The organism is Conexibacter sp. JCM 18997, from assembly GCF_055391915.1.
The window spans coordinates 4,139,357-4,192,848 of record NZ_AP043885.1 but is presented as its reverse complement, the minus strand read 5'-3'; the positions used below and the strand labels follow the sequence as shown (position 1 = coordinate 4,192,848).

Here is a 53,492-nt window from a genome sequence, read left to right as displayed (position 1 = left end):
GTGGCGGCCGATCGCCGTGTGATCCAGGCCGTAGCGCTCGAGCAGGCCGAGCGTCTGGGCGAAGTCGCGCGCGGTGATCGCCACCTCGTGGCCGTCGGCGCGCCAGCGCTCGATGACGGGGCGCAGGACGACGACATGGGGGCTGTTGGTGACGTCGACCCAGATGCGCATTCAGGAACCTGAACGGTATCGGCGACTACCCTGCGACTGCTCGTGAGCCTTCGCCTGCCGATCTACCTCGCCTCGATCACCGACCCGGTGGTCAACTGGGCCGTCAACGTCGTCGGCGACCTCGGCCTGTGGGGCATCTTCCTGCTGATGGTGCCCGAGAGCGCCTGCATCCCGATCCCGTCGGAGGCGACGATGCTGTTCGCCGGGTTCAACGTGTCCGAGGGCAAGTACTCGCTGTGGGCCGCCGTGCTGGTGGGCACGTTCGCCAACCTGGTCGGCTCGTGGATCGCCTACGCCGTCGGCTACTACGGGCGCATCGAGCTGCTGGAGAAGCACGGAAAGGCGCTGCACATCAAGAAGTCCCAGCTGGAGTGGGCCGACCGGTGGTTCGAGAAGTACGGCTCCTACGCGGTGTTCTTCGCGCGCATGCTGCCCATCATCCGCACGTTCATCTCGCTGCCCGCCGGCGTGGCGCGGATGCCGTTCTGGAAGTTCTCCGTGCTGACCTTCGCCGGCGCGCTGCCCTGGGTCTTCCTGCTCACCTTCCTGGGCAAGCAGGTGGGCGCCAACTGGGAGGACTGGAAGGAGCACCTGCACTACGTCGACTACGCCGTCGCGGCGATCATCGTGGTCGGCGTGGTCTACCTGTTCGTGCGCTGGTGGCGCGGGCGCGGGACGCCCCCCGCCACCGATGTCGCCTGAGCTGAAGCTCGGGGAAGCGACCGCGCTGGGCCTGCTGCACGGCCCGGCGGAGCTGCTGCCGATCTCCTCGTCGGGCCACGTGACGCTGGTGCCCTGGCTGCTGGGCTGGGAGTACGCCGGCGTCGAGCCCGAGCTGCGCAAGGCCTTCGAGGTCGCACTGCACGCGGGAACCGCCGCGGCGCTGCTGATCGCGCTGCGTGACGAGGTGGGCGAGGCCTCGCGGGGCTTCGACCGCCGCCGCGCGACGCTGGTGGCGCTGTCGTTCCTGCCGCCCGCGGTGCTGGGCTACGCGCTCGAGCGTCCGATCGAGCAGCGGCTGGGCACGCCGGGCACGATCGCGGCCGGGCTGGTGGTCGGCTCCGCGGTGATGGCCCTGGCCGACCGGGTCGGCGGCACCGGGCGCCGGCGCGAGCAGGCGGGCTGGCGTGACGGGCTGGCGCTGGGGCTGGCCCAGGCCTGCGCGTTGATGCCGGGGGTGTCGCGCAACGGGGCGACGCTGGCCGCGGCGCGGCTGCGCGGCTTCGACCGCGAGGACGCCAACGCGCTGTCGCGCCATGTGGCGCTGCCGATCATCGTCGGGGCCAGCGCGCTGAAGGGCGCGCGGCTGGCCAAGCGCGGGCTGCCGGCGGGCACGCGCGCCGCGTTCGCCGCCGGCACCGCCGCCTCGTTCGTCTCGACGCTGGGCTCCACCTGGCTGATCTCCCAGGTCGAGCGCGACCGCTCGCTGGCGCCCTACGCCGCCTACCGCGTGGCCCTCGCGGGGCTCGTCGCCCGCCGTCTCTGGAAGGATCGGGGCCGATGAGCAGCAGCGACGCAGACGCCTACGCGGCCTCCGGGGTCTCGATCTCGGACTCCGATGCCACGGTCGACGCGATCGTCGGCGTGCTGCGGGCGATCGAGCCGGGCCGCGCCTCGCGGGTCGTCGATCTCCCGGGCCACTACGCCTCGGTCCTGCGCGTGACCGACGACCTGGGGATCGCGATCGGCACCGACGGGGTCGGCTCCAAGCTCGTGGTGGCCGAGGAGACCGGGCGCCTGGAGACCGTGGGCATCGACTGCATCGCCATGAACGTCAACGACGTCGTGTGCGTCGGGGCCGAGCCGATCGCTGTGCTCGACTACCTGGCCGTCGAGCAGGCCGACCCGGCCGCGGCCGCGGCGATCGCCCGCGGGCTGAAGGCGGGCGCGGAGGCGGCGGGCGTCGAGATCCCCGGCGGCGAGCTCGCCGTCCTGCCCGAGCTGATCCGCGGCCATCCCTCCCCCCACGGCTTCGACCTGTGCGCGTCGTGCTTCGGCACGGTCGCGCTGGACCAGACCATCACCGGCGCCGACATCGCCCCCGGCGACGCGCTGATCGGCCTGCCCTCCAGCGGCATCCACTCCAACGGCTACACGCTGGCCCGGCGCGCGCTGGCCTCGCTGGCCTACGAGGATCGCCCGGCCGAGCTGGACGGCGCGAGCGTGGCCGACGCCCTGCTGGAGCCGACCGTCATCTACGTGCGCGCGGTGCTCGAGCTGATCCGCTCCGCGGTCACCGTCCGCGGCCTGGCCCACATCACCGGCGGCGGCCTGACCAACCTCCTGCGCCTCAACAAGGGCGTCGGGTTCACCATCGACGCGCCGCTGCCGGTGCCCGGGATCTTCGCTCTGGTCCAGCGGCTCGGAGAGGTCTCCGACCGCGAGATGTGGGACGTCTTCAACATGGGCTGCGGCTTCGTCTGCGTCGTGCCTGCCGCCGATGCCGACGCCGCGGTCGTGCTGCTCGGCGCGCACCACCCGGGGACGGCCCGGATCGGCACCGTGTCGGCCGACGCGGGCGTCGTGGGCTACCCCGTCGCGTAGTCGCGGTTCCGACGGGCAGCGAAGGAGGACCGGCCTTTGCGGCGACGCCAGCGCGCGCGACGCGTGGCGCGTTGCCGCTCGGCCAGAGGGACCGTTGTCGTTTGCGCGTCGCATAGCGACGCGGACCTGACAACGGCGCGGGCGGGGAGCGCGGACGCGCCAGAACTCGCGCGGTGTGCGGTGCGCGAACCGCTCACGCTCCTTCGCTGCCCGTCGGAACCGTCCGAGCCCGCGCAACGCGCGCGGACAAGCTCGTCGCGCTCAGCCCGGGCGGACGAAGCTCGTCGCGCCGCCGCCGTCCGGGCCGTAGGTGCGCCGGGAGACGGCGTTGGAGGAGTTGCCCTCGATCGTGTTGATCGAGCCGTCGGTGCCGACGGACTCGACGATGCCGATGTGGCGGCCGCCCCAGATGATCAGGTCGCCCGGCTGCGGGGTCTGGGTGCCGGGGGCGAACGAGCGGCCGGTGCGCTGGCCCCAGTCGGCCACCGAGGAGACGGCGCCGAAGCCCTGGCCGGCCTCGCCGATCGGGACGCCGGCCTGCTGGGCCGCCCAGGAGGCGAAGTAGGCGCACCACGGGCCCACGCCGGAGCCGGCGGTGGCCGTGCGGTACTGGGCGATGCGCGGCGAGTCGTTGGAGCCGGGCGGCTGCTCGGCCTGGCCGACCTCGGCGGAGGCGATCTGGACCATGCGCTGGCCGGCGGTCCCGCCGGTCAGCGTGGTCGGCGCCATCAGCGCCGACGTGCCGGTGGTCGAGGTCGCGCCGCTGAGCAGGCTGGCGAAGTTCGACGGGGTGCTGGAGAACGTGCCCAGGTCCGTCTGCGCCCCGACGGCAGTGGCCGTCGCGGCGCTGGCGGTGGTGCTGGCCGCGGGCGGCGGCGCGAGCAGGGTCTGGATCTGCGCGATGCGACTCATCGCGTCGGTGACGCTCATCTCCCTGGTGGTCGGCCGGTCCGGCGCCGACTTGAGGCACGAACGCGGAACGGGCCGCCCCGAGGGGCGGCCCGTGATCTCCGTGCGTCGGGCTCGAGTTGTGGACGAGAGCCCGGCGGGTGTCCTACCTCTAGCGCAGGAGGGACAGGACGCTCTGGCTGGCCTGGTTGGCCTGGCTCAGCATCGACGTGCCGGCCTGCGAGAGGATCTGGTTCTTGGAGAACGTGATCATTTCGTCGGCCATGTCCACGTCACGGATCCGGCTCTCTGCCGCCGTCAGGTTCTCGGCGTAGGAAGCGGCCGCGTTGCCGGCGTGCTCCAGTCGGTTGGAGATCGAGCCGAACGTCGCGCGGGTAGCGGACACGGCGTCGATGCCGGCGTCGATCTGCGACAGCGACGTCGCGGACGACAGGTTGTACCAGGTGGCGGTGCCGCCGGAGACCGTCGATCCCAGCGAGATCGTGGCCACGGTGATGACCTCACCGTCGTTGGCGCCGACCTGGAACGTCACGGTGCCGGTGCTGTTCAGCAGCGAGATGCCGTTGAACTTCGCCGACGAGCCGATGCGCTCGATCTCAGACGCGAGCTGGTAGACCTCGGACTGGATCGCCGACTTGTTGGCCGCCGAGTTGGTCGAGTTGTTGTACTGGACCGCCAGCTCGCGAACGCGCTGGAGCATGGAGTGAACCTCGTCCAGCGAACCCTCGGCCGTGCTCACCAGCGACACACCGTCGCCGATGTTGCGCTGAGCCTGGGAGAGGCCGCGGATCTGACCGCGCATCTTCTCCGAGATGCCGAGGCCGGCGGCGTCGTCGGCACCGCTGTTGATGCGGTAGCCGGTCGACAGACGCTGCATCGACTTGGCGGTGGCCTCCGAGGTCTTCATCAGCGACGTGTGCGCGACGAGGGCCTCGACATTGTTCTGAACGCGAAGGGACATTCGATCTCTCCTTGAGAACGTTGGTTGATGTGTCCCAGTCGGCGACTCCTTGTCGCCTCCTGCACCCCTTTGATCGGCGGGGTCAGCCGGGTCCTGAAGAGCGGGTGGACGCTTGATCTAGCGTCCGGTGCAACGGCCCGTGTCTATCGGGCCGCGCCGGCCACGGACGAGCCGTGCTTGCGCTCGAACGCGGCCTTGTCGGCCACCACCTGGCCGTTGATCCAGGCCCGCAGCTGCGGGTCCTCGGAGGCCACGGTCAGCGACAGCCCGTGCCGGATGTGCGAGGCCTCGACCAGCACCGGCGGTCGGCCGTCCTGGCGCAGGCGCTCGAGCAGGTCGGTGTCCTGGAACCAGACCACGAGGTCGGGATCGAGGAACTCGCCGTCCTGCACGGCGTAGGTCTCCAGCGTCTCGCGCGAGAGCGCGAAGCACCAGGCGGCGAAGTCGGTGCGCATCGCCCCGTCGATGGTCAACGGGAAGGCGACGGCGGCGCCCGCGTCGAGCGTCTCGCGCAGGGGCGCCCACCAGCCGGGCAGCAGCTCGACGTCGTCGTTGAGCACGACGGCGTAGCGGCCGCGGGCGGCGCGCAGGCCGGCGTTGACCGGCGCGCTGAAGCCCTGGGGCGGGGCGCCGTTGTCGATCACGATGATCTCGTGCGTGACGTCGGTCGTGGCCTGGGCCGCGGCCACGCAGGCGCGCACGCGCTCGGAGGCGGCGTCCAGCGTGGGGATCACGATCGACAGCTCGATGCCGGGATCGTCACGGTCGGGGTAGCGCCGGGCGCCGCCGTTGCGGTTCCCGGGCGCGACCAGCGCGCTGGCCGGGCAGGGCACGACGTGCCCGGCGTGGGCCAGCTCGACGCACAGCGCGGCGATCTCCAGCCCGGCCGGTGCGGCGGGCAGCGCGTCCAGCGCGGTGCGGCGCAGGGCGATCGCGTGCGCCGCGACGGCGGGCTGCAGCACGGTCCCGGCGGTGATCGGGGTGACCGCGGCGACCGCGGGGTCGGTCAGCGCCGCGACGAGCGGCGCCAGGAAGCTGGGGGCGACCTCGGGGGCGCCGCGCAGCAGCACGACGACGTCGCCGCTGCAGCGGGCCAGGCCGCGGGAGGCGGCGGCCGCGAAGCCCCCGCGGCGCGGGCAGCGGACGAGCTCGACGTCGCCCTCCAGGCGCGCGAGCAGCGCCTCGAGGCCGACCGAGGCGTCATCGACGATGACGACCTCGTGCTCGGGCTGGGCGGGGTCAAGGGAGGCGACGGAGCTCAGGCACCGCAGCGCCTGCTCAGGTCCGCCATCGAGAACGATCAGGATCGATGCCTGCACGTCCTGGTGATCGACGGGTCCGCAGCCGACTTGAGTCAGGCGGAGACGTCGACGTGGCCGTCGGCGTCGGGGCGGCCGTCGTCCTTCGGCGGACGCTGCTTGCGGCGCTGGCGCGCGTCCTCGTCACCGGGATCGCGGCGCTGCACCGGCTGTCCGGCGAGCAGCGGCTCCACCCAGGGCGAGCCCTGGCGGCGGCGGATCGGCTCGATGCGCTCCACGGTCCTTCAGCGCTCGCTCAGGAGAAGCTCGGGGTGCCTTCGGCCTCGGCCGCTTCGGCCTCGGCCTTCTCGATCAGCTTGCGCCGGAACGCCTCGATCTCGGCGACCACGAGCTGGCGCCAGACGATCACCGCGACGACCCAGGCGATCAGGTACGCGCCGATGCCGGCCAGCAGGGCCCGCGTGATCGACTGATCGAACGTCATGCCGACCTTCAGGCACTTGTACTCGACGAGGATGAACGTGATCAGCGCCGCCCAGCCCCGGATGGTGCGGATCGAGCGCCGCGCGCGCGGGTGCTTGGAGACCGTCGCACGCGTGTCCATGATCTCGGCGTCGACGTCGATGACGTCGCTGCCCTTGCTCTTCTTGCTCTTCTTGGCCATGGCCCGAACCCGCTAGCCGACGAGCTCGAGGGCCAGCGCCTCCGGCAGCGCCGGGCGCAGGCCGCCGCGGTCGGCGGAGGCGCCGCGGCCGACGTAGGAGATGGGCAGGCTGGCGTCGATCGCGGCGCCGATGGCCGCGCCCAGGTGCTCGGTCTCGTCGACGTGCGTCAGCGCGAGCGCGTCGACGCCCAGCGAGCGGGTGCCGTTGACCAGCTCGGCAGCGGCCTGCGGGCTGAGCGTCGCGGGCAGCGCCAGGTGGCACTCGTCGAGCTGCAGCTGGCGCAGCTCGGCGGCGAGCTGGCGCAGCTCGGCCTCGGCCCGGGGCGACACGCCGGGCGTGTCGACGACGACCAGGGCGGAGTCGCCCACGTGGTCCAGGAAGCGGCGCGCGGCGGCGGCGTCCTCCGCGGCGTGCACGGGGATCCCGGCGGCCGAGACGTCGGCCAGCAGCTCGGCGCCTCGGTCCTTGGGCCGCAGCGTCAGGCAGGCCACCGGGCGGGTGCCGCGGCGGGCGTAGGCCAGCGCGAGGCGCGCGGTGCAGCGGGTCTTGCCCGAGCCGCCGGCGCCGACGAACCCGACGACCAGACGCCCCGGACGGCGGCGCGGCAGCGGCGGCAGGCAGCGGGCCAGCTGACCGGCGACGAGCGGGCGCAGCGAGCCCTCCGAGGAGAACGGGAGCATGTGCTCGACGGCTTCGGTGACGACCTCGGTGACCAGGTCGGGGTCCATGCCCCGGGCCGACAGCGTCTGGTGGATGTCCAGCGCGATCTGCGGCCAGGCCGGCTCGAGCGCGACCATCGGGCGCGTGGTCAGCGCCATCGAGGGCAGCGGTGCGGACATGGCCGGCGCGGGGGCGGGCGCCGGCGCGGGCGGCTCGGGCGCGGCGGCCCGCGGGACGTCGGGCGCGAACATCGCGGCCAGGTTCGACGCCGCGGCCGGGCGCGGCTCGTCGAGCACCTCGCCGACCGACGGCGAGCCGGCGGCGGCCTGGCGCGCGTCGGCGATCAGCTGATCCCAATTGCCCGGGACGTCGGCGGCGACGAACTCCTCGCCGGCCTCATCGTGCTCGCCGGCCTGCTGGGCGGCGGCGAGCAGGCGCTCGAACTCGTCGTCGTCGCCGGCCAGCGCGTCGATCTTCGGGCCGGCGATCGCGTCGACCTCGACGCAGCGCTGGGCGAAGAACCCGCCGATGCCGCCGGTCGTGCCCTGACGGACGTTGACCGCGATGGCGCTCTCCCCCAGCTCCGCCTTCACGCGGGGCAGGATCTCCGCCAGCGACTTGCCGCGGAAGGTCTTGGGAGTGGGCTGTTCGGGCTGGTCGCTCACGCGCTCACGACTCCGATCGTCTCGACGTTGATGCCCGGTGTGATCTCGTTGTAGGCACACACGGAAAGTTGGGGCAGCGCCTGCGAGCACAGGCGGCGCAGGTGACGGCGCACGCGGGAGCTGCACAGGAGCACCGGGCGGCGGCCGCGCGAGACGGCCTGCTCGACCTGGGTGTTGAGCGCCACCAGCAGCGCCTGGGCCCGCGGCGGGGCCATGGCCAGGTACTCGCCCTCGGCGGTCGTGGTGATCGCCTCGGAGACCTCCTGCTCGATCGAGGGATCGAGCGCGATCGCCTTGAGCGTGAGGTCGGGGTCGATGTGCGGGGCGACGATCGTGCGGCCCAGCGCCTGGCGGGCGTACTCGGCCAGCAGCGCCGGGTCGCGGGTCAGGCGGGCCTTGTCGCCGATCGACTCGATGATCGTGCCCAGGTCGCGGATCGACACGCCCTCGGCCAGCAGCGACTGCAGGACGCGCTGGATCTCGCCCACCGACAGCAGGTCGGGCACGACCTCCTCGACCACCGCGGCGTTGACCTCCTTGAGGCCGTCCAGCAGCGCCTTGGTGTCCTGGCGCGTGAGCAGCTCGGCCACGTTGGCCCGGATCGTCTCGGTCAGGTGGGTGATGACGACCGACTCGGCGTCGACGACCGTGTAGCCGAGCGCCTCGGCCTCGGCGCGCGAGCCGTCGGAGATCCAGGTGGCGGGCAGGCCGAAGGCGGGCTCGGTCGTCTCGACGCCGGACAGCTGCCCGAAGGCATCGCCCGGGTCCAGCGCGAGCTGGTGGCCGGCCATGATGCGGCCGCGCGCCACCTCGGTGCCCTTGACCTTGATCGCGTACTCGTGCGAGCTCAGGCCGACCTCGTCGTGGATGCGCACCTTGGGCACGACCGTGCCCAGCTGCGCTGCCAGCTGCTTGCGCACCGCGGAGACGCGCGACAGCAGCGAGCCGCCGGCCGACTGGTCCACGAGCGGGACCAGGCCGAAGCCGATCGTGAGCTCGAGCGGGTCGATGGCCAGCGCCTCGAAGGGGTCGTTGGGGTTGGCGGCCAGCTGCGGCTTGGCCGCCGCCTGGGCCTCGTCGGCCTTGGCCTTGGCCAGCTTCTCGTCGGCCATCTTGGACAGCGTGCGACCGCCGAAGAAGAGCAGGCCGCCGATGACCAGGAACGGGATCTTGGGCAGGCCCGGCACCAGCGCGAAGGCGCAGATGACGACGCCGGCGACGATCGGGGCCTTGCGCTGGGCCAGCACCTGGCCGGCCAGCTGCGTGCCCAGGTCCTTGTCGTCCGCGGTCGAGCGGGTGACGATGATGCCGGTGGCGACGGAGATCAGCAGCGCCGGGATCTGGGCGCACAGGCCGTCGCCGACGGTCAGCAGCGAGAAGTGGCTGGCGGCCTCGCCGAAGGGCATGCCCTGCTGCACGACGCCGACGATGATGCCGCCGATCAGGTTGACCATCGTGATCACGACGGCGGCGACCGCGTCGCCCTTGACGAACTTCGACGCACCGTCCATCGCGCCGTAGAAGTCGGCCTCGTCGCTGATGTCCTTGCGGCGCTGACGGGCCTGCTCCTCGGTGATCTGGCCGGCGTTGAGGTCGGCGTCGATGGCCATCTGCTTGCCGGGCATGGCGTCGAGCGTGAAGCGGGCGCCCACCTCGGCCACGCGGCCCGCGCCGTTGGTGATCACGACGAACTGGATGATCACCAGGATCAGGAAGATGATCAGGCCGACGACGACGTTGCCGCCGACGACGAAGTTGCCGAAGGCCGAGACGACCTCACCGGCGTCGCCGTGCAGCAGGATCAGACGCGTGACGCTGACGTTGATGGCCAGGCGGAAGAGCGTCGTGAGCAGCAGCAGCGACGGGAAGGCGCTGAAGTCCAGCGCGCGCGGGAGGTAGAGCGTCGCGATGACGATCGCCAGGCCGGCCGAGATGTTGGCCGTGATCATCAGGTCCAGCAGCGCCGGCGGAAGCGGCACCACCATCATCACCACGACGAGCACGACCACGCCGGCGGCGACGAGGTCTGAGTAGCGCTTGGCGCGCTGGAGGAAGGCGGTCATGTACGGGAGGGAGTGGCGACTCGGGAGGGGCGAGTCGATCCGGTCATCGGCAGGCACCCGGGCCGCTTGAGCGCGCTGCGCGAACGTCCGATGGAAGAAAAGCGCCGCAGCGGCGATCCTCCCTATCGATGAAGTCCGCCCTCGTCGCCGTGCTCGCGCTGCTCGCCGGCGCCGCTCTGGCCCTCGGCCTGCCGCTCTCCAGCGGCGCGCAGGAGCCGGCGACGACCACGGTGCTCCAGTGCCCGCCGGGGATCACCGTGCCCTCGCCCTATTGCCAGTTCGTCATCCAGACGACACCGCCGCCGACCACGACGACCGCCGACCAGCAGGAGCCGATGACCACCGGCGCGGCCCAGCAGGAGCCGCTGGAGCCGGTCGCCGACCAGAGCGTCGTCGTGCGTCCGCGCTCGGGCCGGGTGCTCGTGCGGCTGCCCGGCGCCGCGCGGTTCGTTGCGCTGACCGCCGGCCTGCGGATCCCGTTGGGCACGATCGTCGACACGCGCAACGGCTCCGTCGACCTGACCTCGGCCCCGGACCGCAGCGGGCGCACCCAGACCGCGAACTTCCACGGCGGCCGCTTCCGCGTGCAGCAGATCCGCGACCCGCGCCGCCGCGGCCGCCTGATCACCCAGCTCGTGCTGCTCGGCGGGCGGCCGGGGTCGTGCCCGGCCCGCGGTCGCGCTCACAGCGCGGCGGCCAAGCCGGGCGCCCACCTGTGGGGTGACGGCAAGGGTCGCTTCCAGGTGCGCGGCAACACCAGCGCGGCGACCGTGCGCGGCACCGTCTGGTACGTGGCCGAGCGCTGCCCGGGCACCTACACCCGCGTGCGCCGCGGCGTGGTCGAGGTGCGCGACTTCGTGCGCCAGCGCACGATCACCCTGCGCGCACCGCACAGCTACCTGGCCCGGCGCCGGTAAGCTGGCGCCGTCGTGGCGCGCTCACCGGTCCAGGACTACCTCGAGCGTCTCCACGCGGAGTACACCGAGCTGCGCGACGGCGCCGTGGCCGACTACATCCCGCCGCTGGCCGCCGCCGATCCCGACCGCTTCGGCATCTGCGTGGCCACCACCGACGGGCACGTCTACGAGGTCGGCGACACGCGCGTGCCGTTCACGATCCAGTCGATGTCCAAGCCGTTCACCTACGGCCTGGCGCTGTCGGACCTGGGCCGCGAGGCGGTCACCGCGAAGGTCGGGGTCGAGCCCTCCGGCGACGCGTTCAACTCGATCAGCCTGGCGCCGGTCACCGGCCGCCCGCGCAACCCGATGATCAACGCGGGCGCGATCACCACCGCGGGCCTGGTCGGCGGCGACGCCTCCGCTGAGCGCTTCGCGCGCGTGCTGGAGACCTACGGCCGCTACGCCGGGCACCCGTTGACCGTCGACGAGGACGTGTTCGCCTCCGAGCGCGAGACCGGGCATCGCAACCGGGCGATCGGCCACATGCTGCGCAGCTTCGCGATCCTCGAGGAGGACCCCGAGGACGCGCTGGAGCGCTACTTCCGCCAGTGCTCGGTGCTGGTCGACTGCCGCGACGTCGCGCTGATGGCGGCCACGCTGGCCAACGGCGGCCAGCAGCCGCGCACCGGCGAGCGCGCGCTGGCGCCCGAGCTGGTCGACAGCGTGCTCAGCGTGATGGCCACCTGCGGCATGTACGACGGCGCGGGCGAGTGGGTCGAGGGCGTCGGGATGCCGGCCAAGAGCGGCGTGGCCGGCGGCATCCTGGCGGTGCTCCCGGGCGAGCTCGGCGTGGCCGTCTTCTCGCCGCGCCTGGACGAGCACGGCAACAGCGTGCGCGGCGTCGCCGTGTGCCGGCGCATGTCGCGTGACCTGTCCCTGCACTTCCTGCACGCGACGCGCTCGCACCGCTCGGCCATCCGCGCCGCCTACGACGTGGGCGCCGTCCCCTCCCGCCGCCGCCGCCCGGCGGCCGAGCGCGAGCTGCTGGCCCAGATCGGCGCCCGAGCCGAGGTGCTCGAGCTGCAGGGCGACCTGCTGTTCGCCGGCATGGAGGCGGTCATGCGCCGGGTGGTGGCCGACGCCGACGACCTCGACGTCGTCGTGCTGGACCTGACCGGCGCGGGCCAGATCGACGCCAGCGCCGCCTCGCTGCTGGCCGACCTGCGCGACGCGCTGGCCGACAGCGACGTCCTGCTCGGCTTCGTCGAGCACGGGGACCATCCCGCGCTGGAGGCCGAGCTGGCCGCGCGCGGCGGGCCGGCCTGCCCGCTGTTCGGCGACGTCGACGCGGCCACCGAATGGGCCGAGAACCAGCTGCTGGCCGAGCGCCTGTCGCCCCATCAGCGCCCGGCGGCGATCGCCCTGGCCGACCACCACCTGACCGCCGGGCTGAACCCCGAGCGCCTGGCCCGGCTGGAAGCGCTGCTGCAGCGCCGCACGCACGCCGACGGCGACGTGATCATGCGCGTCGGCGACCCGGCCGGGGAGATCTACCTGCTGGTCGCCGGCGAGGTCAGCGTCCGGCTGCCGCTGGGCGAGGAGCAGCGCCGCCGCGTCGCCACCCTGACGCCCGGCATGTCGTTCGGCGAGCTGGCGGTGCTCGGCCACAACGTCCGCGCGGTCGAGGCGGTGGCCGACGGCGACGTCGAGCTGGCGATCCTCGACGCCGAGCACTTCGCCGCGCTGCACGACACCGACCCGGGCCTGCAGGCGGCGCTGCTGTCGAACATGCTGGCCGGCGCCTACGAGCTCGTGGCCCGGGCGACCAGCGAGGCGCAGGCCCGGGCGTAGCCCGCTACACGGCGGCCGCGCGCCGGCGGCCGGCCATGCGGTAGACGAAGGCCAGCACCTGCGCGACCGCGCCGAAGAACTCCTCGGGGATCTGCTGGTCGATCTCGACGGCGGCGTGCAGGGCGCGGGCCAGCGGCGGGTCGGGGACGATCGGGACGCCCGCCTCGCCGGCCAGCTCGCGGATGCGGGCGGCGACCAGGTCGACGCCCTTGGCCACGACGGTGGGCGCGGCGCTGGCGCCGTCGTACTTCAGCGCGACGGCGTAGTGCGTCGGGTTGGTGACGATCACGTCCGCGTCGGGCACCGCGGCCATCATGCGCGCCCGCGATGCCTGCATCTGGCGGCGGCGCATGGTCATGCGCACCTCGGCCGGCAGCGCCTGTTGCTTGGCCTCCTCCTTGACCTCCTGCTTGTCCATCTTCATCGACTTCTCGTTGCGGTAGCGCTGATAGACGATGTCGATGATCCCGATGATCAGGTAGGCCACCGCGGCCCGCTCGGCGATGCCGAACACGTCGCCGATGATGGCCGAAGCCAGCTGCTCGGGCGACATGCCCATCATGCCGCCCATCGCCGGGATCATCGGGATCATCGCCGCGGCGACGATCACCCCGACGGCGAGCAGCTTGGTGATGGACTTGGCGCCCTCGAACAGCGCGTTGGGCCCGTAGATGTTCTTGAACCCCTTCATCGGGTTCAGGCGCTCCGGCTTGGGCTTCAGCCCGGCCATGTTCAGCTTGGGGCGGACCATCGCGACGTTGATCACGATCGCGGCGATCGCGCAGGCGCCGACGATCGGCAGCAGCGCGAAGGCGATGTGCCCGAGCACCGTCATGATGATCTCCTCCAGGCCCTTGCCGCTGACGACGTCCGGGTGCGCGATCAGGCGCAGCGCCCAGTCCATCGTCTCGCGGCAGTGCGCCACGAGCTTCCCTCCGAAGCTGTGCAGCGCGAACAGGCCGACGAGCATCACGACGGCGCCGGTGAGGTCCATCGAGCGCGCGACCTGGCCCTTCTTGCGGGCCTCCTCGCGCTTCTTGGGTGTGGCCTTCTCTGTCTTCTCGCCGGCCATCCCAGAGCTCCCGCTAGGCGACCTTCAACGTGTGCAGCGCCATCGACACGCTCGTCTGCAGCTCGTTGTTCAGCCAGCCGCCGAGGTAGGGCAGCGTCACGCCGATGAGCAGGACGCCGATGATCAGCTTGATCGGGAAGCCGACGCCGAAGACGTTCAGCTGCGGGACGACGCGCGAGACGACGCCGAACGCCGCGTCGGTGAGGATCATCGCCAGCATGATCGGCCCGGCGATCTGGACCGCCGCGGCGAAGATCCCGACGAACGCCTCGTCAGCCCCGGCGACCAGCGTGCCGATCGACGGCGACTCGGTCAGGCCGACCACGTCGAACGTGCGCTCGAACCCGGCCAGCACCCACCCGTCACCGCCGATGGCGATGAAGATCATGATCCCGACCAGCGAGTAGAGCTGCGAGATGATCGTCGTGTTGGTGCCGGTGACCGGGTCGATCAGGCTGCCGAACGACAGGCCCACGAAGTAGTCCAGGAACGTGCCGGCCACGCCGACGGCGGCGAACAGCGCGCCCAGCGCGAAGGCGAAGGCGCCGCCGACGAGCAGCTCCTTGAGGATCAGCGCCGCGTAGGTCCACAGGTCGGTCGAGATCTGCTGGTCGCCGACGACGATCGGCGTCAGGCCGATCGAGATGCCGACGGCGATCACCGTGCGCACGCGCCCGGGCACCATCTTGCTCGAGAACAGCGGCGCCATCAGAAACAGCGGCGACACGCGCGCGAGCACGAGGAAGAACCCGGCGAGCTGCTGCTCGCCGAAGTGCTGCAGGAGGAGGTCGTTCATCGCGCGACGGCGGCTAGGACATGCCGACCATGCGCGGGATGCTCAGCCACAGCTCCTGGGTCCAGGAGAGCAGCTGGTTGAGCATCCACGGCCCGGCGATCAGCAGCACCGCGAAGGTGGCCACGATCTTCGGGATGAAGGTCAGCGTCTGCTCCTGGATCTGCGTGACCGACTGGAAGATCGAGACGATCAGGCCGACGACGAGGCCGACGAGCAGCAGCGGCAGGGCGATCTTCATGCACAGGGCGAGCGCCTGTGTGGCGATCGAGATGACGGTGTCCTGGTCCATGTGTCCCGCCTAGTTGAAGCTCTGCACGAGCGATTGGGTGACCAGGTTCCAGCCGTCGACGAGGACGAACAGGAGGATCTTGAACGGCAGGGATATGAAGACCGGTGGCAGCATCATCATGCCCATGGACATCAACGTCGTGGACACCACGAGGTCGATGACCAGGAAGGGCAGGAATATGAGGAACCCGATCTGGAAGGCCGTCTTCAGCTCGGAGATGATGAACGCGGGGATCAGGACGTAGGTCGGGACGTCGGCTCGCGTCTTGGGCGTCGGCTGCTTGGCCAGCTTGGTGAACAGCGCCAGGTCCTTGTCGCTGGTCTGCTTGAACATGAACTCGCGCAGCGGCAGCTCGGCCCGCTTGAGCGCCTGCTCCTGGGTGATCTTGCCGGCCTGCAGCGGCTCGTAGGCGGTCTCCTTGATCGCGCCGAACGTGGGCGCCATCACGAAGATCGTCAGGAACACGGCGATGCCGACGAGCACCTGGTTGGGCGGCGCGCTCTGCGTGCCCATGGCGCTGCGGATGAAGCCCAGGACGATGATGATCCGGGTGAAGCCGGTGAGGCAGAAGAGCATGGCCGGCAGGAGCGTGAGCCCCGCGACCAGCAGGAGGATCTGCACGGCGTTGCTGGAGTCCATCAGCGCACGGTCCTCTCACGCAGCTTCTCCACGAACGAGCCCACGGTGGCCGGCTTGCGCGCCGCGGCGCCACCGCCGGGCGAGGCCGTCGGATCGTCGTCGGCGGGCAGGTCGAGGCCGGCGGCGCGCGCCTCTTCCTCGGTGTACGTGCGGATCGGGACGACCCCGTGATCGGCCACGCCGACGAGCAGCAGCTCGCGGCCGGCGCGGATCAGGTGCAGCGAGCGGCCGGGCCCGAGCGCGACGACCGCCTCGGTGGTCAGGCCGTTGCCGCGGGTGCGCTCTTCGCGGGACTGCTTGACCTGCTTGAGCACCCAGGTCACGCCGTAGATGACGGCGATGACGATGGCCAGGCCGACGAACGTGCGCACGATGCTGCCGCTCGAGGAGTGACCGACGCTGTCCGTCGACGTGGCGTCCGCCGAGCTCGGCAGGTCCAGGGGCGTGCTCTCGCCCTGGTCCGGCGTCGTCGACGTAGGCGCTGCCACCGCGTAGGTGGGCGCCAGAAGGAGGATCGCTGTAGCCGCCGTCACGGCCTTGCGGAAGGAGGGAGTCAACATGTGTTGGATGGAGTCGGGAGGGACGACTCGATCCGGTAGTCGGTCGGTCCGTTGGCGCCTTGAGGGCCTCAAGTGACAGCCCGTGATGCCGACCATCACCGGGTAGCCAGCCCCCCGCCCTGACCGAGGTACTGCATGTCCACTGAATCCACCCGTCAGCTCGTCGTCTTCTCGCTTGGTGAGGAGGAGTACGCGCTGCCGATCACGCAGGTCCACGAGATCATCCGTTGGACCGACCCCCGTTCCGTCGCTTCTGACGACGCCTGGGTCCGCGGTGTCATCTCCCTGCGCGGGAAGATCGTCCCCGTCTACGACCTGGCCGCCCGTCTCGGCCTGCTGGCCGAGCGTCCCGAGCACGCCAAGATCGTCATCGTCCAGACCGGCACCGACATGGCCGGCGTGATCGTCGACGACGTCGAAGAGGTACTGACCGTCGACATCGAGCAGCTCGACACGGTGCCCGCCGCCGGTGATCCGGCCATCGAGGCGATCGCCAAGATCGAGCAGCGCCTCGTCGTCCTGCTCGACCCGGTGGGCCTGTTCGGCAACGCGCCGGTCGACTCCGACCAGCTGCTCGAGGTCGCGTAGACCTCCGCGTCGCGCGCTCCTCAGTACCTCAGCTTCCCCGTCATGCCGGTTGCCACCCGCAAGCGCATCGTCGTTGCCGACGACTCTGGCCTCATGCGGCGCGTCGTCTCGCACGCGCTGGAGAACGAAGGCTTCGAGGTCGTCGGCGCCGCCGCCGACGGTGACGAGGCGCTGGCCCTGTGCCAGCGTCTGCGTCCCAACGCGATGACCCTCGACCTGGCGATGCCCGGCCTCGACGGCATGGGCGTCCTGCGCGCCCTGCAGAAGCCGGGCGCGACCGATGTCCCGGTCGTCGTCGTGTCGGCGTTCTCGCCGGCCCACGGCGCGCGGGCGGTCGACGCGCTCGCCGAGGGCGCCTTCGACCTGGTGGCCAAGCCGGCGACGGGCGAGCCCCTGTCGACGTTCGTCACCGAGCTGGGCGACAAGGTGCGCGCGGCCGCCGCGTCGCATCGCCCCCGCATCGGCGGCGGGCGCCCGGGCACGGTCACCCCGCGCCCGCGTGCCGTCCCGCCGCGCCGCGGCGGGATCCCGGCCCGGCCGGCGGCCGGTGCCCGCCCGGCCATCGCCTCGCGCACCGGCCGCGTCGTCGTCATCGCCAGCTCGACCGGCGGCCCCCGGGCCCTGGCCGAGCTGATGCCCAAGCTGCCCGGCCGCCTCGGCGCCGGCACGCTGATGGTCCAGCACATGCCGGCCGGCTTCACCGCCTCGCTGGCCCAGCGCCTGGACCGCGCCAGCAAGCTGACCATCAAGGAGGCGGCCGGCGCCGAAGTGCTGGATCCGACGGTCGCCCTGCTCGCCCCCGGCGGCTCCCACCTGCGCCTCGTGGACGGGCGCAAGTCGAAGCTGTCCGACAGCCCCGCGATCGGCGCGCTGCGCCCGCGGGCCGACCTGACGATCCAGGACGTCGCCGAGGCCTACGGCGAGCGCACGCTGCTGGTGGTGCTCACCGGCATGGGTCGCGACGGCCTGGAGGGCGCCCGCGAGATCAAGAAGCGCGGCGGCCGCATCCTCGTCGAGGCCGAATCCAGCTGCACCGTCTACGGAATGCCGCGGGCGATCGCCGAGGCCGGCCTGGCCGACCAGGTGCTCGATCTGCGCGACCTGCCCACCGCGATCGCCCAGGAGGCCGGCGTATGAGCCCGCTCACCACCACGCGCACCACGACCGCTCGTACTAGCTCTGGTACTGCCGTTCCCACCAGAGGTAGTGACGATTACACCGTGTTCTGCGAGGGCGTCCGCGTCCTCTCGTCTATCGACCTGAGCCAGTACAAGCGCGGCCAGATGGAGCGGCGCATTCGTTCCTTCGCGCGCCGTAAGGGTCACGAGTCGTTGGCCGACTACCTGGTTGTGCTGAAGACCGACAAGGCCGAGCTCGAGGACTTCCTCGATCGCATGACGATCAACGTCTCGCAGCTGTGGCGCAACCCGGAGCAGTGGGACGTGCTGGGCAAGGTCATCCTGCCCGAGCTCGCCTCCACCGGCCGGACGGTCTCGGCCTGGTCGGCCGGCTCGTCCTACGGCGCCGAGGCCTACACGGTCGCCGCGCTGTGCAAGGAGCACATCCCGGCCGCCCGGGCCACGGTCAAGGGCACCGACATCGACAAGCGCATGGTTGAGCGGGCCCGCAAGGGCCACTTCTCGACCGAGGACGCGCGCACCGCCCCGCAGGCGCTGCTGAACAAGTACTTCGACCGTGACGGCGACGGCTACCAGGCCAAGCGCGAGCTCGTGTCGATGTGCAGCTTCGACGTCGGCGACCTGCTGCGCATGAACGTGCCCGCCGGCCGCCTGGACCTCGTGCTGTGCCGCAACACCGTCATCTACTTCAACGACGAGGTGCGCAACGCGCTGCACCAGCGCCTGGCCTCGGCCCTGCGCCCGGGCGGCTACCTCGTGATCGGCTCCACCGAGCGGGTGCAGGACCCCCGCGAGATGGACCTGAACCCCACCCATCCCTTCGTCTACCGCAAGAGCGACAGCTGACACCATGGACGTCTCTGAGTACATGCCGATGTTCCTCGCCGAGGCGCGAGAGCATCTTCAAGAGCTGAACCTCGCCGTCGTCCGGATCGAGGAGACCCCTGACGATCAGGAGACGGTCAACGAGATCTTCCGGATCGCCCACTCCATGAAGGGGATGAGCGCGACCATGGGCTTCGAGCACATGGCGGCGCTCACGCACCAGATGGAGGACGTCTTCGAGCTGCTGCGCCAGCGCAGCGGCGGGCTCCCCCGCGACGCGATCAACGTCCTGCTCGAGTGCCTCGACGCGCTCGAGGCCACGGTCGAGAAGATCGACGAGACGGGCGCCGAGGATCTGGATCCGGCCACGCTGATCGAGGCGCTCAAGGGCCTGGTCCGCGACCGCACGGCCGAGCAGGCCGTCCACCGCGTCGGCGGCGCCGCGCCGCTGCCCCCGCCGGAGGTCGTCGCCGAGCGCGCCGGCGGACGCCGCATCGTGCGCGTCGAGGTCGAGCTGTCCGAGGACTGCTCGATGCCGACCGTGCGCGCGTTCATGGTCCTCAACGCCCTGGGCGAGCACGGCACGGTCCTCTCGTCCGCCCCGGCCGTCGACAAGGTCGACGCGTTCGAGGGTCGCGAGATCGAGGCCTGGGTGGCCGCCGAGTCCACCGACGAGGACGTCGAGACCGCCGCGCGCAACGTCGCCGACGTCGCCACCGTGGTCATCACCGAGGTCTCCGACGACGCCCTGGCCGCCGCGGCCGAGCAGCAGGAGGCCAGCGCGCCCAAGGCGGCCAAGGCCGGCTCGACCTCGGGCGCCAGCGCCACCCACAAGACGAACACCACGAGCGTCCGCGTCGACGCCGCGCGCCTGGATCAGCTCATGCACTTCATGGGCGAGCTGGTCGTGCACCGCACGCACGTCGAGTCGCTGGCCGGCCAGGCCGACGTGCCCGGCCTGCCGCAGGCGATGGCCGATCTGGCCCGCGCCTCGCAGTCGCTGCAGGCGATGGTCATGCAGGTCCGCATGATCCCCGTCGAGGCCGTCTTCCTGCGCTTCCCGCGCCTGATCCGCGACCTGTCCGACAAGCTCGGCAAGCAGGTCGAGCTCAAGCTCGTCGGCCAGGACACCGAGCTGGACCGCACCGTCGTCGACGCCCTGGGCGACCCGCTCGTGCACCTGGTGCGCAACGGGCTCGACCACGGCCTGGAGTCGCCCGAGGAGCGCGAGGCCGCCGGCAAGCCGCCGACCGGCACGCTGGAGATCTCGGCCGCCCACGCGGGCGGCAACGTGGTCATCAGCGTCCGCGACGACGGCCGCGGCATCGACCCCGCCAAGGTGGCCGCCAAGGCGGTGGAGCGCGGGCTGATCACCGCCGAGCAGGCCGAGTCGATCGACCAGGCGCGCGCCGCCGAGCTGCTGTTCGCGCCCGGCTTCTCGACCGCCGAGACGACGAGCGACATCTCCGGCCGCGGAGTCGGCATGGACGCCGTGCGGACGATCATCCGCGAGCTCGGCGGCGACGTGAACTTCGTCTCGCAGATGGGCAAGGGCACCACCGCCCAGATCCGTCTGCCGCTGACGCTGGCCATCATGGCCGCGCTGCTGATCGAGGTCGACGGCGAGCCGTTCGCGGTGCCGCTGGAGCGCGTCGAGCGCACGGTGCGCCTCGACGACCACGCGGTCCGCTCGGTCGCCGGCAGCAAGATGCTGGTGATGCGCGACGACGTCTTCCCGCTGCTGGACGCGGGCGAGGCGCTCGGTCGCCGCGGCGCCGCCGGCGGCGACCACGCCGTCATCGTCACCTCAGGCGAGCGCACCATGGCGCTCGCCGTGACCAAGCTGGTGGGCCAGCGTGAGCTGGTCACCCGCCCGCTCCCGCCCGACGTCTCCGACAGTGCTGCCGTCTCCGGCGGGGCGGTCCTGTCGAGCGGCGAAATCGCGCTCATCGTCGACTGCGATGCCCTGAATCCCACGACCGGTCTCGTCGCGGCCTAACGGAGGGCCCGCACACCATGACTCCCCAATACACCGACATGCAGCTCGACGCCCTGCGCGAGCTGGCCAACATCGGATCGGGCAACGCCGGAACCGCCCTGTCCGCGATGCTCGGCCACCCCGTCGACATCGCCGTCCCGACCGCCAGCGCGGTCCCGCTGGCCGACGCCGTGGACGCCGCCGGCGACCCGGAGAGCCTGGCCACCGGCGTGGTGCTGCCGATCTTCGGCGACATCACGGCCACGGTCCTGCTGCTCTTCCCGCCCGACGACGAGGAGACGCTGTGCAACCTGCTCGGCGTCCCCCCGCACACCGAGGACGGCCGCGGCGCCCTGGGCGAGATCGGCAACATCCTGGGCTGCTCGTACATCAACTCGCTGGCCATGATGACCGGCCTGGAGATCGAGCCGCACCCGCCGGAGACGGTGGCCGACATGGTCGGCTCGATCATGTCGACGGTGCTGTCCCTGCAGGCCGACCAGACGAACCTCGCCCTGGTCATGGACAGCAAGCTGATCGTCGAGGGCCAGGAGTGCGAGCTGACGTTCCTGCTGCTGCCGAGCCTCAACGGCATCGACGAGCTGCTGGCCCGGCTGGGGCTGGCGTGATGGTCGGGCAGGAGCACATGGTCCGCATGGGCGAGCTGGCGACGTCGGCCAGCACCGGCGACGTCCTGGTCACCATCGGCCTGGGCTCCTGCATCGGCATCGCGCTGGTCGACGCCCGGCGGCCGATCGTGGGCCTGGCCCACGTGATGCTGCCCGAGCAGACCAACGCCACCGGACCGGTGGCCAAGTTCGCCGACACCGGCGTGCCCGAGCTGGCCCGCGCGGTGCGGGCCAAGGGCGCCGCGCGCCTGGAGGCCGTGATCGTCGGTGGAGCGCAGATGTTCTCGTTCAGCGGCGAGGGCGGGGCCAACATCGGCGCCCGCAACGAGGCCGCCGTGCGTGAGGAGCTGGGCAAGCTCGGGATCCCCGTGCGCGCCGCCGCCACCGGTGGGCGCAAGGGCCGCACCGTGCGCGTCCACGTGGAGGGCGCCCGCGTCACCGTGCGCGAGGTCGCCGGGACCGAGGAAGAGCTCTACGGGAGGGCCGCGTAGACCATGAGCGGGGACCTGCTCAACGAGGACCAGATCGCCAAGCTGTTCGACCAGGCGGCGAAGGGCAAGCTGAGTGCCGAGGTGAAGGTGTCGGGCCGTCGCGCCCGCGGCCTGCGCCCGATCGACTTCCAGCACCCGACGAAGTTCACCGCCGATCAGGAGCGGCGCATCAAGCGCGCCCTGGAGCAGTTCTGCCGCACGGCCAACCGCCGGCTGTCGGCCGAGCTGCGCGTCGACGTCGAGATCGAAGTGATCGACGTCATGCAGCTGACCTGGTTCAACGCGCACGCGCAGATCCCCTATGACTCCATCTGCGGCGTCATCGACGGCGGCGACCAGAGCGAGGCGCGGATGCTGCTCAGCGCCGAGCAGTCGCTGGTCGTCAACTTCGTCGAGCGCCTGCTCGGCGGCACGCAGGCGGCCCGCGAGCGCAAGCTGACCGACATCGACCTCGTCGTGGCCCGCCGGTTCTTCGGCGCGCTGACCGAGGAGCTGTCGATGGTCTGGGAGGAGCTGTCGCGCTCCGAGCTGGCGCTGCTGCGCCTGGACACCCAGCCGGAGTCCGCCAACGTGGCCAGCGCGTCGGAGCCGACGCTGGCGCTGGTCATGGAGGGCCGCCTCGAGCGCCTCTCGACCACCGTCGTGCTGCTCGTGCCCTACCGCTCGGCCGGCTCGTTCGTCAACTCCTTCGGCGGCGGCAACGAGGAGACGCGCGACCCGCGCATCGCCGAGGCCGTCGACGCCGCGCTGCGCGAGGTCTCCGTGCCCGTGCGCGCCGAGGTGGCCCACACGACGCTGTCGCTCGAGCAGGTCCTGGCCCTGCGGCCCGGCGACACCCTGAACTTCATGAGCCCCGCGGCCGACGGCATCACGCTGATGGCCGACAAGGTGCCCGTGCACCGGGCCCAGCCCGGGCGCTGCGGGCGCTGGCGCGCCGTGCAGATCACGCACACGCTCGACGGCGAGGAGGGATCGCTGCAATGAGCCAGAGCCCGGATCACGCGCTGATGCAGATCGGCGAGTCCACGGCCGAGGCGGTCATGGGCGTCCTGCAGATCTTCTGCCCCGAGGAGGGCCAGATCACCAAGGGCCTGGTCGCCGCGGTGCCCCCGAACACCCATCCGATGGAGGGCATCCAGGTGCCCTCGGTGGCCACCGGCGTGTCCTTCGTCGACGGCGTCACCGGCGGCAACGTGTTCGTCATGACCGTCAAGGGCGCGCGCCGGCTGGCCGCGGCGATGATGGGCGAGGCCCTGCCCGACGACGACGGCGAGCTCACCGAGCTGGACGAGTCGGCCGTCGGCGAGGCCATGAACCAGATGATGTCGGCCGCCGCCATGGCCGCCACGAAGGTGCTGGGCAAGGAGGTCGAGATCTCGATCCCCGAGATCAAGAAGTTCGACGACGACAAGCAGGCGATCGCCGCCTACGACCCGACGCCCTACGCCGTCACCGCCCAGTTCTCGATCCTCGGCGAGCCCTGCCGCCTGTGCCTGTTCGTCCCCAACGCGTTCATCGTGCGCATGAACCGCGCGTTGAGCGAGATGACGACCGAGTACGCCTCGGACTACACCGACGGGCCGCTCAGCCCGCTGGTCCGCGACGTCCCGCTGCGCCTGTGGGCCGAGCTGGGCCGCGTGCGGATGCCGCTGGCGCGCCTGGTCGGGCTGCCGCCCGGCGCGGTGGTCGAGCTCGACCACGAGGTCGACGATCCGATCGACCTCTACGTCGACGACATGTGTTTCGCGCAAGGTCGCCTCGTGGTGACCGATGACAGTGAATGGGCCGTGCGCATCGAGAAGGTGTACGGCCTGCCCGATTTCTCCCAATCCCCATCCACCACCCCCCAGTCGCTGACGGCTGGGCCGACAACCCAAGGAGACTGACCGATATGGCCCGTGTTCTTGTGGTCGACGACGCAGCGTTCATGCGCAAGATGGTCACTGACGCCCTCACCAAGGGGGGTCACGACGTCATCGGTGAAGCCGGCAACGGCGCCGAGGCGGTTGACCGTTGGCAGGAGCTGCGTCCTGACCTCACGACCCTCGACATCACGATGCCCGAGAAGGACGGCCTGGCCGCCCTCAAGGAGATCATCACGATCGATCCGGCTGCTCGCGTGATCATGTGCTCCGCCCTCGGGCAGGAGAGCAAGGTCCTCGAGTCGATCAAGCTCGGCGCGAAGGACTTCGTCGTGAAGCCCTTCCAGGCCGATCGCGTGCTGGACGCAGTGAGCAAGGCCCTGGCGTAGGCGTAGGCGTAGGCGTTTGCGTAAGCGGACCGGCTGCACGACACTGCCGGTCCGCACATGGCCTCAACGCGGCTGATCCTGACCGTCTCGCTGGCGATCTTCTGCGTCGACGTCGACTTCTTCGCGCTCAACCTGGCTCTGCCGGCGACGGCGCGGGGGCTCGACGTCACCACCACCGATCTGCAGTGGGCGATCACGGTCTACCAGCTGACGCTCGCCTCGCTGCTGATCCCGGCCGGTCGCCTCGGTGACCTGCTCGGGCGGCGGCGCGTGCTGCTGTGCGGCATCGCGCTGTTCGCGGTCGCCTCGCTGCTCTGCGGCCTGGCCCAGTCGGCCGCGATGCTCGTGGCCATGCGCTTCGTCCAGGGCGCGGCCGCGGCGCTGCTGTTCCCGGTCGGCATCGCCGTCATCTCCAACGCGTTCCCCGCGGCGACCCGCGGGAAGGCGATCGGGCTGGTCTACGGGCTGGGCGCGATCGGCACCGCGATCGGCCCGTTCGTCGGCGGCGCGCTGACCGACGCGATCAACTGGCGCTGGGTCTTCTTCTTCAACATCCCGTTCGCGCTGGCCGCGTTCGTGCTGGCGCTGCGCACGGTGCCCGACTCGCGCGACCCGGCCGCCGAGCGGATCGACGTCCCGGGCCTGGCCACGATCATCGCCGGCGTCGGCTGCGTGACGCTGGCCATCGACCGCGGCGGCTCGTGGGGCTGGACCTCGTCCGCGACGCTCGGGCTGGCCGCCGTCGGGCTGCTGGTCCTCGTCGCCTTCGTGCAGATCGAGAAGCGCTCGGCCTGCCCGCTCGTGGACCTCGACCTGTTCGCCAACCGCCCCTACGTGACGGTCACGCTCTCGGGCGCCGTGGGCAACATCGGGACCTGCCTGATGCTGTTCCTGGCCTCGATCTACCTGCAGCAGGTGCGCGACCTGACGCCGCTGCAGGCCGGCATCGTCTTCCTGGCCCCGGCGCTGGCCAACGCGGCCGCGGGCGTGATCGCCGGGCGGCTGGGCGCCCGCGGGACGTCGCCGGCGCTGGTCATGGGCGGGGCGCTGCTGCTGGGCGCGGCCGGCCTGGTGCTGCTCGCGCTGGTGTCGGCCTGGGGCGCCTACGTGATCGCCTTCACGCTGGCCGGCTTCGGGCTGGGCATCACCTGGTCCTACACGAGCGTGGGCACGCAGCAGGTCGTGCCCGCCAGCGAGGCGGGCGGCGCGTCGGGCGTGACGCTGGCCATCGTCGTCGGGCTGGGCGGCCTGGCCGTCGCGGTGGGCGCGACGCTGCTGGAGGTGCTGGTCGGCCAGGGCTCGACGCAGACCGCCGCGATCCACTGGCTGCTGGCCGGCCTGGCCGGGCTGGCCGTGCTGGCCGCCGCCGCGCTGGCCCTGACCGCGCGCGCACGGTCGGCGCGGCCTGCGAAGATCGCCGCGTGAGGGTGACCGCGGCCAACCGTCCGTGGTGGACGCTGGCCGGCACGTGCATGGCGCTGTTCGTGCTGATGCTCGACTCCACCGTCGTGACGCTGGCCGTGCCGTCGATCCAGGGCGACCTGGGCGCGTCGGCCAGCGAGCTGCAGTGGGTGGTCAACGGCTACCTGCTGGCCGTCGCCGTGTTCGTCGTGACCGCCGGCCGCCTGGGCGACCAGTTCGGCCGGCGCCGCGTGTTCGTCGCCGGCCTGGCCACCTTCTCGGTCGGCCTGATCGCGGCCGCGGTGGCGCCGTCGGTCGAGGTCCTGATCGGCGCGCGGCTGGTGCAGGGTCTGGGCGCGGCGGGGATGCTCACCCTGTCGCTGGCGCTGGTCAGCTCGGTCTTCGACGACGCCCACCGGGCCCGCGCGCTGGGCATCTGGGCCGGGATCTCGGCGCTGGCGCTGGCCATCGGGCCGGTGGTCGGCGGGACGCTGGTCGAGGCGCTGTCGTGGCGCTGGGTCTTCTGGATCGGCGTGCCGCCGCTGATCCTCGGCCTGTGGTGGACGCTGGCCGCCGCGCCGGAGTCGCGCGACGAGCAGGCCACGCACCGCGTCGACGTGGCCGGCCTGGCCGCCCTCACGGTCGGGCTGACGGCGGTCGTGCTCGTGCTGATCGAGGGCCACGACTGGGGCTGGTCGTCCGGGCGGACGCTGGGCACGCTGGCCGTGGGCCTCGTCGCGCTGGCCGCGTTCGTGGCCATCGAGCCGCGGGTGGCCCAGCCCGTCGTGGACTTCGCTCTGTTCGGCAACCGGCCCTACCTGGGCGCGACCGCGGCCGCCTTCTGCCTGGTCGGCGCCTGGTGGGCGGTGATCTTCTTCATGCCGCAGTACCTGCAGGGCCCGCTGGGCTACGGTCCGGCCATGAGCGGCGTCCTCGTGCTCCCGATCACCGCGCCGATGGTGGTCATCTCGCCCCTGGCCCCGCGGCTGATCGCGGCGGTCGGTCCGCGCAAGCTGATGACGCTGGGGATGCTGTGCGGCGCGGCCGGCGTCGCGCTGATGGCCCGCCTGGACGCGACCAGCGGCTACGGGACGCTGCTGCCCGGGTTCCTGCTCTTCGGCATCGCCCTGGGCCTGGTCTACTCGCCGATGTCGATCGCGGCGATGGAGGCGATGCCCCGGGCCAAGGCCGGGATCGCCGCGGGCGTGCTGGCCATGAACCGGGTGCTGGCCGGCGCGGTGCTGCTGGCCGCCACGGGCGCGCTGGTGGCCTCGCTCAGCGACCACCACAGCGCGGTCTACGCGCTGGCCCACGCGCTGTGGGCCCCCGCCGCGCTGTGCCTGGTCGGGGCGGGCCTGACCTGGTGGCTGATCGCCGATGCCGCCCAGCCGCCCGCGCCCGCCCATCCGCACACGGTGCCGCATTGATCCGCCGCATCGTCCCCGACCTGCACGCCGCCGACCCCACGGCCGGCCGCGCCTTCTACGAGGGCGTGCTCGGCCTGGAGCTGGCCATGGACCAGGGCTGGGTGGCCACCTACGCGGCCCCGGGCAACCCGAGCGCGCAGATCACCGTGCTCAGCGCCGACGCGTCGGCGCCGGTGGCCCCGGACATCTCGATCGAGGTCGACGACGTCGACGCGGCCTACGCCCGGGCCGTGGCGGCGGGCCACGAGATCGTGCACCCGCTCACCGACGAGCCGTGGGGTGTGCGCCGCTTCTTCGTGCGCTCACCCGAGGGCGCGGTGGTGAACATCGTCACGCACCGCTGAGCCCTCAGGCCGCTTCGAGGCCGTCCTGCGGCTCGACGGCCACGCCGTCGGCGTCCAGCGCGTTGACCTCGGTGATGCGCAGGCCGAAGTCGTCGTCGATGACCACGACCTCGCCGCGGGCCACCTGCTTGCCGTTGACCAGCAGGTCGACCGGCTCACGCGCGCTGCGCGACAGCGCCACGACGGACCCCGGCCCGAGCGCGAGCGCCTGGCCGAGGGTCATGCGGGTGCGGCCGACCTCGACCGACAGCTCGACGGACACGTCGAACAGGCGACCGAGGTCGCCCCCGGCGTTGATGGCGCCGTCGTCGGAGGACAGCTGGTTGAGCTCGAGCTCGTCGGACATTCCCGGAGTGCTCCTACTGGACGGTGACGTCGGTGAACAGGACGGAGTCCGCGTGGACGTCGGTCTCCTTGTGGATCCGCTCCAGGATCTCCTTCTTCAGCTTGTCGCGCCCCTTGGACGACGACAGCTCGTGCCCGTCGACCTCGGTCACCTCGTCGGTGACGATGTCGCGCACGACGGCCTCCTGGGGCAGCGTGCCGTAGCCCTCCGGCGGATCGGCGGGAGCGCCGTGGCCCCCGGCGGCGGCCGCGGTGTGCGCGCCCGGCTTCATGATCAGGCTGACCTTCAGCTTGGCGTACTTGCCGTCGGCCAGGTTGAGCAGGAACTCGGTGGGCAGGACGTAGACCTCGCCGGCGATCTTCGGCGGCGCGGCCTTCGCGGCGGGCTTGGCCAGGACGAACTTGTAGGCCGCGCCCAGGACCACGAGCAGCACGATGGGGATGATGAACTTCATCTTCGACTTCATGGAGTTACCTCGGGTCCGATCTGCGGCTCGGAGGGGCCGATCTGAGGTTCTGCGTCAGAGCTGGAGGGCTCTGCCGCCTGGCGGGGAAGGACGATCTGCACGCGCCGGTTGGCCGAGCGGCCCGCCGCGGTGCTGTTGGTGGCCACCGGGTCCAGCGCCGCGCGGCCGGCGGCGGTCAGGCGCCGGGCGTCCAGCTCGGACATCAGCGCCCGCACGACCGTCGAGGCGCGTGCCGTCGACAGCTCCCAGTTGGTCGGGTAGGTGGCGGTGGCGATCGGGTCGGTGTCGGTGTAGCCCTCGACGACCACCTGGTGGTTGCGCTCCTTGCGCAGCAGGTCGCCGACCGCGTTGACCAGCGGCTGGCCCTGCGGCTTGAGCGCCGCCGAGCCGCTGTCGAACAGCAGGTCGTCGGTGAGGATCGTGATGACCAGCCCGCGGCGTTCGACGCGCGCGCTGAGCTTGTCGGACAGGCCCTTGCCCTTGGCGTACTGGTCGACGCGCTCCTTGAGCTTCTGCAGCTGGTCGGACTCGGCCTGCGCGGCGCTCTGGGTGCCGTTGGAGCCGCCGACCTGCGACAGGATCGAACCCTGCACCGCCTGGTCGCTGGCCCCGCCGTCCATGATCGAGCCGCCGCCGGTCTTGACCGGCCCGCTGAACGCGTTGGCCAGCGACTTCTTCAGCTCGGAGAACTTCGACGTGTTGACGTTGGCCATGGCGAACATGACGATGAACAGGGCCATCAGCAGCGTGACCATGTCCGCGTAGCTGACCAGCCACCGCTCGTCCGGATGCTCGGCCTCGTGGCCGCCGCGCTTGCGCCTCCCGCCGTGACCGGCCATGGGGCTAGGCAGCCGCGGCGTCGGCGGGCGGGTCGGCGACGGCCTTCAGGTTCGGGCCGGAGCTCGACGCGGCCTCGCGCTCGGCGGGCGGGAGGAAGGTGAGCAGCTTCTGCGAGACGATGCGCGGGTTGTCGCCGGCCTGGATGGCCAGGATGCCCTCCAGGACCATGGTGCGCATCGCCGCCTCCTGGCCCGACAGCTTCTTCAGTCGGTTGCCGATCGGCAGGTAGACGACGTTGGCGGTGCCGACGCCCAGCAGCGTGGCGATGAACGCGCCGGAGATGGCGGGACCCAGGCTGCCCGGGTCCGACAGGTTGCCGAGCACGTGGATCAGCGAGAGGACGGTGCCGATGATGCCGATCGTCGGCGCGAAGCCGCCGGCCTTCTCGAACACGTCCCAGCCCGCCTTGTGGCGCTGCTCCATGCCGTCGATCTCCCCCTCGAGGACCTCGCGGACGAGCTCGGGCTCGGTGCCGTCGACGACGAGCTGCAGGCCGGTCTTCATGAACGCGTCGTCCACGTCGCCCAGCTCGCTCTCGAGGGCCAGGAGGCCGTCCTTGCGGGCCTTCTCGGCCAGGCCGACCAGCTCGCGCACGCGGGCGCCGAGGTCCAGCTCGGGCGGGCTCATGGCCAGCTTGTAGCCCGGGGCGATGGCCTTGACGCCGTCCATGCCACAAGCGGCCATGGTGGCGCCGAAGGTGCCTCCGAGGACGATCAGGAGCGCGGGGGGCGCGATGATCGCGGTGACGGCGGTGCCCTCGACGGTCGCGCCGCCGGCCAGGCCGACAAACGCGATGACGAGGCCGATGATGGTTGCGGCCTTCATTTCATCCCTGTCATCGGCCGGAAGCCGTGACTCTTCACCCTGTTCTCAACGGTTCCTGGACGCGCAGTCTCAGGAACGCGTGTTGGCGGCCTTGATGGCCCCGGTGGCGACCTGCGTGCGCCAGTCCAGCGACTTGGCCACGACCTCGTCGGCCGACTCGGCGACGGCGAAGCGCACGCCGGTGGTCAGGTGCAGCATCGTGTCGGGATGGCACTCGATCGTGGCGATCAGGTCGGGGTTCAGCAGGAAGGGCTCTCGGTCGTGCGAGAGCTTGTGCAGGCGGATCACGGTGGTTCTCCTGGTGGACGTGGAAGAGCGAACAAGCGCGCGTTGGGCGGAGCGAATCCCTCCGACTCGCTCCGCCCGCGCGTTCCCTCAACCCTGCGGGCCCGTCGGCCCGCGCAGCGCTATCCCGTCGGCTAGCGCTTCAGGTTGACGAGGTCTTCAAGCATCTGGTCACCCGTGGAGATCACGCGCGAGTTGGCCTGGAAGCCACGCTGCGCGGTGATCATCGTGGTGAACTCGGTGGCCAGGTCGACGTTGGACATCTCGACCGAGCCGCCCATCGCCGCGCCGTAGCCGGTGGTGCCGGGGGTGCCGACGACCTCGGCGCCCGAGGCGGCGTTGGCGGTGAACCGGTTGCCCGACGCGTGCTGCAGCGCCTGGTCGTTGGGGAAGTTGGCCAGGCTGACGTAGCCGGCGATCGCGCGGCCGTCGGCACCGACGGCGGGCAGCGTCGCGGGCTGGGTGTAGCCGGTCGGGGGCGTGAACGAGATCGCGCCGTCGGCGCCGATCGCGACGTTCGTGGCGCCGGTCGGGATGTTGATGTAGGCGTCGGTGGCGCCCGCGGTGCCGGCCGGAGCCGTGCGCCCCATGACGTAGTAGCCGTCCTGGGTGGTCAGGTAGCCTGCGTTGTTGCGCGCGAAGTTGCCGGCGCGCGTGTAGTTCATCGTGTTGGCCGCCGGGGTGCCGGTCGTCGGGGCGCCCGCGGTCGGGCTGCCCTGGGCGACGCGCATCCAGCCGTCGCCGTTGATGGCGATGTCGTACGTGTTGCCGGTGTTCTGGATCGCGCCGCCGGTCATCCGGTTGGAGATCGCGCCGACCGTGACGCCGAGGCCGACCTGGGCCGCGTTCTGCCCGGCGAAGCCGCCGGTGTTGGCCGCCGACGCGCCGCGGACGGTCTGCGAGAGCGCGTCCTGGAACGTGGTGACGCTGGCCTTGTAGCCGATGGTGTTGACGTTGGCCAGGTTGTTGGCGGTCACGTCGAGCATGGTCTGCTGAGCCTTGAGTCCGCTGATCGCGGAGTACATCGAACGCATCATGGTGGGGGTGCTCCTTGCTGCTCCGGCCTCCTCCCGCGAGGGCCAGCCGGGTTCGGGGTTCTCCCGACTAGGCGATGACCGCCGAGTCGATGTTGGTGAAGACCTGCTCGCGCATGTGCGCGGAGTCGACGGCCGTGATGACCGTGCGGTTGCGGACGGAGACGACGAACGCCTTGTCGTCGACGAAGACGACCGACTCGCGCGAGCCCTTGCCGGCCGCGCGGTCGACGCCGCCCTCCAGCCGGGCCATCGTCGACGAGTCGACCGCGATGCCGCGCCGGCGCAGGCGCTCGACCGCGTGGCCCGAGAAGTGGACCTGCGCGGTGCGCGCGCCCAGCAGCTCGCTGAACGCGGTGCCGCTGATGGTGCCGGCGGACGATCCGGACGCGACGCCCGGCGTGCCGCCGACCCCGGGTGGGATCAGTGCGGGGTTGACCTGGGTCATGGCGCCGGCGTCTCCGTGGTCGGCGTGGTCGCCGGCGTGGTCTCCGGCGCGGTCGTCGGCGTGGTCGCCGCCGTGGTGGCGCTGTTGACCAACGGGCCGACCTCCGAGATGACGCCGAGCGAGATCCCGCTCTTGTCACCGATGGTCAGGGTCGGGCTGCCGGTGGCGAAGGAGACGCCCTTGACCTCGCCGCTCTGCTCGTTGCCGTCGTCGTCGAGGTACTTGACGCTGTGACCCACGAGCCCGACGGCGGTCTGACCCGCGCTGTCGGCGTGCTGGACCTGGACGGCCTCGGAGATGTTCGTCAGCTGCTCGAGCATCGAGTAGCTGGTCATCTGCTGGATGTACTGCTGCGAGTCGCCCGGCGAGGACGGATCCTGGTTCTTGAGCTGCTCGACGAGGATCTTCAGGAACGCGTCCTTGTCCATGCCGAACTCAGAGCCGGTCTTCTTCTTGCTGTCCGAGCCGTAGTCGGTCGGCGTGGTGCCCGTCGTGGAGGTGGTCGCCGCGGCGGCCGCACCGGAGCCGATGCTGTTGGTGGTGGTGCTCATGGCAGTCCTTCTCAGGCCATGACGTCGACGAGCACGCCGGCGGCGGCTCGCGAGGTCGTCGCGTTCGGGGTGGTCAGGGAGTCGTCGGCGTCGGCGCCGGCGGGGCCGGTGCCGCCGCCGTTGGCGGTGCGCGAGCCCAGGCCGCCGTCGCCGCGGGCGGCGCCGTTGCCCTGCTGCTGGTCCTGGTTGCCGGGCGCGAGGCCGAGGTCGATCGTGTCGACCGTGACGCCGCGCGCCTCCAGGCCACGGCGCAGCTCGGCCACGCCGCCCTGCAGGACCTGCAGGGACTCGGCGTGCTCGACGTGGACGGTGGCCCGGATGCCGTCGGCGGTCTGGCGCAGGTGCACCTCGACGCCACCGAGGCTGTCGGGGTGCAGCACCATCCGCGCGTGGTTGGCCCCACGCTGGTGGGCCACGTGCACGAGGTCGGTCAACGCCGCCGGAGCGTGCGCGACCGGCACCGGTGCCGGGGCGGTGATCGTGTGCGGAGCCGTGCGCATCGCCGCCGGAGCGGTGACGGGCGCCGTCGGCGCGGGTGCGTCGACCGGCGTCGCCGGCGCATCGGGACCCGCGGTGGCCGCGGCCGCCGGAGCGGGCGCTGCCTCCGCCGCCGGCGCCGTCGGCGCCGGGTTGGCCACGGGGGTCGTCGACGTGGTGTCGCCGGTGGCCGGGGCGTTGTCGCCCAGGCCGGCCAGCGACGAACGCGCGCCGTCGACCGCGCGGCGGGCGTGGGCGTCGCCGCCCTGGCTCCCGCCACCGGTGCTGTCGGGGTGTGCGCCGCCGTTGTCGGTCGGGGCGGATCCGTCAGCCGTCGCGTCGGTCGACGCGGCGAGCGGATCGCCGGCGGGCTGGTCGGTGGTCGGGGCCGGGGTCGTCGGGGCCGCGTCGTCCGCCCCGGGGGCGGTCGCCACGGACGGCGCAGACACGGTCGCCTCAGCGGTCGCGGACGTCGCGATCGCCAGGGCGGTCGGGGCCGTCGCGCCGGCGTTGGCCGGCTCGGGCGCCGCCTCAGCGGTCGCCGACCCGGTCGCCGGCGGCGGGGCCATCGGCATCGGCCCGGCCACGAGCGCCGCGAGCAGGGCCGCCGGATCGGCGGGCTGCTGCTGGCCCTCGGACGGCGAGTCAGATGCCGTTCCGTCCTGCTGGCCCCCCGCATCTGCGGTCCAGGCCTTGTCGTGTTGGTCGAGAACCCGATCGAACGACGTTCCCGGCGGGTCCGGAGCGCCTCTGGTGGGCGCTGCGGCCGCCCCGGCGGCGGTCGGTGGCGGGCCCTCTCTCGGTGGAGACGGCGCGATCTGTGGTGGCATCAGAGAATCGAGGGGGTCGTGGTCGTCTGGGAGCGATAGCCCGCCGCGTAGCCGAGCACCTTCTGCACGTACTGCTGCGTCTCGGCGTAAGGCGGAACGCCGCCGTAGCGCGTGACCGCACCGGGGCCGGCGTTGTAGGCGGCGAGCGCCTTGGTCTCGTCCCCGCCGAAGGCGTCGAGCTGGGCGCGCAGGTACTTCGCGCCTCCCTCGATCGCCTGGGCGGGATCGTGGACATCCGTGACCCCCAACCCGGCGGCCGTGCCGGGCATCAGCTGGGTCAGACCCTGCGCGCCGGCGGAGCTGCCGGCGTTGGGGTCGAAGTTCGACTCGGCGCGGATGAGCCCCTTGAGCAGCGCGGGGTCCACCCCGTTGCGGGCGGCCGACGCCTGGATCAGGCTGTCGTACTGGGTGCTGTCGCCCGACACGTCGGTGGGCGTGGTCGCGCTCGTCGTCGCGGTGCTCGCCGCGGCCAGCTGGCTGGCGAAGCTGTTGAGGTTGGCCTGGCCGCCGCTGGCGGCGGTCGCGGGCGCGGCGGTGGTCGCCGCGGGCGAGGCCTGCACGGTGCCCGTCTGCATGGCCATCAGCATCTGCTGGATGTCGGCCACGCGGGACTGGATCGCGGCGGCGCTCATGACGCCTGCCGGACGTAGGAGGTCAGGGCGATCTCGTCCAGGAACGCGCCCTCGAGGCGCTGCACGTGGGCCACGTGCTCCTGGCGCTTGCGCTCCTTGAGGCGCTCGAGCGCCTCGCGCTTGCGGCTGGCCTCGACCAGCGCGCCGCGGCGGGCGTCGACCTCGGCCGAGGCGCGCTCCAGCGCGAGCTCGGCGTCAGCCCGCTGGCGCTCCAGGCGCTCGGTGTAGAGCTGCTGGGCGTACAGGTCGGCCGCCGACATCGCGCCGCCGAAGGCGCCGTCGCGGGTGGCCGAGTGCGCGCCGGAGACCTCGTCGGCCGCCGCCTGCAGCATCGCCTGCCCGCGCAGCTGCGCGCCCAGGCTCGACGCGAGCTCCTCTCTGGCGCGGTCCTCGGCATGCTCGCGCAGCTCGCGGACCCGCTCGAGGCGGAAGCGGAAGGGCGGGGCGTTCACAGCCCGGTAGTCGGTCGCGGGTGCCGGTGATCAAGGGGCATTGGACACACGTCCGATCAACGCCCTAGACGGCGATGTTCAGCGGCGGCAGGGCCACCGGCGAACCGGTCGAGAACGGGTCGGCGGGCGACTGCGAGGGATCGACGGCGTAGCCGGCGGGCTCGTGGGGCATCGCGCCCATGACGAGCTGGACCATGCGCGCGTCGACAACGTCGTAGGTGTCGTGCTCCTCCAGGCCCTGGCGCAGGAAGGCGTCGAGCTCGGGCTTGAGGTCGACGGCGCGATCGACCTGCGGATCGGTGCCGCGCTCGTAGGCGCCGATGGCGATCAGGTCGGCCTTGTCGCGGTAGGAGGCCAGCAGCTGGCGCAGCTCCATGCCCGCCTCGCGGACCTCGGGGGCGGTCACCTCGCTGACCAGTCGCGAGACCGACTGGAGCACGTCGACGGCCGGGTAGTGGCCGGAGTGCGCGAGCTCGCGGGTCAGCACGATGTGGCCGTCGAGGATCGAGCGGACCGCGTCGGCGATCGGCTCGTTCATGTCGTCGCCGTCGACCAGCACGGTGTAGAGCGCGGTGATCGAGCCCCGGTCGCTCGTGCCGGAGCGCTCCAGCAGCTTGGGCAGCAGCGCGAAGACCGACGGCGTGTAGCCGCGCGTGGCGGGCGGTTCGCCGATGGCCAGGCCAACCTCGCGCTGGGCCATCGCGAAGCGCGTGACCGAGTCCATCATCAGCATCACGTCGAAGCCCTGATCGCGGAACCACTCGGCGATCGTGGTCGCGGTCAGCGCCGCCTTGATGCGCACGAGCGCCGGCTGGTCGGAGGTCGAGACGACGACGACCGAGTTGGGCAGCGCCGCGCCGAGATCGCGCTCGACGAACTCGCGCACCTCACGGCCGCGCTCGCCGACCAGGCAGATCACGTTGACGCGGTTGGGCGTGCCCTCCGCGGTCAGGCCGGAGTCGGCCGCGCGGGCGATCATCCCCAGCAGCGAGGACTTGCCCACGCCGGAGCCGGCGAAGATGCCCAGGCGCTGGCCGCGCCCGCAGGGCACCAGCGCGTCCAGCGAGCGCACGCCGAGGCCGAGGCGCTCGGTGATGCGCGGACGCGTGAGCGGGTCCGGCGGCGGCGCCTGCACCGGCGCCATCGCGGCGAAGTCGACCGGGCCGGCCCCGTCGATCGGCACGCCCAGCCCGTCGAGCACGCGGCCCAGCAGGCCGTGGCCGACCGGGGTGCGCAGCTGGGTGCCGGTCGCGGTGACGACGTTGCCCGGGCCGATGCCGGTCATCTCGCCCAGCGGCATCAGCAGCGTGCGCTTGGAGCGGAAGCCGACGACCTCGGCCTTGACCGGATCGGAGAAGCGGCCGGCCTGCACCTCGCAGACCTCGCCGACCTGGGCCTCCAGCCCGGTGGCCTCGATGATCAGGCCGATGATGTCGCAGACGCGACCGCGGCGCAGATGCAGGTCGGCGTGGGCGATCGCCTCGTCGAGGCGGCCCTCAAGCAGCTTCATCGGCCCGCGACAGCTCTTGTTCGAGCACCTCGCGCGCCCGCGCGAGCTTCGTGTCCAGCGTGGCGTCGACCTCGCCCTCCTCGGTGCGCACGATCGCGCCCCCGCGGGCGACGCGGCGCTCGGACTGCACCTCGCAGTGCTCGATGCCGCCCAGCTCGCCGACCAGGCCGGCGACGCTCTCGCGGACGAGGTTCAGGTCCTCGGGGTTGACGAGCAGCAGCACGCGCTCGCGTTCGACCAGGCGGCGCAGCGCGCCGCGCACGACGTCGAGCACGCGCTCGGGGTTGGCCTCGATGGCGGCGCCCAGCGCCTGCTCGGCGATGCGCAGCGCCAGATCGACGGCGGCCACCTCGGAGCGAGCGGTCAGCTCGTCGACGACGGTCGACAGCTCGCGCGCGGCCTGGGCCAGCGCCTCGGCCGCGGGCTGGACGGCGGCCAGCGCCTCGGCCCGACCGGCGTCGAAGCCGGCCTGCTCGGCGGCGGCGCGGATCGCCTCGGCCTCGTTGCGGGCCCGGGCCAGCACGTCGTCGGCCTCGCGGCGGCGGTCGGCCTCGGTGATGGCCAGGTCCGCGGGCGCCTCGAGCGTCCCGTAGGTGAACGCGTGCGCGGCCATCAGACGACCTCGTCCTCGCCGTCGTCGCTCTGGCGGATGGTGATCGTGCCCGCGTCGTCCAGCACGCGCGCGGCGCGCACGATCTTCGACTGGGCCTCGTCGACGACCGCCTTGCGCTGCGGCGGCATGACCTCCATGTCCTCGCGCAGCATCTCGGCGCCCCGCTCGGAGAGGTTGTTCAGCAGCTTGTCCTTGACCGCGTCGCCGACGCCGCGCAGGGCGATGGCCAGGTCCTTCTGATCGACGTCGCGCAGCAGGATCTGGATGTCGCGATCGGTCAGCGTGACGATGTCGTCGAAGGTGAAGATCCGCTGGCGGACCTCCTCGGCCAGCACCTGGTCGGCCTCGGACATCGCCTGGATGATGTGGCGCTCGGTCGAGCGGCCGGCCTGGTTGAGGATCTCGGCCAGCGACTGCACGCCGCCGGCGCCGACCAGCTCCTGGTCGAGGATCGCCGAGAGCTTCTCCTTCAGCGCCGACTCGAGGTCGCGCACGACCAGGGGATTGGTCTCCGACATCGTCGCGATGCGCAGCGCCACCTCGCCCTGGTTCTCCTTGGGGATCTCGGCCAGAACCTTGGCGGCGATCGAGCTGGGCAGCGAGGCGATCACGATCGCCACCGTCTGCGGCGCCTCCTCCTGCAGGAACGCGGCCACCTGCTCGGGCGGCGTGCGGCGCAGGAAGTCGAACGGCTTGTGGGTCATCTTGCCCGCGAGGGCGTCGACGATCTCCTGGGCGCGCTGGCGGCCGAACCGCTTCTCCAGCACCTCGTAGGTGTAGTCCAGCCCGCCCAGCGCGGCCTGGGCCGGCGACGTGACGTGCTCGGCCAGCTCGTCGAGGATCGCCTGGCTGGTCTCGGGGGTGACCTGGCGGATGCGGGCCATCTCGGCCGACAGCGCCTCGACCTCCTCGTCCTCCATGTGCTGGAGGATCGCCGCGGCCCGCTCCGGGCCGAGCGTGATCAGCAGGATCGCGGCCTTGCGGCGCCCGCCCAGGCGGGCGGTGGCGGCCAGCTCCTGGCCGGGCATGGGGGCAAGTTCGGTAGACATCGTCGCGGTCCTCGGCCTAGGGCTCGTTCATCCAGGTGCGCAGGGCCGTCGCGACGCGCTCGGGCTCCTTCGTCACGACTTCCTCGATCTGCTTCTTGCGCGGGTTGGTGGCCACGATCAGCGAGGGCGGCGGGCCCTCGGCCTCAAGCTGGGCGATCGGGGTGGGCGCGTCCAGCTGACGCAGCCAGCTGGGATCGGCCAGGACCTCGTTCTCCCGGCGGCGCAGCTGGCGCGAGATGAAGAACAGGAAGATCAGGGCGGCCAGGCCGAGCAGCGCGTACTTGGCGTAGCCGAAGATGCCGCCCTGCGGGAGCGGGCCACCGGCGGCCGGGGTCGTCGTCGCCTGCTTGGCGAAGGCGATCTGGCTGACGGCCAGCGTGTCGCCGCGCTGCGGGTTGATGCCGGCGGCGGAGGCGACCGCGGTCTGCAGCGCCTTGACGTCGGCGGCGGGCACCGACTTGTCGACGACCAGGCCGACGGTCAGACGGGTGACCGAGCCGGGAGCGACCTCGGTGCGCGAGACCTTCTTGCCGTAGACCTGCTTGGTGGTCTTCGTCGTGTTGGAGTAGTTCGAGTTCCCGCCCGACGCGGAGCCGCTCTGCGCGTAGCTGGGGACGTTGGACGTCGTGCCCGCGGTCGTGCCGCCACCGCCGCCCGTGCCCTTGAGCTTCTCGCTCTCGGTCGTGACCTCGATGGGGCTGCCCTTCTTGGCGTACTCGAGGTTCTCGACCGACGTCTTGTCGACGTTCAGGTCGGCGTTGACCTCGACCTGGCCCTTGCCGGGGCCCAGCGTGCGGATCAGCAGCGCGTTGAGCTGCGCCTCCATCTGGGCGGCGTAGCGCGACTCGGCGGCCTGCTTGGACATCGAGCCGCCGACGCTGCCGTCGCCCATCGGCCACAGCATCGTGCCGGTCGAGTCGGTGATCGTCACGTTCTCGGGCTTGAGACCCTCGACGGAGTTGGAGACCAGGCTGGCCATGCCCTTGACGGCGGCGGAGTCCAGCGTGCCCGACTCTCCGCTGAGCACGACGGCCGCGGTGGCCGGCTTGGCCTCGTCCTGGAACAGCTGGTCGTCGGGGAGCGTCAGCTGCACCGACGCGCCGGAGACGCCGTCGATGTTGCCCAGCGTGGACTCGATCGTCTGCTCCAGGCCCTGCTGGTAGGCGATCTTCTGCTGGAAGGTCGAGGCGCCCATCTTCAGGTCGGTCACCGCGCTCAGGCCGTCCGAGCCGCTGTCGCCGTTGGTGGACAGGCCCGCGTCGGCCAGCGCGATCTGCGCCTGGGCGGTCGAGTTGCTGTTGACCGCGAGCGCGGTGCCGTTGTTGCGCAGCTCGTAGGTGATCCCCTGCGCGTCCAGCGCGGCGGTCATCTTGCCGGTCTTTCCGGGATCCAGCCCGGTGGCGATCAGCGAGTAGCTCGGCGCCGAGGCCAGCTTGAGCAGCATGAAGGCGACGACGAGAACCGCCACGATCGAGCCGCCGAGCACGAGGCGCTGGCGCAGGGACATGGACTGCAGGAGCTTCATCGGACCTCAGCCCTCAGACGGATGTGTGGAAGATGTCGTTGATGGCCTCGGTGGCCTTGTTGCGCAGCGTCGAGGCCAGCTGCATCTGCAGCTGGGCCTTCTCGACGGCCATCACGACCGAGGTCGGGTCGGAGGCCTGGCCGGTGGCCAGCGCCTGCGACGCCTGGGCCGCTTCGTCCTGGCCGGCCTGCAGCTGGCCCAGGGTCTGGGAGAGCACGTCGCCGAAGGAGGCGCCGGAGACGCCTTCGGCGGCGTCGGTGCCGGCGCCGGCCTCGATCTGGCCCGGCGTCTGGCTGCCGCCGACGCCGGAGATCTGCCACTCGGGCCCGCCGGTGAACATCGAAGGATCGATCGGAAGCGTCACCGCAGCAGCTCCAGGGTCTTGCTGAACATCTGCTTGGCCGTCTGCATCGCGGTCGTGTTGGCCTCGTAGGCCCGCGACGCGGAGATCAGGTCGACCATCTCTGTGACCGAGTCGACGTTGGGCATCGTCACGTAGCCCTCGGCGTTGGCGTCCGGGTGGCCCGGGTCGTAGACCTGCTTGCCGGGCGACTGGTCCTCGACGATCGCGGCGACCTGCACGCCGCCGGCGGGCTGGCCGCTGGCCGAGCTGGTCGCGGCGGGGTTGCCGCTCTGCGCGGCGGCCAGCGCCGAGGCGAAGCCGCCGCCGGCCTGGCCGGTGGCCTGCAGCACGACCGACTTGCGGCGGTAGGGCTGCCCGTCGGCGCCCTGCGTGGACTGCGCGTTGGCCAGGTTCTCGGCCGTGACGTCCATCCGCATGCGCTCGGCCGACAGGCCCGAGGCGGAGATGGCCAGTGAGTCGAAGAGGCCCATCAGCGCGTCCCGATGGCCGACTGGATGATGCCCATGCGCGCGCCCATGACCGAGACCAGCGACTGGTACTCGAGGCCGTTCTGCGCGAGGTTGGCCGCCTCGACGTCGAGGTCGACGCCGTTGCCGTCGACCTGCATCGTCTCGGGATCGGCCTGGGGCGTGAAGTCGAAGTCGGCGGGCGACACCGTGTCGGCGTCGCCGCTGCCGTCCTGCATCCGCTGCGCGGCCTGCTGCAGCGCGGAGTGGAAGTCCACGTCGACGCGCTGGTAGCCCGCCGTGTTGGCGTTGGCGAGGTTCTGGGCCAGCGCGGACTGGCGCGCGGCGGCGCCGTGGAGGGCGCCCATCAGAAGCTGTTGCGTCGAGTCGAAGAGTTCCATGGGTACGGGTCCGTAAGTGGCGGCCCGTCCCTGGACCTTCAAACGTGCCCCCGTCCGTGGAGGCCTCCCGGTCATCGGACCGGGTTCCGGCTTCTTTAGGCGCTGTGGTCCAGCACCGGACGTGCGTCCAGACCGGCTGGCGCGTAGCCCGCCATTGCGGTACGGCCGTGGTTGACGCGGCCGAACTCGTCGGTCGCGCGGGCCAGCCCGAGCTGCAGGGCGGCGGCCACCTGACGCTGCGCGTCGACGACCTCCTCCAGCGCGCTGCGCCCCTCGGGCGACAGCGTCCGGGGGATCTGCGCGGTCAGCGCGTCACGCCGTTCGTCGATCGCCGCGAGGTCCTCGTAGCGACCGTCCTCGATCAGCCCGTGCTCCTCGCGCGCGAGCGCGAGCAGCCGCCGGGCCACCTGCACGCCCGGGTCCTCCCCGGTCATGCGGCCGCTGAGGTCGACTCGACGGACTGGGCCACCTGCGCCCAGGCCTCGCGCATCGACTGCACCATCTTGATGACGCGGGCGAGCTTCTCGCGGTCCTTCTCGAGGCGGATCTCCCACAGGCACTTGCTCCAGAAGACGTAGATCCCCTCGAGGTTCTCGGCGATCTGGCCCTGGCGCATGTCCAGCGTGGCCTGGAGCTCGCTGACGATCGCCTCGGCGCGGCCGATGCGGTCGTTGGCGTGTGCGGCGGCCCCCTCGCCCATGGCCACGTCGGCCTGGCGGAGGAAGCGGATGATCCCGTCGTAGAGCAGCACCACGAGCTGCCCGCGCGAGGCGGTGAGCACCTGCTGCTCGAGATACGACGCCTGTGACTGCTGCGCGTACGGATTCACACCCTGGTAGTCGGCCGCGGACGCAGGCCGTTGAGGGGTGTCCAGACTCAGCTGGACGACGTGCTGGCGCTCAGGCTGCTGAGCACGCTGCTCGTCGACGACTGGAGCTTGGACAGCGACAGCTCCATGGCCGTGAACATCTTCTTGTAGGCCTCCTGCTTGGCCGCCAGGCGGTCGTCCAGGCGCGAGATCTGGTCCTTGATGCGGGTGACCTCGTCGCCGGCCATCGTCGAGCGCTGGTCGAGCAGGCCGTTGGACTCCGTCATCGGCTTGATCAGGTTGTCGAACGTCTGCGACAGGCCGGTCGTGCCGCTCACGCCGCCCATCAGCTTCTTGACGCCGTCGGGGTTGGCGTCGTAGGCGGCGTCGAAGGCCGACTCGTCGAAGGTCAGCAGGCCGGTCTTGGCATCGGCCGTGGTGGTGGCCGCGGCCGCGCCGGTGGAGATGCCCAGCGAGGCGAAGCCGGTCAGCGTGCCGCTCAGGCCGCCGACCGCCTGCGATGCCGTCTGGCGCATCGAGTCGAGCATGTTGCGCAGGCCCGGGTCACCGAACAGCACGCCCTTGGACGCCTCGGCGGCGGTCAGCGTCGTGCTGTCGTTGGCGCCGGTGGCCGAGCTGTTCTTGACCACCTTGGCCTCGGTCAGCTTGCCGTTGGTGAAGGAGACGACGTCGTTGTAGGCCGCGATGAACGACTTCAGCTTGGCCTTGACGGTGTCGGCGCCCACGTGCGGGTCGCTGACGTTGACGGTCGCGCCGGCCACGGGTGCCTTGAAGGTCAGCTGCAGGCCGGGGATCGCGTTGGCCACGGTGTTGGACGCGCTGTCGGCCTGGGCGACGCCGTCGACGGACCACTTCAGGTCCCGACCGGCCTTCGTCGAGTCCAGGGCGAGCGAGTCGCCGGTGGCGCCGATCGTCGTCGCCGCGCCGGTGGTGCGCGAGCTGAGCACCATCTTGCCGTTGCCGAGGTTGACCGCGTACACGCCGACGTCGGCGGTGCCGTTGATCGTCGAGACCGCGGTGTCGATGTCCGCGCCGGCGGGCAGCGAGACGCTGACGCCGTTGATGTCGATGTTCGTGGCGCCGGCCTGCGACGTGTAGGCGAACGTCGACTGGGCGGCCGAGGCGAGCTGGGTGACCGTGACGGAGTAGCCACCGGGGGCGGCGCCGCCGGTCATCGTGGCGCTCATCGCCTTGTCGTCGGTCGTCGAGACGTCCTGGGTCTCGCTCCACAGCAGCGGCGAGCCGAGGTCCTTCGCGGCGTTGCGCAGGGTCTTCATCCGCGACTCGACGTCGTTGATGGCCTGCTGGCGCGCGGTGGCCGCCTGCTGGTTGGTGCTCAGACGGGTGCGCGAGATGCCGTCGACCGCGAGCAGCGACGAGATGATCGAGTCGGTGTCGAGGTTGGAGGCGAGTCCGCTGAAGGAGACGGCCGGCATCTACATCACTCCGGTGTGGTTCAGGCTGCCGTATCCGGCGGCAGCAACGACGACGGGTCCATGACCTCGTGCAGCGACAGCGGCCGCACGAGCGCGCCCGAGCGGTCGCGCAGCTGCGCGGACACGCCCGCCGAGAGATCGAAGCGCACCTGCATCCCCGCGGCGTCCAGCAGCTCGTAGACCCGGGCGGCTTCGTCGACCGCGTCCAGGACGGCCTGCGGCGGGCTGCTGCGGCGCTCCCGCTCGGCGGCCAGGTCGTAGACCTGCGCGAAGCCGTTGTTCGGGGTGGCCACCACCGCCTTGATGGACGGCAGGGGCAGCGGTGTCACTGATGCGACTGGTGCCCGCTGCACATACATGAACGTTCCTCCTGGATCGGTGCCCGGCCCATCCATGGGCCGTTCTCGGAACGTTCATCGACGTCCTGGGGCAGCCCTTGACGGGAGGGCAGGAGGTCTGGCCGTCTGTACGGCAGAGGTGTGTGCCGGGCGTCACGCCGCGACGCGCTCCAGCACGCCCAACGCGGCCGGATGCACGGGATCCATGGACAGCGCCTCACGGGCCAGCACGAGCGCGTCCTCGGGCAGCTCACGGCCGACCGCGACCCAGCCGAGGCCGGCCAGGGCGTCGGCGTCGGGCTGGGACTCCTGGATCACGGAGATCCACTCGTCGGCCGCCGACTCCAGGAAGCCGCGGCGCAGGTACAGCGTGGCCAGGCGCTCGCGGCGGTCGCGCCACGGGATCGCCACCACGTCGACCAGCGGCACCAGCGAGGCGAACGCGTCGACGTCGACGACGCGCAGCAGCGCCTCGAGCATCACGAACAGGGCGTCGGCGGTCTCGGCGGGCAGCAGCGACGGGCCGGCCGCGCCGAGCACGCGCTCGCGCCAGCCGTCCAGCAGGGCGACCTCGGGCTCGTACAGCCCGGCCTCGCGGGCCCGCTGGAGCGCGTCCTGGGCGCCGTCGGCGTCACCGGCGGCCAGCCGCGCGAACGCGGCGGTGCGCGACGCCTCAGCGGCGAAGTGCGCCCCCGCGGGGATGCGCAGGGCCTGATCGGCGGCCTCGGCGTAGCGCGACTGCGACAGCAGCGCCTCGGCCAGCGCCAGACGCGCGGGCGCCGAGCCGGGCTGACGCTCCAGGACGGCGCGCAGCTGCTCCTCGGCGGCCTCCACGGCCTTGGACTCGTACAGGGCCAGCGAGAGCATGAAGCCGACGGACGGGGTCAGGTCGCCGACGGCGCCGTGGACGGTCCGGACGACCTCCTCGGGCGCGCAGTCGAGCGCCAGCATCGTGCCGGCCAGCGGGTCGACCGAGGCCAGGAAGCGCGGGTGCTCGACCAGGCACCGCTCCAGCAGCTCGCGCGCCTCGGTCAGGCGGCCCTGCCGGCGGCGCAGGTCGCCCAGCGTGGCCAGGGCGAGGAACGTGCCGGTGCCGCCGGTCGCCGTGTAGGCCGAGGGCGCGTCGCCCCAGGCCAGGCAGGTCTCCAGCAGCGTCGCGGCGCGCTCGTCCTCGTCCAGCGCACGGGCGGCCAGCGCCTGCTCGAAGACGATGTCGGTGAACTGGGGCAGGAAGGTCAGGACGACGTCGCCGCGGGCGATGCAGTCCTCGGAGCGCCCGCACAGGCGCAGCGCCTTGACCAGGCGGGCGCACAGCGAGGGCAGGAAGCCGTAGGTCGTCTTCAGCGGGTCGTCGATGAGCATCGCCCAGGCCTTCTCGAAGGCCTCCAGCGCGCGGTCGTTCTCGTCCAGGGCCGAGTACTCCGAGCCCAGGTTGAAGTGCAGGAACGCGGTGTCGACGCCGTCGGCCACCTGCTGCTCGAGCAGGTCCAGGTTGCGGCGCGACTTGTCCTTGGCCTCGCGCACCTCGCCCAGGTAGCCGTAGTGGTCGATGCGCACGCTCGTGTTCTCGAAGCGCTCGGCCAGGTAGCCCGGCAGGGTGTTGGCGATCTGCTCGTGGATGCGGCCGCTGAAGCGGTACTCGGGACGGTTGCGGAACAGGCGCAGCGCGTTGTGGGTGACCGACGTGCCGTCCTCGACGCGCCCCGTGAGGTTCGTCTCGGTCAGGTACAGCGCCTCGCGCCAGACCTTGCCGGTCAGCTCGCGCAGGCGCGGCCCGTCGCCCTCGACGAGCACCTCGTCGGCGTCCAGGTACAGCAGCCAGTCGCTGGTCGCGGCCTCGAAGGAGACGTTGCGCGCCGCGGAGAAGTCGCCGGTCCACACGTGCTCCAGCACGACGGCGCCGTGCTCGCGGGCGATCTCGACGGTGCGGTCGGTCGAGCCGGTGTCGACGATCACCAGCTCGTCGACGAACGGGGCCACGGCGGCCAGGCACTGCCCGAGCATCGCCTCCTCGTCCTTGACGATCATGCACAGCGACAGCGTCTGGCCGGTGGCCGGCACCGCGCGGGCGGCGACGCGCTTGGCCCGGTCGCGCAGCGACTTCAGGCGGACCGAGACGGCCGCCGGCAGGTTCATGCGCCCGTCCATGCCGGCGGCGCGGCGGCGGGCGATCTCGGCCAGGTTGGCGTCGACGTGGGGCAGCTGCGGGTCCAGGCGGCGGGTGGCGCCGAACAGGCGCTCGGCGGCGGCGAGCTCGCCGAGCTCGTAGACGGCGACGCCGGCGGCGTTGAGCAGGACGGGCTCGCGCGGCTCCTCCTCCAGGAGCGTGACCGCCGCCTCGGCGACGGCCAGGAAGATCGGGGCCAGCGTGGCGTTCGAGGTGCCCTCGGCCTGCATGCCGGCGTCGAGCAGACGCACGCGCGCCTCGTAGCGGCGGTGGACGTCGGCGACGGCGGCGGCTTCGGCGAACAGGGCGCGGTAGCCGGCCACATCGCCGTCCGCGAGCAGGCGCTGCGCGCGGGCGCGCAGGACGACCGCCGGGGCCACCGCGGGTGCGGTCGCGACGCCGGTGGACGCGGACGATGAGACGGGATCGGTGAGGCGCAGAGCCATGCGGGGGAAGACCTCTTGGCGCTCGAAGGGGAACGTGCGTCCTGGTCAATCGGCAGCCGCCGGCAAAACCTTTGTCGCTCGTCGGGGGTCCCCAGAAATGGGGAGGCTGCGCGTTGACGAATGGCCGACCCCCTTCTACCCAGAAATGGGGATGGGGAGGTCGGCGTACCGACCCGATACCTCCCAGCGTCCCCACCCCAGCACACCCAGGAGTTCCCCCTGATGAGCACGACGACCACACGCAGGATGTCCGCCGAAGAGAGCCTTGCTCTGTGGAGCGACTACCGCGAGACCAACGATCCCCGGCTGCGTGATCGCCTGGTGCTGACCTTCGCGCCGATGGTCAAGTACATCGTCTACCGCAAGGTCCGCGAGATGCCGGCCAACGCGGAGGTCGAGGACTTCATCTCCTGTGGGCTGGAGGCGCTGATCGTCTCGATCGACCGCTACGACCCCGCCAAGGGCGCCACGCTGGAGCAGTACGCCTGGACCCGGATCCACGGCGCCGTGCTCGACGAGCTGCGCCGCCAGGACTGGGCCCCGCGCTCGGTCCGCCGCTGGGAGCGCGACATCTCCAAGGCCACCGACGAGTTCTCGATCCTGCACGGCCGCCGGCCGACGCGGGCCGAGCTGGCCGACGCGATGGGGACCACGGTCGACGAGCTGCGTCGCCGCCAGGACGAGATCGTCGCCTCCGACGTGACCTCGCTGAACGCGCTCGTGCTGAGCGAGGACGACACGACGATCGAGCGCGTCGACACGATCGCCTCCGACGACCCGCGTCTGGATCCCGAGAACATGGCCGCCAAGGAGGAGCTGAAGGAGAAGTTCCGCCGCGCCTTCGCGCAGCTGCCCCGCCGTGAGCGCGAGGTCGCCGTGATGCTCTACGTCAAGAACCTGACCCTGGCCGAGATCGGCGAGGTGCTGGGCGTGTCGGAGAGCCGCGTGTGCCAGATCCACAGCGCACTGAAGCGCTCGCTGCGCTCGACGCTGTCGGCCGAAGAGGACCTGTACCGCCTCGTCGCCTAGGGCGTGACCTACGCCCGTCGGGCTTCCCGCAGGGCCCCGAGGTCCATGCGGTAGGCCCACACCAGGGCCTCGGCCACCGCCGCCCACAGCTCCTCCGGCACGTCCGCGTCGAGCTCCAGGGTGGCCAGCGCCTCGGCCAGAGGCGCGTCGTCGCGGATGGGGACACCCGCGGCCCGCGCCTCTTCGATGATCCGGCGGGCCACCTCGCCCTTGCCCACCGCCACCACCCGGGGCGTCGTGCCCTGGTCGTAGCGCAGGGCCGCCGCCCGCAGCGGGCGCTGCGGATCCTTCTCAGCCACGGACGTCCACCGTCTCACCGCGGGGGCGCACGCTGACCGTCGCCGGCCGGCCCGTGGCCTGGGCCAGCGCCGTGCGCAGCTGCTCGGCCTGCTCGGCCAGCCGGTCGGCCGCGGCACCCGCCGGCGCGTGGATCGTGCCCGCGACCGCGCCCGGCAGCACCTCCAGCGCCATGTCGACGCGGCCCAGCGCGGCCGCCTCGAAGCGCAGCGTGACCCGCGACATCCCGCCCGCGCGCCGCGCGCCGCCCTCCTCGCCGCCGCCGTCGGGGTTGACGAACAGCCGCACGACCTGGCCGCCCGGCAGCGTCACCGCCAGCCCGGCCCGCAGCGCGTTGGCCAGCGGATCGGCGGTCACCGCCTGGGTCGGCGCGTCGGACTCGGCCGACCCCGACGTCTCGATCACCCGCAGCAGCAGCTTGCTCGTGCTCGCCTCCTGCACCTGCAGGCGCAGGCGCTGGCCGACCTGCAGGTCCTCCGGCAGCTGGGCGGCCACGCGCACCCCGCCGAGCACCAGCGTGTCGCGCGAGAACACCCGCGCGGGCAGCACGTCGCCGGCCCGCATCGGCAGGTCGGGGATCAGCCCCCGCAGGAGGATCAGGTTCACGGGCGTACCGGCCACCTCAAGAAGTGTGACGGTCGGCCGACTGACCAGTGCGATGGAACGTGGCCTCTACATCGCGGCCTCCGGCATGCTTGCCGAGCAGGTCCGCCAGGATCAGATCGCCAACGACCTCGCCAACGCCTCGACGGCCGGCTACAAAGCCGACCGCTCGTCGCAGCGCGCGTTCGGGGATCTGCTCCTCTCCAACACCGTCTCCGGTCAGCAGGTCGGGCGCCTGGGCGCCGGCGCCCAGATCGCCGAGACGACCACCGACCTCTCCGCGCAGCCGCTGCGCCCGACCGACGAGCCGCTCGACTTCGCCGTCGAGGGCGACGGCTACTTCGCCGTGCGCACCGACGCCGGCGTCCGCTACACGCGCAACGGCCAGTTCACGGCCGGCGCGGGCGGGCTGTTGACCGACCAGCTCGGGCACCCCGTGCTGTCGCAGAACGGCCAGACCATCAAGGTCGCCACCGACGGCGCGGTCGATCCGGGCCGCCTGGGCGTGTACGCGCTCAACGACCCCAAGAAGGTCGGCGACGGCAACTTCGACGGCCAACCCACCGGCAAGGCCGACGGCGTCGTCCGCTCGGGCGCGCTGGAGGCCTCCGGTGTCGATCCGGCGACGGCGATGGTCGACATGATCAGCTCGCTGCGCTCGTTCGAAGCCGGCCAGAAGGCGATCCAGACCATCGACGAGACGCTGCAGAAGGCGTCCACCCAGGTCGGAGCGCTGCAGTAGCGCGTCCGCGCTAGTACGCACGTCCACCCCACCCTCAAGTCGCGGCGACGCTGTCCGACGACCGGAGGGAGCAGTAGATAGTGGACCTGGCTGGACCGCAAGGAGCGGGGGCCGGGATTCCTCCACGGAAACTTGACCGGCTGGACCGCAAGGAGCGGGGGCCGGGCTTCCAACAGGAACCCGATGCTTGAAGGCATGTACTCGGCGGCCGCCGGCATGGCGGCCCAGCAGCAGCGTCTCGACGCGCTGTCCAATGACGTCGCGAATGCAGGCACGGTCGGCTACAAGCGCCAGCGTGTCGCCTTTCGCGATCTCGTCTACTCCGCCAGCGGGCCGGGAGGCCAGCAGGGCGTGATGGAGGGCGCGGGTGCGGCTGCCACGACGATCGGTCGCGGTGGCGCCGGCGGGACCTACCAGAGCACGGGCTCCTCGCTGGACCTGGCCATCGAGGGCGACGGCTACCTGCAGGTGCGCCAGCCCGACGGCACCAACGCGCTGACCCGCAACGGGCAGCTGACGCTGGACTCCAACCGCCGCCTGCTGGCCAACGGCATGCCGCTGCAGCCGCCCGTCCAGCTGCCCAACGGCGCGGACGAGAACTCGATCTCGGTCGCCCCCGACGGCAAGGTGACGACCAAGGACGGCGACGCGGTCGGCCAGATCAACCTCTTCACCGTGCGTTCCTCCGATCGCCTCCAGGCGATCGGCGACAACCTCTTCGTGGCCAACAACGCCAGCGGCCCCGCGACGCGGGCCGGCGCCGACACCCAGCTGCGCCAGGGCGTCCTGGAGACCTCCGACGTCGACATGGGCGACGTGATGGCCGACATGATGATCGCCCAGCGCTCCTACTCGCTGGCCTCCAAGGCGATCAGCACGCAGGACGAGATGGCCCAGATCGCCAACGGGGTCAAGAAGTAGCCATGCTGCCCCCCGTCGATCAGTCGCTGCTGCCCGCCGACGTCCGCTCGGCCTCGCCGCAGGTCCGCCAGCAGTACCAGGCGGCGCTCTCGTTCGAGAACACGCTGGTCACCGAGCTGGCCAAGTCGCTGTCCGCCACCGCCGGCTCGGCGATGCAGGACGGCCCCTACGCCCAGCTGCTGCCCGACGCGCTGGCCGAGTCGATCACCGCCGGCGGCGGTCTCGGCCTGGCCCGCCAGATCGTCGACATCCCCACGTCCACGAGCGCCGACGCCACGGCCGTCGGCGGAGCAACGGCATGACCATGCTGGCCACGACGGGCACCGTCTCGCTCGGCGCCGACGTGATCGTCCACCTCGACGAGCAGCTGGACTCGGCTCGCCGCCTGCTGGACATCGTCCTGCGCCAGGGCGCCGCGATCCGCCGCCAGGACGTCGAGGAGGTCCTCGCGCGGCTGTCCGACCTGCAGGTCGAGATGGACCTGCGCGGTCAGCTCGAGCAGCAGCGCACGCTCCTGCTCAACCGCGCCGGCGCGCAGCTCGGCGTGGCCGGCCACGCGATCACCCTCGACGCGCTGGCCAGCCTGATCGACCCCTCCGAGGCGGCCGCCGCCCGCGGCCGCTCGGCCGAGCTGCGCGGCCTGCTCACCGAGATCCAGCGCGAGCACACGGTCAACCGTGCGCTGATGCGCCAGGAGCTCTCCTTCCTGGACCACCTGACCCGGATGATGTCCGGCCAGGAGGACCTGGGCTACCGCCGGCCCGGCGACGACGGCGGCTCGCTGCGCGTCGCCCCGGCCACCCCGGCCGTCCACCGCGTCCTGGATCTGGAGGCCTGAGATGGCCAACGGCATCTCCAGCTTCTTCGGGCTGAACACCGCGCTGCGCGGGCTGCAGGCCTCCCAGGCCTCGCTCGACGTCACCGCGAACAACATCGCCAACGCCGACACCGAGGGCTACACGCGCCAGAGCGTCCAGCTCCAGCAGTTCGTCGGCGCGAAGGTCAACACGGGCGCGCTGGCCAACGGCGGCGGCGCCCTGATCGGCGGCGGCGTCGACATCACCGCCTACCAGCGGGCCCGCGACGTGTTCGCCGACCTCCAGTTCCGCACGCAGTCGACGGTCAAGGGCGAGACCAGCACGCTGGCCAGCGCCCTGGACAACGTCGAGCTCGCGCTCAACGAGCCGGGCGACGAGGGCATCAGCGCGCTGCTGGGCCAGTTCTGGGACGCCTGGCAGGAAGTGGCCAACCACCCCGAGGACGACCCGACCAAGAGCGCCCTGGTGGTCAACGCGCAGGCGCTGGTCGACGGCATCAAGGCCTTCGACGACAACCTCCAGGCGATCAAGACCAACGCGGCCAACCAGTTCTCGGCCTACACGTCCGCCAAGGGCGAGGTCCTGACCGACGCCCAGACGATCGCCAAGCTGAACCAGCAGATCAAGGAGGCCACGGCGGCCGGCCAGCAGCCCAACGCGCTGCTGGACCAGCGCGATCTGCTGGTCGACAAGCTCTCGGCCCTGGGCCAGGTCACGGTCACCGAGCTGCCCTACGGCTCGATCCAGGTCGCCTTCGGCAACGTCAACCCGCCGCTGCTGGTCGACGACAGCACCGCCTGGACCCCGACCGCCCCCGCGACGACGCTGTACGCGACGCCGAACCCCGGCGGCAAGCTGGGCGCGCTGCAGGACATCAGCAAGACGGGCGGCACGATCGACCAGTACCGCGCCGACATGGACGCGTTCGTCAACCAGCTGGTGTCGAGCGTCAACACCGCGCACGGCGCGCCCTTCTTCACCGCCGCGGGCACGACGTCGGCCACGATGTCGGTCGCCGCGGCGATCGTCAGCAACCCGTCGACGGTGCGCACCACGAACCTGGCCGGCAGCCCGGCGGGCGCCAACGACGTCGCCCTGGCCGTGGCCGCGCTGCGCGCGGGCACCGCCGACCGCAGCTACGCCGGCTTCGTCCTGCGCGTCGGCTCGGAGACCCGCGACGTGCATCGTCGCGACACCGCCGCCGACGCCGTCCTGTCGGCCGCGTCCGACCGGCGCACGTCGATCTCCGGCGTCTCCGTCGACGAGGAGATGGCCAACATGATCCGCTTCCAGCGCAGCTACCAGGCGGCCGCTCGCAGCATGTCGACGATGGACGACATGCTCGACCAGCTGATCAACCGCACGGGCCGGGTCGGTCTCTGATGCGCATCACGCAGTCGATGATGACCGACCGCCTGCTGTCCAACCTGGGCAAGTCGCAGGAGCGCCTGGCCCGCGCCTCGGAGGAGATGCAGACGCAGAAGAAGCTGCTGAAGCCCTCCGACGACCCCGTCGGCGCGCAGCGCGCCGTGCTCACGCGCGGCGACCTGACCGCCAACGCCAAGTACTCCGACAACATCTCGCAGGCGCGCGGCTGGATGCAGACGGCCAGCGACTCGATGGACGAGGTCACCAAGCTGCTGCACCGCGCGCAGGAGCTGACGATCCAGGGCGCCAACGGCGCGACGGGCGACGAGGCGCGCAAGAACATCGCCGCCGAGATCGACCAGATCGTCGAGGCCGTCAAGCAGGCCGGCAACACGAACTACGCCGGCACCTACATCTTCTCCGGCACCGCGACCACGACGAAGCCCTACGACACGACGACGGTTCCCGCCGTCGACACCTACCAGGGCAACACCGGCGTGATCGCCCGCGAGATCGGCCCCGGCGTGTCGGTGCAGATCAACACCGCGGTCAATTCCGGCACCCCGCCCATCCTGGGCAGCGGCGGCAGCGACGGCGGCCTGATCGCGACGCTGCGCAACATCTCCGCGCACCTCAAGAGCGGCGTGCCGGCCGACGCCGCCGCGCTGGGCACGACCGACGTCAAGGCGCTGGACGCCAACCTGACGGCGCTCAACAAGGCCCAGGCGATCATCGGCGCGACGGTCAACCGCCTCGACGCGGCCGACGACCGGCTGTCGAGCAACAAGCTCGCCTCGACCCAACTTCTCTCCGACACCGAGGACGTGGACGCCGCGACGGCGTACCTGAACCTCTCGACCACGCAGTCCGTCTACGAGGCCGCGCTGAAGGCTGGCGCGACCATCATCCAACCATCGCTCCTGGACTTCCTGTCGTGAAGGTGGAGCGACTGATCATCACGCAGGAGGCAGCATGTCTGTGACCCTTCAGAGCACGCGCTTTGGGGAGGTGGAAATCCCTGAGGAGGCCGTGATCGACTTCCCGCAGGGGCTCATCGGCCTGGGCGGGAGCCGGTACACGCTCCTGGCCCGCAGCGACGACGCTGCGTTCGTCTGGCTGCACAGCCTGGACGACCCGGCGCTCGCGCTGCCGCTGACCAACCCGTGGCGGTTCTTCGACAGCTACGAGGTCGAGATCGCCGACGACGAGGCCGACCGACTCGGCATCGAATCCGACGACGACACGGCGGTCTACGTGACCGTTCGCGCGGCAGAATCGCTGGAGGACTTCAGTGCGAACCTCCGCGCGCCGATCCTTGTCAATAACGGGCTCGGCCATCAGGTCATCAACCAGGCTCCGGACGCCCCGGTCCGGGCCCCGCTCTTTTCCACGATCACGGAGGAGCGGGCGGCCTAAACACGACATCCCCGTGTCGTGACGCTCGTTCATTCCCCAACCGTCTCTTCCAAGGAGGAACTGACCATGCTCATCATCACCCGTAGGCCCGGCGAGAAGATCATGCTGGGCGATGACACCGTCATCGAGGTGATCGAGGTCAGCGGTTCGAGCGTTCGCATTGGGATCGATGCGCCCCGTTCCCTCCCGGTCTACCGGGAGGAGATCTGGCGCTCAGTCAAGGAGGAGAACGCCGCGGCGGCTCAGGCCGACCCGACGGTTCTCCCCAAGGACCTGCCCGTTTCCAAGTAGCGAAAGGACCTCACAGACATGTCCATGAGGATCAACCACAACATTCAGGCGATCAACACGCATCGCGCCCTGTCCGGTACCAGCGACCAGATCTCCAAGTCGATGGAGCGCCTGTCGTCCGGCTACCGCATCAACAGCGCGAGCGACGACGCCGCCGGCCTGGGCATCTCCGAGAAGATGCGCGGTCAGATCCGCGGTCTCTCGCAGGCCCAGCGCAACATGCAGGACGGCATCTCGCTGGTGCAGACCGCCGAGGGCAACCTCGACGAGGTGCACTCGATGCTCCAGCGCATGCGCGAGCTCGCCGTGCAGTACAAGAACGGCACGATGTCCGGCGCCAACCAGTCGGCCATCCAGTCCGAGGTCTACCAGCTGGCTTCCGAGATCGACCGCATCGGCTCGCAGGCGCAGTTCAACGGCATCACGTTCCTCGCCGTCAACGGTTCGGTCACCTTCCAGGTGGGAGCCAACGACGGTCAGATCATCACGGTGCCGACGATCTCACTGAACAGCTCGCTGCCGACCGGCTACTACAACCTGGCCGCCACGGCGTCCATCTCGAACCTCGACGCGGCGATCGACTCGATCTCCGCCACGCGAGCGACCTTCGGCGCGGTGCAG

The 53,492-nt window shown here is 71.7% G+C and carries 65 protein-coding genes (2 of these 65 running past the window's edge); 27 read left to right on the top strand and 38 right to left on the bottom strand.

The annotated features are described in order from the left end of the window. On the bottom strand, positions 1-171 hold the start of the coding sequence (locus ACZ5UI_RS21170) for a DUF354 domain-containing protein (RefSeq protein WP_464190719.1). It extends 813 nt beyond the left edge of the window; only the first 171 of its 984 coding nucleotides appear in the window; the start codon lies at positions 169-171; its stop codon lies off the left edge, out of view. 42 nt (positions 172-213) lie between these two features. Between ACZ5UI_RS21170 and ACZ5UI_RS21165 the strand changes: the two genes are divergently transcribed. The 3 genes from ACZ5UI_RS21165 to purM are packed head-to-tail and all read left to right on the top strand — an operon-like array spanning position 214 to position 2,715. After that, on the top strand, positions 214-873 hold the full coding sequence (locus ACZ5UI_RS21165; RefSeq protein ID WP_464190717.1) for a DedA family protein: 660 nt from the start codon (positions 214-216) through the stop codon (positions 871-873). Further along, on the top strand, positions 863-1,675 hold the full coding sequence (locus tag ACZ5UI_RS21160) for an undecaprenyl-diphosphate phosphatase (protein ID WP_464190715.1): 813 nt from the start codon (positions 863-865) through the stop codon (positions 1,673-1,675). The genes ACZ5UI_RS21165 and ACZ5UI_RS21160 overlap by 11 nt, the downstream gene beginning before the upstream one ends. Further along, positions 1,672-2,715: a phosphoribosylformylglycinamidine cyclo-ligase gene (purM, locus tag ACZ5UI_RS21155; RefSeq protein WP_464190713.1), complete on the top strand. Its 1,044-nt coding sequence runs from the start codon at positions 1,672-1,674 to the stop codon at positions 2,713-2,715. Before ACZ5UI_RS21160 ends, purM begins: the two co-directional genes overlap by 4 nt. A 261-nt stretch (positions 2,716-2,976) precedes the next feature. Here purM and ACZ5UI_RS21150 read toward each other — a convergent pair whose 3' ends face one another. The 7 genes from ACZ5UI_RS21150 to flhA form a co-directional block, all read right to left on the bottom strand. Beyond that, positions 2,977-3,645 (bottom strand): CHAP domain-containing protein, encoded by a 669-nt coding sequence (locus ACZ5UI_RS21150; RefSeq protein ID WP_464190711.1) that lies wholly within the window; start codon positions 3,643-3,645, stop codon positions 2,977-2,979. A gap of 130 nt (positions 3,646-3,775) precedes the next feature. After that, a complete protein-coding gene (locus ACZ5UI_RS21145; RefSeq protein ID WP_464190709.1) occupies positions 3,776-4,585 on the bottom strand; it encodes a flagellin N-terminal helical domain-containing protein in 810 nt (269 codons plus the stop codon). A 143-nt stretch (positions 4,586-4,728) separates the two neighbouring features. Beyond that, positions 4,729-5,904, bottom strand: a complete 1,176-nt coding sequence (locus ACZ5UI_RS21140) for a glycosyltransferase family 2 protein (RefSeq protein WP_464190707.1) — start codon at positions 5,902-5,904, stop codon at positions 4,729-4,731. Between the two features lie 35 nt (positions 5,905-5,939). Continuing rightward, complete coding sequence (locus ACZ5UI_RS21135) at positions 5,940-6,122, bottom strand: hypothetical protein (RefSeq protein WP_464190705.1); 183 nt, start codon at positions 6,120-6,122, stop codon at positions 5,940-5,942. 17 nt (positions 6,123-6,139) lie between these two features. After that, positions 6,140-6,508 carry a hypothetical protein gene (locus ACZ5UI_RS21130; RefSeq protein ID WP_464190703.1) on the bottom strand — a complete coding sequence of 123 codons (369 nt, stop codon included), beginning with the start codon at positions 6,506-6,508 and terminating at the stop codon, positions 6,140-6,142. A gap of 12 nt (positions 6,509-6,520) precedes the next feature. Beyond that, the gene (locus ACZ5UI_RS21125; protein WP_464190701.1) at positions 6,521-7,834 is read right to left on the bottom strand and encodes a hypothetical protein; all 1,314 of its coding nucleotides are present in this window, start codon (positions 7,832-7,834) and stop codon (positions 6,521-6,523) included. Next, entirely contained in the window at positions 7,831-9,897 is a 2,067-nt protein-coding gene (gene flhA / locus ACZ5UI_RS21120; protein ID WP_464190699.1) for a flagellar biosynthesis protein FlhA, read from the bottom strand. Before flhA ends, ACZ5UI_RS21125 begins: the two co-directional genes overlap by 4 nt. Positions 9,898-10,025: 128 nt before the next feature. Here flhA and ACZ5UI_RS21115 point away from each other — a divergent pair, with 128 nt between their 5' ends. Next, the gene (locus ACZ5UI_RS21115; protein ID WP_464190697.1) at positions 10,026-10,814 is read left to right on the top strand and encodes a hypothetical protein; all 789 of its coding nucleotides are present in this window, start codon (positions 10,026-10,028) and stop codon (positions 10,812-10,814) included. Positions 10,815-10,826: 12 nt separating this feature from the next. Then, the gene (glsA, locus tag ACZ5UI_RS21110) at positions 10,827-12,647 is read left to right on the top strand and encodes a glutaminase A (protein WP_464190694.1); all 1,821 of its coding nucleotides are present in this window, start codon (positions 10,827-10,829) and stop codon (positions 12,645-12,647) included. 4 nt (positions 12,648-12,651) lie between these two features. Here the strand turns inward: glsA and flhB are convergent, their stop codons facing one another. The 5 genes from flhB to ACZ5UI_RS21085 are packed head-to-tail and all read right to left on the bottom strand — an operon-like array spanning position 12,652 to position 16,003. Beyond that, positions 12,652-13,719, bottom strand: a complete 1,068-nt coding sequence (gene flhB / locus ACZ5UI_RS21105; RefSeq protein ID WP_464190692.1) for a flagellar biosynthesis protein FlhB — start codon at positions 13,717-13,719, stop codon at positions 12,652-12,654. Between the two features lie 13 nt (positions 13,720-13,732). Further along, the gene (gene fliR / locus ACZ5UI_RS21100; protein WP_464190690.1) at positions 13,733-14,515 is read right to left on the bottom strand and encodes a flagellar biosynthetic protein FliR; all 783 of its coding nucleotides are present in this window, start codon (positions 14,513-14,515) and stop codon (positions 13,733-13,735) included. A 13-nt stretch (positions 14,516-14,528) separates the two neighbouring features. Further along, positions 14,529-14,804: a flagellar biosynthesis protein FliQ gene (gene fliQ / locus ACZ5UI_RS21095; protein ID WP_464190688.1), complete on the bottom strand. Its 276-nt coding sequence runs from the start codon at positions 14,802-14,804 to the stop codon at positions 14,529-14,531. A 9-nt stretch (positions 14,805-14,813) separates the two neighbouring features. Then, positions 14,814-15,443 (bottom strand): flagellar type III secretion system pore protein FliP, encoded by a 630-nt coding sequence (gene fliP, locus ACZ5UI_RS21090; RefSeq protein WP_464190686.1) that lies wholly within the window; start codon positions 15,441-15,443, stop codon positions 14,814-14,816. Continuing rightward, positions 15,443-16,003: a FliO/MopB family protein gene (locus ACZ5UI_RS21085; RefSeq protein ID WP_464190684.1), complete on the bottom strand. Its 561-nt coding sequence runs from the start codon at positions 16,001-16,003 to the stop codon at positions 15,443-15,445. Before ACZ5UI_RS21085 ends, fliP begins: the two co-directional genes overlap by 1 nt. A gap of 135 nt (positions 16,004-16,138) precedes the next feature. On the opposite strand from ACZ5UI_RS21085, the gene ACZ5UI_RS21080 reads away from it, so the two are divergent. From ACZ5UI_RS21080 to ACZ5UI_RS21025, 12 genes are all read left to right on the top strand, one after another. Beyond that, positions 16,139-16,591: a chemotaxis protein CheW gene (locus ACZ5UI_RS21080; protein WP_464190682.1), complete on the top strand. Its 453-nt coding sequence runs from the start codon at positions 16,139-16,141 to the stop codon at positions 16,589-16,591. A 42-nt stretch (positions 16,592-16,633) separates the two neighbouring features. Further along, the gene (gene cheB, locus ACZ5UI_RS21075; RefSeq protein ID WP_464190680.1) at positions 16,634-17,728 is read left to right on the top strand and encodes a chemotaxis-specific protein-glutamate methyltransferase CheB; all 1,095 of its coding nucleotides are present in this window, start codon (positions 16,634-16,636) and stop codon (positions 17,726-17,728) included. Positions 17,729-17,811: 83 nt separating this feature from the next. Then, positions 17,812-18,576, top strand: a complete 765-nt coding sequence (locus ACZ5UI_RS21070) for a CheR family methyltransferase (protein ID WP_464190678.1) — start codon at positions 17,812-17,814, stop codon at positions 18,574-18,576. A gap of 4 nt (positions 18,577-18,580) precedes the next feature. Then, positions 18,581-20,554, top strand: a complete 1,974-nt coding sequence (locus ACZ5UI_RS21065; RefSeq protein ID WP_464190676.1) for an Hpt domain-containing protein — start codon at positions 18,581-18,583, stop codon at positions 20,552-20,554. A 17-nt stretch (positions 20,555-20,571) separates the two neighbouring features. Continuing rightward, positions 20,572-21,162 carry a chemotaxis protein CheC gene (locus ACZ5UI_RS21060; protein ID WP_464190674.1) on the top strand — a complete coding sequence of 197 codons (591 nt, stop codon included), beginning with the start codon at positions 20,572-20,574 and terminating at the stop codon, positions 21,160-21,162. Next, complete coding sequence (locus ACZ5UI_RS21055; RefSeq protein WP_464197852.1) at positions 21,162-21,653, top strand: chemotaxis protein CheD; 492 nt, start codon at positions 21,162-21,164, stop codon at positions 21,651-21,653. Before ACZ5UI_RS21060 ends, ACZ5UI_RS21055 begins: the two co-directional genes overlap by 1 nt. Before the next feature lie 3 nt (positions 21,654-21,656). Continuing rightward, entirely contained in the window at positions 21,657-22,637 is a 981-nt protein-coding gene (locus ACZ5UI_RS21050) for a flagellar motor switch protein FliM (RefSeq protein ID WP_464190672.1), read from the top strand. Next, positions 22,634-23,539 (top strand): FliM/FliN family flagellar motor switch protein, encoded by a 906-nt coding sequence (locus tag ACZ5UI_RS21045; protein ID WP_464190670.1) that lies wholly within the window; start codon positions 22,634-22,636, stop codon positions 23,537-23,539. Before ACZ5UI_RS21050 ends, ACZ5UI_RS21045 begins: the two co-directional genes overlap by 4 nt. A 5-nt stretch (positions 23,540-23,544) precedes the next feature. After that, positions 23,545-23,904 carry a response regulator gene (locus tag ACZ5UI_RS21040; RefSeq protein ID WP_464190668.1) on the top strand — a complete coding sequence of 120 codons (360 nt, stop codon included), beginning with the start codon at positions 23,545-23,547 and terminating at the stop codon, positions 23,902-23,904. A gap of 57 nt (positions 23,905-23,961) precedes the next feature. Continuing rightward, positions 23,962-25,329 (top strand): MFS transporter, encoded by a 1,368-nt coding sequence (locus ACZ5UI_RS21035; protein ID WP_464190667.1) that lies wholly within the window; start codon positions 23,962-23,964, stop codon positions 25,327-25,329. Further along, positions 25,326-26,732, top strand: coding sequence for an MFS transporter (locus ACZ5UI_RS21030; RefSeq protein ID WP_464190664.1), 1,407 nt, complete (start codon positions 25,326-25,328; stop codon positions 26,730-26,732). The genes ACZ5UI_RS21035 and ACZ5UI_RS21030 overlap by 4 nt, the downstream gene beginning before the upstream one ends. Then, entirely contained in the window at positions 26,729-27,076 is a 348-nt protein-coding gene (locus tag ACZ5UI_RS21025; RefSeq protein WP_464190662.1) for a VOC family protein, read from the top strand. The genes ACZ5UI_RS21030 and ACZ5UI_RS21025 overlap by 4 nt, the downstream gene beginning before the upstream one ends. A 4-nt stretch (positions 27,077-27,080) precedes the next feature. On the opposite strand, the gene fliN is transcribed toward ACZ5UI_RS21025, so the two are convergent. The 23 genes from fliN to ACZ5UI_RS20910 all read right to left on the bottom strand — a co-directional run bounded on the left by fliN (position 27,081) and on the right by ACZ5UI_RS20910 (position 45,386). Beyond that, positions 27,081-27,422 carry a flagellar motor switch protein FliN gene (gene fliN / locus ACZ5UI_RS21020; RefSeq protein ID WP_464190660.1) on the bottom strand — a complete coding sequence of 114 codons (342 nt, stop codon included), beginning with the start codon at positions 27,420-27,422 and terminating at the stop codon, positions 27,081-27,083. Positions 27,423-27,435: 13 nt separating this feature from the next. Continuing rightward, positions 27,436-27,888: a flagellar basal body-associated FliL family protein gene (locus tag ACZ5UI_RS21015; protein ID WP_464190658.1), complete on the bottom strand. Its 453-nt coding sequence runs from the start codon at positions 27,886-27,888 to the stop codon at positions 27,436-27,438. Beyond that, a complete protein-coding gene (locus ACZ5UI_RS21010) occupies positions 27,885-28,727 on the bottom strand; it encodes a flagellar motor protein MotB (RefSeq protein ID WP_464190656.1) in 843 nt (280 codons plus the stop codon). The genes ACZ5UI_RS21015 and ACZ5UI_RS21010 overlap by 4 nt, the downstream gene beginning before the upstream one ends. Before the next feature lie 4 nt (positions 28,728-28,731). Then, complete coding sequence (locus tag ACZ5UI_RS21005) at positions 28,732-29,553, bottom strand: flagellar motor protein (RefSeq protein WP_464190654.1); 822 nt, start codon at positions 29,551-29,553, stop codon at positions 28,732-28,734. 69 nt (positions 29,554-29,622) lie between these two features. Beyond that, positions 29,623-29,841 (bottom strand): flagellar FlbD family protein, encoded by a 219-nt coding sequence (locus ACZ5UI_RS21000; RefSeq protein ID WP_464190652.1) that lies wholly within the window; start codon positions 29,839-29,841, stop codon positions 29,623-29,625. A 131-nt stretch (positions 29,842-29,972) separates the two neighbouring features. Further along, a complete protein-coding gene (locus ACZ5UI_RS20995; RefSeq protein ID WP_464190650.1) occupies positions 29,973-30,875 on the bottom strand; it encodes a flagellar hook-basal body complex protein in 903 nt (300 codons plus the stop codon). Positions 30,876-30,942: 67 nt separating this feature from the next. Further along, complete coding sequence (locus ACZ5UI_RS20990) at positions 30,943-31,320, bottom strand: TIGR02530 family flagellar biosynthesis protein (RefSeq protein ID WP_464190648.1); 378 nt, start codon at positions 31,318-31,320, stop codon at positions 30,943-30,945. Then, positions 31,317-31,871, bottom strand: coding sequence for a flagellar hook capping FlgD N-terminal domain-containing protein (locus ACZ5UI_RS20985; protein ID WP_464190646.1), 555 nt, complete (start codon positions 31,869-31,871; stop codon positions 31,317-31,319). The genes ACZ5UI_RS20990 and ACZ5UI_RS20985 overlap by 4 nt, the downstream gene beginning before the upstream one ends. A gap of 11 nt (positions 31,872-31,882) precedes the next feature. Continuing rightward, positions 31,883-32,782 (bottom strand): flagellar hook-length control protein FliK, encoded by a 900-nt coding sequence (locus ACZ5UI_RS20980; protein WP_464190644.1) that lies wholly within the window; start codon positions 32,780-32,782, stop codon positions 31,883-31,885. Positions 32,783-33,177: 395 nt separating this feature from the next. Further along, a complete protein-coding gene (locus ACZ5UI_RS20975; protein WP_464190642.1) occupies positions 33,178-33,810 on the bottom strand; it encodes a lytic transglycosylase domain-containing protein in 633 nt (210 codons plus the stop codon). Then, positions 33,807-34,262, bottom strand: coding sequence for a flagellar export protein FliJ (fliJ, locus tag ACZ5UI_RS20970; RefSeq protein WP_464190640.1), 456 nt, complete (start codon positions 34,260-34,262; stop codon positions 33,807-33,809). The genes ACZ5UI_RS20975 and fliJ overlap by 4 nt, the downstream gene beginning before the upstream one ends. A 64-nt stretch (positions 34,263-34,326) precedes the next feature. Then, the gene (locus ACZ5UI_RS20965) at positions 34,327-35,772 is read right to left on the bottom strand and encodes a FliI/YscN family ATPase (protein WP_464190638.1); all 1,446 of its coding nucleotides are present in this window, start codon (positions 35,770-35,772) and stop codon (positions 34,327-34,329) included. Continuing rightward, positions 35,759-36,385 carry a FliH/SctL family protein gene (locus ACZ5UI_RS20960; RefSeq protein ID WP_464190636.1) on the bottom strand — a complete coding sequence of 209 codons (627 nt, stop codon included), beginning with the start codon at positions 36,383-36,385 and terminating at the stop codon, positions 35,759-35,761. The genes ACZ5UI_RS20965 and ACZ5UI_RS20960 overlap by 14 nt, the downstream gene beginning before the upstream one ends. Beyond that, the gene (fliG, locus tag ACZ5UI_RS20955) at positions 36,385-37,413 is read right to left on the bottom strand and encodes a flagellar motor switch protein FliG (protein WP_464190634.1); all 1,029 of its coding nucleotides are present in this window, start codon (positions 37,411-37,413) and stop codon (positions 36,385-36,387) included. Before fliG ends, ACZ5UI_RS20960 begins: the two co-directional genes overlap by 1 nt. A gap of 37 nt (positions 37,414-37,450) precedes the next feature. Further along, positions 37,451-38,959, bottom strand: a complete 1,509-nt coding sequence (fliF, locus tag ACZ5UI_RS20950) for a flagellar basal-body MS-ring/collar protein FliF (RefSeq protein WP_464190632.1) — start codon at positions 38,957-38,959, stop codon at positions 37,451-37,453. A gap of 13 nt (positions 38,960-38,972) precedes the next feature. Further along, positions 38,973-39,323 (bottom strand): flagellar hook-basal body complex protein FliE, encoded by a 351-nt coding sequence (locus tag ACZ5UI_RS20945; RefSeq protein ID WP_464190630.1) that lies wholly within the window; start codon positions 39,321-39,323, stop codon positions 38,973-38,975. After that, a complete protein-coding gene (gene flgC, locus ACZ5UI_RS20940; RefSeq protein WP_464190628.1) occupies positions 39,320-39,793 on the bottom strand; it encodes a flagellar basal body rod protein FlgC in 474 nt (157 codons plus the stop codon). The genes ACZ5UI_RS20945 and flgC overlap by 4 nt, the downstream gene beginning before the upstream one ends. Then, positions 39,793-40,170 carry a flagellar basal body rod protein FlgB gene (gene flgB, locus ACZ5UI_RS20935; RefSeq protein WP_464190626.1) on the bottom strand — a complete coding sequence of 126 codons (378 nt, stop codon included), beginning with the start codon at positions 40,168-40,170 and terminating at the stop codon, positions 39,793-39,795. Before flgB ends, flgC begins: the two co-directional genes overlap by 1 nt. A 95-nt stretch (positions 40,171-40,265) precedes the next feature. Then, a complete protein-coding gene (gene fliT / locus ACZ5UI_RS20930; RefSeq protein WP_464190624.1) occupies positions 40,266-40,604 on the bottom strand; it encodes a flagellar protein FliT in 339 nt (112 codons plus the stop codon). Further along, on the bottom strand, positions 40,601-40,999 hold the full coding sequence (gene fliS / locus ACZ5UI_RS20925) for a flagellar export chaperone FliS (RefSeq protein ID WP_464190622.1): 399 nt from the start codon (positions 40,997-40,999) through the stop codon (positions 40,601-40,603). Before fliS ends, fliT begins: the two co-directional genes overlap by 4 nt. Before the next feature lie 47 nt (positions 41,000-41,046). Beyond that, positions 41,047-42,435 carry a flagellar filament capping protein FliD gene (gene fliD, locus ACZ5UI_RS20920; RefSeq protein ID WP_464190620.1) on the bottom strand — a complete coding sequence of 463 codons (1,389 nt, stop codon included), beginning with the start codon at positions 42,433-42,435 and terminating at the stop codon, positions 41,047-41,049. Between the two features lie 20 nt (positions 42,436-42,455). Further along, on the bottom strand, positions 42,456-42,764 hold the full coding sequence (locus tag ACZ5UI_RS20915; protein ID WP_464190617.1) for a hypothetical protein: 309 nt from the start codon (positions 42,762-42,764) through the stop codon (positions 42,456-42,458). Positions 42,765-42,926: 162 nt separating this feature from the next. Further along, positions 42,927-45,386 (bottom strand): glycosyltransferase, encoded by a 2,460-nt coding sequence (locus ACZ5UI_RS20910; RefSeq protein ID WP_464190615.1) that lies wholly within the window; start codon positions 45,384-45,386, stop codon positions 42,927-42,929. A 246-nt stretch (positions 45,387-45,632) separates the two neighbouring features. Here ACZ5UI_RS20910 and ACZ5UI_RS20905 point away from each other — a divergent pair, with 246 nt between their 5' ends. Beyond that, complete coding sequence (locus ACZ5UI_RS20905; protein ID WP_464190613.1) at positions 45,633-46,415, top strand: sigma-70 family RNA polymerase sigma factor; 783 nt, start codon at positions 45,633-45,635, stop codon at positions 46,413-46,415. Positions 46,416-46,423: 8 nt separating this feature from the next. On the opposite strand, the gene ACZ5UI_RS20900 is transcribed toward ACZ5UI_RS20905, so the two are convergent. Continuing rightward, entirely contained in the window at positions 46,424-46,714 is a 291-nt protein-coding gene (locus ACZ5UI_RS20900; protein ID WP_464190610.1) for an EscU/YscU/HrcU family type III secretion system export apparatus switch protein, read from the bottom strand. Next, a complete protein-coding gene (gene fliK / locus ACZ5UI_RS20895) occupies positions 46,707-47,318 on the bottom strand; it encodes a flagellar hook-length control protein FliK (RefSeq protein WP_464190608.1) in 612 nt (203 codons plus the stop codon). Before fliK ends, ACZ5UI_RS20900 begins: the two co-directional genes overlap by 8 nt. A gap of 52 nt (positions 47,319-47,370) precedes the next feature. Between fliK and ACZ5UI_RS20890 the strand changes: the two genes are divergently transcribed. From ACZ5UI_RS20890 to ACZ5UI_RS20850, 9 genes are all read left to right on the top strand, one after another. Next, a complete protein-coding gene (locus ACZ5UI_RS20890) occupies positions 47,371-48,057 on the top strand; it encodes a flagellar hook-basal body protein (protein WP_464190606.1) in 687 nt (228 codons plus the stop codon). 183 nt (positions 48,058-48,240) lie between these two features. Continuing rightward, positions 48,241-48,978 (top strand): flagellar hook-basal body protein, encoded by a 738-nt coding sequence (locus tag ACZ5UI_RS20885; RefSeq protein ID WP_464190604.1) that lies wholly within the window; start codon positions 48,241-48,243, stop codon positions 48,976-48,978. Positions 48,979-48,980: 2 nt separating this feature from the next. Continuing rightward, positions 48,981-49,280 (top strand): hypothetical protein, encoded by a 300-nt coding sequence (locus ACZ5UI_RS20880; RefSeq protein WP_464190602.1) that lies wholly within the window; start codon positions 48,981-48,983, stop codon positions 49,278-49,280. Continuing rightward, complete coding sequence (gene flgN, locus ACZ5UI_RS20875) at positions 49,277-49,816, top strand: flagellar export chaperone FlgN (RefSeq protein WP_464190600.1); 540 nt, start codon at positions 49,277-49,279, stop codon at positions 49,814-49,816. Before ACZ5UI_RS20880 ends, flgN begins: the two co-directional genes overlap by 4 nt. A gap of 1 nt (position 49,817) precedes the next feature. After that, a complete protein-coding gene (gene flgK / locus ACZ5UI_RS20870; protein WP_464190598.1) occupies positions 49,818-51,179 on the top strand; it encodes a flagellar hook-associated protein FlgK in 1,362 nt (453 codons plus the stop codon). Beyond that, positions 51,179-52,102 carry a flagellar hook-associated protein FlgL gene (flgL, locus tag ACZ5UI_RS20865; RefSeq protein ID WP_464190596.1) on the top strand — a complete coding sequence of 308 codons (924 nt, stop codon included), beginning with the start codon at positions 51,179-51,181 and terminating at the stop codon, positions 52,100-52,102. The genes flgK and flgL overlap by 1 nt, the downstream gene beginning before the upstream one ends. A gap of 34 nt (positions 52,103-52,136) precedes the next feature. Beyond that, complete coding sequence (gene fliW / locus ACZ5UI_RS20860; RefSeq protein ID WP_464190594.1) at positions 52,137-52,580, top strand: flagellar assembly protein FliW; 444 nt, start codon at positions 52,137-52,139, stop codon at positions 52,578-52,580. 66 nt (positions 52,581-52,646) lie between these two features. Beyond that, entirely contained in the window at positions 52,647-52,871 is a 225-nt protein-coding gene (gene csrA / locus ACZ5UI_RS20855) for a carbon storage regulator CsrA (RefSeq protein ID WP_464190592.1), read from the top strand. 18 nt (positions 52,872-52,889) lie between these two features. Continuing rightward, on the top strand, positions 52,890-53,492 hold the 5' portion of the coding sequence (locus ACZ5UI_RS20850) for a flagellin N-terminal helical domain-containing protein (protein WP_464190590.1). Its footprint extends 201 nt past the window's final position; the window shows 603 of its 804 coding nt (coding positions 1-603); its start codon is at positions 52,890-52,892; its stop codon lies beyond the right edge, outside the window.

Excerpts from the sequence above, each read along its gene's own strand:
- ACZ5UI_RS21160 (WP_464190715.1), top strand. The coding sequence starts at position 863 with ATGTCGCCTGAGCTGAAGCTCGGGGAAGCGACCGCGCTGGGCCTGCTG.
- purM (WP_464190713.1), top strand. The coding sequence starts at position 1,672 with ATGAGCAGCAGCGACGCAGACGCCTACGCGGCCTCCGGGGTCTCGATC.
- ACZ5UI_RS21150 (WP_464190711.1), bottom strand. The coding sequence starts at position 3,645 with ATGAGCGTCACCGACGCGATGAGTCGCATCGCGCAGATCCAGACCCTG.
- ACZ5UI_RS21145 (WP_464190709.1), bottom strand. The coding sequence starts at position 4,585 with ATGTCCCTTCGCGTTCAGAACAATGTCGAGGCCCTCGTCGCGCACACG.
- ACZ5UI_RS21130 (WP_464190703.1), bottom strand. The coding sequence starts at position 6,508 with ATGGCCAAGAAGAGCAAGAAGAGCAAGGGCAGCGACGTCATCGACGTC.
- flhA (WP_464190699.1), bottom strand. The coding sequence starts at position 9,897 with ATGACCGCCTTCCTCCAGCGCGCCAAGCGCTACTCAGACCTCGTCGCC.
- ACZ5UI_RS21115 (WP_464190697.1), top strand. The coding sequence starts at position 10,026 with ATGAAGTCCGCCCTCGTCGCCGTGCTCGCGCTGCTCGCCGGCGCCGCT.
- flhB (WP_464190692.1), bottom strand. The coding sequence starts at position 13,719 with ATGGCCGGCGAGAAGACAGAGAAGGCCACACCCAAGAAGCGCGAGGAG.
- fliR (WP_464190690.1), bottom strand. The coding sequence starts at position 14,515 with ATGAACGACCTCCTCCTGCAGCACTTCGGCGAGCAGCAGCTCGCCGGG.
- fliQ (WP_464190688.1), bottom strand. The coding sequence starts at position 14,804 with ATGGACCAGGACACCGTCATCTCGATCGCCACACAGGCGCTCGCCCTG.
- fliP (WP_464190686.1), bottom strand. The coding sequence starts at position 15,443 with ATGGACTCCAGCAACGCCGTGCAGATCCTCCTGCTGGTCGCGGGGCTC.
- ACZ5UI_RS21085 (WP_464190684.1), bottom strand. The coding sequence starts at position 16,003 with ATGTTGACTCCCTCCTTCCGCAAGGCCGTGACGGCGGCTACAGCGATC.
- ACZ5UI_RS21080 (WP_464190682.1), top strand. The coding sequence starts at position 16,139 with ATGTCCACTGAATCCACCCGTCAGCTCGTCGTCTTCTCGCTTGGTGAG.
- cheB (WP_464190680.1), top strand. The coding sequence starts at position 16,634 with ATGCCGGTTGCCACCCGCAAGCGCATCGTCGTTGCCGACGACTCTGGC.
- ACZ5UI_RS21065 (WP_464190676.1), top strand. The coding sequence starts at position 18,581 with ATGGACGTCTCTGAGTACATGCCGATGTTCCTCGCCGAGGCGCGAGAG.
- ACZ5UI_RS21060 (WP_464190674.1), top strand. The coding sequence starts at position 20,572 with ATGACTCCCCAATACACCGACATGCAGCTCGACGCCCTGCGCGAGCTG.
- ACZ5UI_RS21055 (WP_464197852.1), top strand. The coding sequence starts at position 21,162 with ATGGTCGGGCAGGAGCACATGGTCCGCATGGGCGAGCTGGCGACGTCG.
- ACZ5UI_RS21050 (WP_464190672.1), top strand. The coding sequence starts at position 21,657 with ATGAGCGGGGACCTGCTCAACGAGGACCAGATCGCCAAGCTGTTCGAC.
- ACZ5UI_RS21045 (WP_464190670.1), top strand. The coding sequence starts at position 22,634 with ATGAGCCAGAGCCCGGATCACGCGCTGATGCAGATCGGCGAGTCCACG.
- ACZ5UI_RS21040 (WP_464190668.1), top strand. The coding sequence starts at position 23,545 with ATGGCCCGTGTTCTTGTGGTCGACGACGCAGCGTTCATGCGCAAGATG.
- ACZ5UI_RS21035 (WP_464190667.1), top strand. The coding sequence starts at position 23,962 with ATGGCCTCAACGCGGCTGATCCTGACCGTCTCGCTGGCGATCTTCTGC.
- fliN (WP_464190660.1), bottom strand. The coding sequence starts at position 27,422 with ATGTCCGACGAGCTCGAGCTCAACCAGCTGTCCTCCGACGACGGCGCC.
- ACZ5UI_RS21015 (WP_464190658.1), bottom strand. The coding sequence starts at position 27,888 with ATGAAGTCGAAGATGAAGTTCATCATCCCCATCGTGCTGCTCGTGGTC.
- ACZ5UI_RS21010 (WP_464190656.1), bottom strand. The coding sequence starts at position 28,727 with ATGGCCGGTCACGGCGGGAGGCGCAAGCGCGGCGGCCACGAGGCCGAG.
- ACZ5UI_RS21005 (WP_464190654.1), bottom strand. The coding sequence starts at position 29,553 with ATGAAGGCCGCAACCATCATCGGCCTCGTCATCGCGTTTGTCGGCCTG.
- ACZ5UI_RS20995 (WP_464190650.1), bottom strand. The coding sequence starts at position 30,875 with ATGATGCGTTCGATGTACTCCGCGATCAGCGGACTCAAGGCTCAGCAG.
- ACZ5UI_RS20990 (WP_464190648.1), bottom strand. The coding sequence starts at position 31,320 with ATGACCCAGGTCAACCCCGCACTGATCCCACCCGGGGTCGGCGGCACG.
- ACZ5UI_RS20985 (WP_464190646.1), bottom strand. The coding sequence starts at position 31,871 with ATGAGCACCACCACCAACAGCATCGGCTCCGGTGCGGCCGCCGCGGCG.
- ACZ5UI_RS20975 (WP_464190642.1), bottom strand. The coding sequence starts at position 33,810 with ATGAGCGCCGCCGCGATCCAGTCCCGCGTGGCCGACATCCAGCAGATG.
- ACZ5UI_RS20965 (WP_464190638.1), bottom strand. The coding sequence starts at position 35,772 with ATGAAGCTGCTTGAGGGCCGCCTCGACGAGGCGATCGCCCACGCCGAC.
- ACZ5UI_RS20960 (WP_464190636.1), bottom strand. The coding sequence starts at position 36,385 with ATGGCCGCGCACGCGTTCACCTACGGGACGCTCGAGGCGCCCGCGGAC.
- fliG (WP_464190634.1), bottom strand. The coding sequence starts at position 37,413 with ATGCCCGGCCAGGAGCTGGCCGCCACCGCCCGCCTGGGCGGGCGCCGC.
- fliF (WP_464190632.1), bottom strand. The coding sequence starts at position 38,959 with ATGAAGCTCCTGCAGTCCATGTCCCTGCGCCAGCGCCTCGTGCTCGGC.
- flgC (WP_464190628.1), bottom strand. The coding sequence starts at position 39,793 with ATGGGCCTCTTCGACTCACTGGCCATCTCCGCCTCGGGCCTGTCGGCC.
- flgB (WP_464190626.1), bottom strand. The coding sequence starts at position 40,170 with ATGGAACTCTTCGACTCGACGCAACAGCTTCTGATGGGCGCCCTCCAC.
- fliT (WP_464190624.1), bottom strand. The coding sequence starts at position 40,604 with ATGACCGGGGAGGACCCGGGCGTGCAGGTGGCCCGGCGGCTGCTCGCG.
- fliD (WP_464190620.1), bottom strand. The coding sequence starts at position 42,435 with ATGCCGGCCGTCTCCTTCAGCGGACTCGCCTCCAACCTCGACACCGAC.
- ACZ5UI_RS20910 (WP_464190615.1), bottom strand. The coding sequence starts at position 45,386 with ATGGCTCTGCGCCTCACCGATCCCGTCTCATCGTCCGCGTCCACCGGC.
- ACZ5UI_RS20905 (WP_464190613.1), top strand. The coding sequence starts at position 45,633 with ATGTCCGCCGAAGAGAGCCTTGCTCTGTGGAGCGACTACCGCGAGACC.
- ACZ5UI_RS20890 (WP_464190606.1), top strand. The coding sequence starts at position 47,371 with ATGGAACGTGGCCTCTACATCGCGGCCTCCGGCATGCTTGCCGAGCAG.
- ACZ5UI_RS20885 (WP_464190604.1), top strand. The coding sequence starts at position 48,241 with ATGCTTGAAGGCATGTACTCGGCGGCCGCCGGCATGGCGGCCCAGCAG.
- ACZ5UI_RS20880 (WP_464190602.1), top strand. The coding sequence starts at position 48,981 with ATGCTGCCCCCCGTCGATCAGTCGCTGCTGCCCGCCGACGTCCGCTCG.
- flgN (WP_464190600.1), top strand. The coding sequence starts at position 49,277 with ATGACCATGCTGGCCACGACGGGCACCGTCTCGCTCGGCGCCGACGTG.
- flgK (WP_464190598.1), top strand. The coding sequence starts at position 49,818 with ATGGCCAACGGCATCTCCAGCTTCTTCGGGCTGAACACCGCGCTGCGC.
- flgL (WP_464190596.1), top strand. The coding sequence starts at position 51,179 with ATGCGCATCACGCAGTCGATGATGACCGACCGCCTGCTGTCCAACCTG.
- fliW (WP_464190594.1), top strand. The coding sequence starts at position 52,137 with ATGTCTGTGACCCTTCAGAGCACGCGCTTTGGGGAGGTGGAAATCCCT.
- csrA (WP_464190592.1), top strand. The coding sequence starts at position 52,647 with ATGCTCATCATCACCCGTAGGCCCGGCGAGAAGATCATGCTGGGCGAT.